The sequence below is a fragment of the Acinetobacter sp. 24-47-67 genome (assembly GCF_056779735.1).
This window is the reverse complement of record NZ_JBWYIK010000003.1, coordinates 115,343-173,013: the sequence shown is the minus strand read 5'-3', so window position 1 is coordinate 173,013 and position 57,671 is coordinate 115,343. Positions and strand designations below refer to the sequence as shown.

Annotated in this window: 55 protein-coding genes and 1 riboswitch (1 of these 56 cut by a window edge); of the genes, 23 read left to right on the top strand and 32 right to left on the bottom strand. The window is 39.8% G+C overall.

Translation table 11 applies throughout. From position 1 onward, the window contains the following. Nucleotides 1-57: 57 nt before the first annotated feature. From msuE to AC1M9K_RS06370, 4 genes are all read left to right on the top strand, one after another. Nucleotides 58-795, top strand: coding sequence for an FMN reductase (gene msuE / locus AC1M9K_RS06385; RefSeq protein WP_035265789.1), 738 nt, complete (start codon nucleotides 58-60; stop codon nucleotides 793-795). A 29-nt stretch (nucleotides 796-824) separates the two neighbouring features. Further along, complete coding sequence (gene sfnG, locus AC1M9K_RS06380) at nucleotides 825-1,934, top strand: dimethylsulfone monooxygenase SfnG (protein WP_092766500.1); 1,110 nt, start codon at nucleotides 825-827, stop codon at nucleotides 1,932-1,934. A 308-nt stretch (nucleotides 1,935-2,242) separates the two neighbouring features. Then, nucleotides 2,243-3,391: an MFS transporter gene (locus tag AC1M9K_RS06375; protein WP_322840068.1), complete on the top strand. Its 1,149-nt coding sequence runs from the start codon at nucleotides 2,243-2,245 to the stop codon at nucleotides 3,389-3,391. A gap of 78 nt (nucleotides 3,392-3,469) precedes the next feature. Beyond that, the gene (locus tag AC1M9K_RS06370) at nucleotides 3,470-4,084 is read left to right on the top strand and encodes a riboflavin synthase subunit alpha (RefSeq protein WP_092766502.1); all 615 of its coding nucleotides are present in this window, start codon (nucleotides 3,470-3,472) and stop codon (nucleotides 4,082-4,084) included. A gap of 44 nt (nucleotides 4,085-4,128) precedes the next feature. On the opposite strand, the gene AC1M9K_RS06365 is transcribed toward AC1M9K_RS06370, so the two are convergent. Next, nucleotides 4,129-5,310 (bottom strand): acyl-CoA dehydrogenase family protein, encoded by a 1,182-nt coding sequence (locus AC1M9K_RS06365; RefSeq protein WP_481588811.1) that lies wholly within the window; start codon nucleotides 5,308-5,310, stop codon nucleotides 4,129-4,131. A 149-nt stretch (nucleotides 5,311-5,459) separates the two neighbouring features. Beyond that, nucleotides 5,460-7,403, bottom strand: coding sequence for an acetate--CoA ligase (gene acs / locus AC1M9K_RS06360; protein ID WP_092766504.1), 1,944 nt, complete (start codon nucleotides 7,401-7,403; stop codon nucleotides 5,460-5,462). A 454-nt stretch (nucleotides 7,404-7,857) separates the two neighbouring features. Here acs and AC1M9K_RS06355 point away from each other — a divergent pair, with 454 nt between their 5' ends. After that, on the top strand, nucleotides 7,858-8,841 hold the full coding sequence (locus AC1M9K_RS06355) for a mechanosensitive ion channel family protein (RefSeq protein ID WP_481586863.1): 984 nt from the start codon (nucleotides 7,858-7,860) through the stop codon (nucleotides 8,839-8,841). Here the strand turns inward: AC1M9K_RS06355 and AC1M9K_RS06350 are convergent. The 5 genes from AC1M9K_RS06350 to prfB all read right to left on the bottom strand — a co-directional run bounded on the left by AC1M9K_RS06350 (nucleotide 8,815) and on the right by prfB (nucleotide 13,624). Further along, entirely contained in the window at nucleotides 8,815-9,528 is a 714-nt protein-coding gene (locus AC1M9K_RS06350) for a 16S rRNA (uracil(1498)-N(3))-methyltransferase (protein WP_481588810.1), read from the bottom strand. The two genes, AC1M9K_RS06355 and AC1M9K_RS06350, sit on opposite strands and share 27 nt — an antisense overlap. 11 nt (nucleotides 9,529-9,539) lie before the next feature. Then, nucleotides 9,540-10,820, bottom strand: coding sequence for a 3-deoxy-D-manno-octulosonic acid transferase (locus AC1M9K_RS06345; protein ID WP_481588809.1), 1,281 nt, complete (start codon nucleotides 10,818-10,820; stop codon nucleotides 9,540-9,542). Nucleotides 10,821-10,918: 98 nt separating this feature from the next. Further along, a complete protein-coding gene (locus AC1M9K_RS06340; RefSeq protein WP_481588808.1) occupies nucleotides 10,919-11,983 on the bottom strand; it encodes an alkene reductase in 1,065 nt (354 codons plus the stop codon). Nucleotides 11,984-12,009: 26 nt separating this feature from the next. Continuing rightward, on the bottom strand, nucleotides 12,010-12,312 hold the full coding sequence (locus AC1M9K_RS06335; RefSeq protein ID WP_035265803.1) for an ArsR/SmtB family transcription factor: 303 nt from the start codon (nucleotides 12,310-12,312) through the stop codon (nucleotides 12,010-12,012). Between the two features lie 216 nt (nucleotides 12,313-12,528). Next, nucleotides 12,529-13,624, bottom strand: a protein-coding gene (prfB, locus tag AC1M9K_RS06330; RefSeq protein ID WP_143047395.1) for a peptide chain release factor 2 whose coding sequence is annotated in 2 segments (ribosomal slippage) — nucleotides 12,529-13,551 and nucleotides 13,553-13,624 — 1,095 coding nt in all. Because the reading frame shifts where the segments join, the coding sequence is not laid out codon by codon here. A gap of 177 nt (nucleotides 13,625-13,801) precedes the next feature. On the opposite strand from prfB, the gene AC1M9K_RS06325 reads away from it, so the two are divergent. The 3 genes from AC1M9K_RS06325 to AC1M9K_RS06315 all read left to right on the top strand — a co-directional run bounded on the left by AC1M9K_RS06325 (nucleotide 13,802) and on the right by AC1M9K_RS06315 (nucleotide 16,660). Continuing rightward, nucleotides 13,802-14,653: a putative porin gene (locus tag AC1M9K_RS06325; RefSeq protein ID WP_481588807.1), complete on the top strand. Its 852-nt coding sequence runs from the start codon at nucleotides 13,802-13,804 to the stop codon at nucleotides 14,651-14,653. Nucleotides 14,654-14,942: 289 nt separating this feature from the next. After that, complete coding sequence (locus AC1M9K_RS06320; RefSeq protein ID WP_035265806.1) at nucleotides 14,943-15,725, top strand: putative porin; 783 nt, start codon at nucleotides 14,943-14,945, stop codon at nucleotides 15,723-15,725. Nucleotides 15,726-15,898: 173 nt separating this feature from the next. After that, a complete protein-coding gene (locus tag AC1M9K_RS06315) occupies nucleotides 15,899-16,660 on the top strand; it encodes a putative porin (RefSeq protein ID WP_481588806.1) in 762 nt (253 codons plus the stop codon). Nucleotides 16,661-16,698: 38 nt separating this feature from the next. Here AC1M9K_RS06315 and recJ read toward each other — a convergent pair whose 3' ends face one another. From recJ to AC1M9K_RS06270, 9 genes are all read right to left on the bottom strand, one after another. After that, nucleotides 16,699-18,402: a single-stranded-DNA-specific exonuclease RecJ gene (gene recJ, locus AC1M9K_RS06310; protein WP_481588805.1), complete on the bottom strand. Its 1,704-nt coding sequence runs from the start codon at nucleotides 18,400-18,402 to the stop codon at nucleotides 16,699-16,701. Continuing rightward, on the bottom strand, nucleotides 18,403-19,059 hold the full coding sequence (gene pdxH, locus AC1M9K_RS06305) for a pyridoxamine 5'-phosphate oxidase (RefSeq protein WP_092766509.1): 657 nt from the start codon (nucleotides 19,057-19,059) through the stop codon (nucleotides 18,403-18,405). A gap of 14 nt (nucleotides 19,060-19,073) precedes the next feature. Next, a complete protein-coding gene (gene glmM / locus AC1M9K_RS06300) occupies nucleotides 19,074-20,408 on the bottom strand; it encodes a phosphoglucosamine mutase (RefSeq protein ID WP_481588804.1) in 1,335 nt (444 codons plus the stop codon). Nucleotides 20,409-20,533: 125 nt separating this feature from the next. Further along, nucleotides 20,534-22,000 (bottom strand): IMP dehydrogenase, encoded by a 1,467-nt coding sequence (guaB, locus tag AC1M9K_RS06295; protein ID WP_481588803.1) that lies wholly within the window; start codon nucleotides 21,998-22,000, stop codon nucleotides 20,534-20,536. Between the two features lie 177 nt (nucleotides 22,001-22,177). Beyond that, nucleotides 22,178-22,543, bottom strand: coding sequence for a YkgJ family cysteine cluster protein (locus AC1M9K_RS06290; protein ID WP_035265816.1), 366 nt, complete (start codon nucleotides 22,541-22,543; stop codon nucleotides 22,178-22,180). Between the two features lie 214 nt (nucleotides 22,544-22,757). Next, nucleotides 22,758-23,333 carry a TMEM165/GDT1 family protein gene (locus AC1M9K_RS06285; RefSeq protein WP_035265818.1) on the bottom strand — a complete coding sequence of 192 codons (576 nt, stop codon included), beginning with the start codon at nucleotides 23,331-23,333 and terminating at the stop codon, nucleotides 22,758-22,760. A gap of 75 nt (nucleotides 23,334-23,408) precedes the next feature. Next, nucleotides 23,409-23,551, bottom strand: a riboswitch (yybP-ykoY riboswitch). An 89-nt stretch (nucleotides 23,552-23,640) separates the two neighbouring features. Continuing rightward, nucleotides 23,641-25,623, bottom strand: a complete 1,983-nt coding sequence (locus AC1M9K_RS06280; RefSeq protein ID WP_481588802.1) for a 2-oxo acid dehydrogenase subunit E2 — start codon at nucleotides 25,621-25,623, stop codon at nucleotides 23,641-23,643. A 2-nt stretch (nucleotides 25,624-25,625) separates the two neighbouring features. Next, nucleotides 25,626-28,328 (bottom strand): pyruvate dehydrogenase (acetyl-transferring), homodimeric type, encoded by a 2,703-nt coding sequence (gene aceE / locus AC1M9K_RS06275; protein ID WP_092766512.1) that lies wholly within the window; start codon nucleotides 28,326-28,328, stop codon nucleotides 25,626-25,628. Nucleotides 28,329-28,630: 302 nt separating this feature from the next. Then, the gene (locus AC1M9K_RS06270) at nucleotides 28,631-29,338 is read right to left on the bottom strand and encodes a M23 family metallopeptidase (protein ID WP_481586873.1); all 708 of its coding nucleotides are present in this window, start codon (nucleotides 29,336-29,338) and stop codon (nucleotides 28,631-28,633) included. A 107-nt stretch (nucleotides 29,339-29,445) separates the two neighbouring features. On the opposite strand from AC1M9K_RS06270, the gene AC1M9K_RS06265 reads away from it, so the two are divergent. After that, nucleotides 29,446-29,889, top strand: coding sequence for a DciA family protein (locus tag AC1M9K_RS06265; protein WP_035265826.1), 444 nt, complete (start codon nucleotides 29,446-29,448; stop codon nucleotides 29,887-29,889). Nucleotides 29,890-29,986: 97 nt separating this feature from the next. Here AC1M9K_RS06265 and lpxC read toward each other — a convergent pair whose 3' ends face one another. The 7 genes from lpxC to murG form a co-directional block, all read right to left on the bottom strand. Further along, a complete protein-coding gene (lpxC, locus tag AC1M9K_RS06260; RefSeq protein WP_092766514.1) occupies nucleotides 29,987-30,889 on the bottom strand; it encodes a UDP-3-O-acyl-N-acetylglucosamine deacetylase in 903 nt (300 codons plus the stop codon). 123 nt (nucleotides 30,890-31,012) lie between these two features. Beyond that, on the bottom strand, nucleotides 31,013-32,191 hold the full coding sequence (ftsZ, locus tag AC1M9K_RS06255; protein WP_035265829.1) for a cell division protein FtsZ: 1,179 nt from the start codon (nucleotides 32,189-32,191) through the stop codon (nucleotides 31,013-31,015). A gap of 163 nt (nucleotides 32,192-32,354) precedes the next feature. Next, a complete protein-coding gene (gene ftsA, locus AC1M9K_RS06250) occupies nucleotides 32,355-33,617 on the bottom strand; it encodes a cell division protein FtsA (protein ID WP_481588801.1) in 1,263 nt (420 codons plus the stop codon). 61 nt (nucleotides 33,618-33,678) lie between these two features. Then, nucleotides 33,679-34,533 carry a cell division protein FtsQ/DivIB gene (locus tag AC1M9K_RS06245; protein WP_035265833.1) on the bottom strand — a complete coding sequence of 285 codons (855 nt, stop codon included), beginning with the start codon at nucleotides 34,531-34,533 and terminating at the stop codon, nucleotides 33,679-33,681. Nucleotides 34,534-34,536: 3 nt separating this feature from the next. Next, the gene (locus AC1M9K_RS06240; RefSeq protein WP_035265835.1) at nucleotides 34,537-35,466 is read right to left on the bottom strand and encodes a D-alanine--D-alanine ligase; all 930 of its coding nucleotides are present in this window, start codon (nucleotides 35,464-35,466) and stop codon (nucleotides 34,537-34,539) included. A 55-nt stretch (nucleotides 35,467-35,521) separates the two neighbouring features. Continuing rightward, entirely contained in the window at nucleotides 35,522-36,970 is a 1,449-nt protein-coding gene (murC, locus tag AC1M9K_RS06235) for a UDP-N-acetylmuramate--L-alanine ligase (protein WP_180028490.1), read from the bottom strand. Nucleotides 36,971-36,985: 15 nt separating this feature from the next. Further along, nucleotides 36,986-38,083 (bottom strand): undecaprenyldiphospho-muramoylpentapeptide beta-N-acetylglucosaminyltransferase, encoded by a 1,098-nt coding sequence (gene murG / locus AC1M9K_RS06230; protein ID WP_481588800.1) that lies wholly within the window; start codon nucleotides 38,081-38,083, stop codon nucleotides 36,986-36,988. A 393-nt stretch (nucleotides 38,084-38,476) separates the two neighbouring features. On the opposite strand from murG, the gene AC1M9K_RS06225 reads away from it, so the two are divergent. Then, nucleotides 38,477-39,694, top strand: a complete 1,218-nt coding sequence (locus tag AC1M9K_RS06225; protein ID WP_180028491.1) for an MFS transporter — start codon at nucleotides 38,477-38,479, stop codon at nucleotides 39,692-39,694. A 19-nt stretch (nucleotides 39,695-39,713) separates the two neighbouring features. Here AC1M9K_RS06225 and gshB read toward each other — a convergent pair whose 3' ends face one another. From gshB to AC1M9K_RS06210, 3 genes are all read right to left on the bottom strand, one after another. After that, a complete protein-coding gene (gene gshB / locus AC1M9K_RS06220) occupies nucleotides 39,714-40,652 on the bottom strand; it encodes a glutathione synthase (RefSeq protein ID WP_035270267.1) in 939 nt (312 codons plus the stop codon). Between the two features lie 132 nt (nucleotides 40,653-40,784). Next, nucleotides 40,785-41,678: a LysO family transporter gene (locus AC1M9K_RS06215; RefSeq protein WP_035270265.1), complete on the bottom strand. Its 894-nt coding sequence runs from the start codon at nucleotides 41,676-41,678 to the stop codon at nucleotides 40,785-40,787. Continuing rightward, on the bottom strand, nucleotides 41,608-42,507 hold the full coding sequence (locus AC1M9K_RS06210; RefSeq protein WP_481588799.1) for a 2OG-Fe dioxygenase family protein: 900 nt from the start codon (nucleotides 42,505-42,507) through the stop codon (nucleotides 41,608-41,610). The genes AC1M9K_RS06215 and AC1M9K_RS06210 overlap by 71 nt, the downstream gene beginning before the upstream one ends. A gap of 218 nt (nucleotides 42,508-42,725) precedes the next feature. Here AC1M9K_RS06210 and AC1M9K_RS06205 point away from each other — a divergent pair, with 218 nt between their 5' ends. The 7 genes from AC1M9K_RS06205 (at nucleotide 42,726) to AC1M9K_RS06175 (ending at nucleotide 49,375) form a co-directional block, all read left to right on the top strand. After that, a complete protein-coding gene (locus AC1M9K_RS06205) occupies nucleotides 42,726-43,283 on the top strand; it encodes a hypothetical protein (RefSeq protein ID WP_481588798.1) in 558 nt (185 codons plus the stop codon). 141 nt (nucleotides 43,284-43,424) lie between these two features. Further along, nucleotides 43,425-44,291 carry a hypothetical protein gene (locus AC1M9K_RS06200; RefSeq protein ID WP_481588797.1) on the top strand — a complete coding sequence of 289 codons (867 nt, stop codon included), beginning with the start codon at nucleotides 43,425-43,427 and terminating at the stop codon, nucleotides 44,289-44,291. Between the two features lie 249 nt (nucleotides 44,292-44,540). Next, complete coding sequence (locus tag AC1M9K_RS06195) at nucleotides 44,541-45,152, top strand: NAD(P)-dependent oxidoreductase (protein WP_481588796.1); 612 nt, start codon at nucleotides 44,541-44,543, stop codon at nucleotides 45,150-45,152. 147 nt (nucleotides 45,153-45,299) lie between these two features. Then, complete coding sequence (locus AC1M9K_RS06190) at nucleotides 45,300-45,923, top strand: LysE family translocator (protein ID WP_092766522.1); 624 nt, start codon at nucleotides 45,300-45,302, stop codon at nucleotides 45,921-45,923. A gap of 437 nt (nucleotides 45,924-46,360) precedes the next feature. Next, entirely contained in the window at nucleotides 46,361-46,684 is a 324-nt protein-coding gene (locus AC1M9K_RS06185; RefSeq protein ID WP_228710161.1) for a hypothetical protein, read from the top strand. Nucleotides 46,685-46,731: 47 nt separating this feature from the next. Beyond that, nucleotides 46,732-48,474: a multicopper oxidase domain-containing protein gene (locus AC1M9K_RS06180; RefSeq protein ID WP_481588795.1), complete on the top strand. Its 1,743-nt coding sequence runs from the start codon at nucleotides 46,732-46,734 to the stop codon at nucleotides 48,472-48,474. Continuing rightward, nucleotides 48,461-49,375, top strand: a complete 915-nt coding sequence (locus tag AC1M9K_RS06175) for a copper resistance protein B (RefSeq protein ID WP_481588794.1) — start codon at nucleotides 48,461-48,463, stop codon at nucleotides 49,373-49,375. The genes AC1M9K_RS06180 and AC1M9K_RS06175 overlap by 14 nt, the downstream gene beginning before the upstream one ends. Nucleotides 49,376-49,560: 185 nt before the next feature. Here AC1M9K_RS06175 and AC1M9K_RS06170 read toward each other — a convergent pair whose 3' ends face one another. Continuing rightward, a complete protein-coding gene (locus tag AC1M9K_RS06170; RefSeq protein ID WP_481588793.1) occupies nucleotides 49,561-49,761 on the bottom strand; it encodes a hypothetical protein in 201 nt (66 codons plus the stop codon). Between the two features lie 425 nt (nucleotides 49,762-50,186). After that, the gene (gene arsC, locus AC1M9K_RS06165) at nucleotides 50,187-50,615 is read right to left on the bottom strand and encodes an arsenate reductase (glutaredoxin) (protein WP_481588792.1); all 429 of its coding nucleotides are present in this window, start codon (nucleotides 50,613-50,615) and stop codon (nucleotides 50,187-50,189) included. Between the two features lie 82 nt (nucleotides 50,616-50,697). On the opposite strand from arsC, the gene AC1M9K_RS06160 reads away from it, so the two are divergent. From AC1M9K_RS06160 to arsH, 3 genes are read left to right on the top strand one after another with little or no spacing between them, the layout of a single operon-like run. Beyond that, a complete protein-coding gene (locus tag AC1M9K_RS06160; protein ID WP_481588850.1) occupies nucleotides 50,698-51,012 on the top strand; it encodes an ArsR/SmtB family transcription factor in 315 nt (104 codons plus the stop codon). Nucleotides 51,013-51,016: 4 nt separating this feature from the next. Beyond that, entirely contained in the window at nucleotides 51,017-52,057 is a 1,041-nt protein-coding gene (gene arsB, locus AC1M9K_RS06155) for an ACR3 family arsenite efflux transporter (protein WP_481586885.1), read from the top strand. Between the two features lie 5 nt (nucleotides 52,058-52,062). After that, nucleotides 52,063-52,767, top strand: coding sequence for an arsenical resistance protein ArsH (arsH, locus tag AC1M9K_RS06150; protein ID WP_481586963.1), 705 nt, complete (start codon nucleotides 52,063-52,065; stop codon nucleotides 52,765-52,767). 182 nt (nucleotides 52,768-52,949) lie between these two features. On the opposite strand, the gene pyrE is transcribed toward arsH, so the two are convergent. After that, nucleotides 52,950-53,600, bottom strand: coding sequence for an orotate phosphoribosyltransferase (gene pyrE, locus AC1M9K_RS06145; RefSeq protein WP_481586886.1), 651 nt, complete (start codon nucleotides 53,598-53,600; stop codon nucleotides 52,950-52,952). A gap of 38 nt (nucleotides 53,601-53,638) precedes the next feature. Between pyrE and AC1M9K_RS06140 the strand changes: the two genes are divergently transcribed. Both AC1M9K_RS06140 and AC1M9K_RS06135 read left to right on the top strand, forming a co-directional pair. Continuing rightward, nucleotides 53,639-54,457, top strand: a complete 819-nt coding sequence (locus tag AC1M9K_RS06140) for an exodeoxyribonuclease III (RefSeq protein ID WP_481588791.1) — start codon at nucleotides 53,639-53,641, stop codon at nucleotides 54,455-54,457. Nucleotides 54,458-54,888: 431 nt separating this feature from the next. Beyond that, nucleotides 54,889-55,239: a Spx/MgsR family RNA polymerase-binding regulatory protein gene (locus AC1M9K_RS06135; protein ID WP_481588790.1), complete on the top strand. Its 351-nt coding sequence runs from the start codon at nucleotides 54,889-54,891 to the stop codon at nucleotides 55,237-55,239. A gap of 47 nt (nucleotides 55,240-55,286) precedes the next feature. Here the strand turns inward: AC1M9K_RS06135 and AC1M9K_RS06130 are convergent, their stop codons facing one another. Further along, the gene (locus tag AC1M9K_RS06130) at nucleotides 55,287-55,724 is read right to left on the bottom strand and encodes a DUF2147 domain-containing protein (RefSeq protein ID WP_035264927.1); all 438 of its coding nucleotides are present in this window, start codon (nucleotides 55,722-55,724) and stop codon (nucleotides 55,287-55,289) included. A 143-nt stretch (nucleotides 55,725-55,867) separates the two neighbouring features. Between AC1M9K_RS06130 and AC1M9K_RS06125 the strand changes: the two genes are divergently transcribed. After that, entirely contained in the window at nucleotides 55,868-56,782 is a 915-nt protein-coding gene (locus AC1M9K_RS06125) for an alpha/beta hydrolase (RefSeq protein WP_035264694.1), read from the top strand. A 61-nt stretch (nucleotides 56,783-56,843) separates the two neighbouring features. Here the strand turns inward: AC1M9K_RS06125 and AC1M9K_RS06120 are convergent, their stop codons facing one another. Further along, on the bottom strand, nucleotides 56,844-57,611 hold the full coding sequence (locus tag AC1M9K_RS06120) for a transporter (protein WP_481588789.1): 768 nt from the start codon (nucleotides 57,609-57,611) through the stop codon (nucleotides 56,844-56,846). A 12-nt stretch (nucleotides 57,612-57,623) separates the two neighbouring features. After that, nucleotides 57,624-57,671, bottom strand: partial view of an ankyrin repeat domain-containing protein gene (locus tag AC1M9K_RS06115; protein WP_035264700.1) — the final stretch only. It continues 495 nt past the right edge of the window; 48 of the gene's 543 nt are visible here — the last part of the coding sequence; the start codon falls outside the window, past its right edge; the stop codon is at nucleotides 57,624-57,626.

Here is a 57,671-nt window from a genome sequence, read left to right as displayed (position 1 = left end):
CATTAATCCACATAAATAGTACATCCGAGATTAATTTTAAATTTTTAGGTTTGTACTATGTCTACTGCTCAACAAAAACCATTAAATATCGTTGCTGTCTCTGGCGGTCTAAATAATCCTTCAAAAACTGAAGCGCTTGTTCAAGCGATTTTGGATGAGTTAGGTGAAGCAACACCTATTAATGTGCATTTTATTAAATTTAGCGAAATCGGTCATTTATTAGGTGGTGCCATTTATCGCAATCAGCTGCCGCAACGTGTTCAAGATGATCTTGCTGCTGTTGAAGCCGCGGATGCATTGATTGTGGGAACGCCCGTATATCGCGCATCTTTCACAGGTTTATTTAAACATTTCTTTGACTTTGTAGAACAAACTGCGCTGGTAGATGTTCCTGTATTACTTGCTGCATCAGGGGGCAGTGATCGCCATGCCTTGGTACTTGAGCATCAATTGCGTCCTTTATTTAGCTTCTTCCAAGCACAGACTTTGCCAATTGGCGTTTATGCAACTGATCGTGATTTTACGCCTGAATACACCATTCACAGTGAACTATTACGTGCGCGCATTACCTTAGCCATTGCTCGTGCTTTACCAATTTTAGAGTGGGCACCAGCCAAAGGTAAACGTGCTGAGGTTGTGAAAGATAAAACCCAACAAGCCAATCAGAACTTGGGCATTAACAAACAAATTGAACAAGAAGAAGTATTACCTTCAGCAGCAGTACCAAGTTTAGATGCAGCAGAGTCACGCTTGCATCACAAGAATAATGCTGCCCCAAAAATTGAAGTGGCATAAATATAATTGAATCAATGAGGGTATAAGCCATGTCTAATGCACAAAAACAAGCGATTAAATTTGCCTATTGGGTTCCAAATGTCAGTGGTGGTCTTGTCGTCAGTAATGTTGAACAACGAACAGACTGGAGCTACGACTACAATGTTCGACTCGCGCAAGCTGCTGAAAAAAGTGGATTTGAATATGCTTTGACACAGATTCGATTCACGGCAGGATACGGTGCGGAGAATCAGCATGAATCTGTAAGCTTTAGTCATGGCTTATTGGCAAAAACTGAAAAATTACGTGTAATCGCAGCAATTTTACCAGGCCCTTGGAAACCCGCGCTGGCGGCTAAACAGCTCGCGACAATTGATCATTTAACCAATGGTCGTATCGCTATTAATGTTGTGAGCGGATGGTTCCGTGGTGAATTTGATGCCATCGGTGAAGAATGGCCTGAACACGATCAACGATATGCACGTTCAGAGGAGTTTATTCGTAGCTTAAAAGGCATTTGGACGCAGGATAACTTTAGTTTTGATGGAAAATATTATCAATTTAAAGACTACACCTTGAAGCCAAAACCTGTTCAAAGCCCACATATTGAAATTTTCCAAGGGGGTAGCTCGCGTGCCGCACGTGATATGGCATCTCGTGTTTCTGATTGGTATTTCACCAATGGAAATACGCCTGCTGAAATTAAAAAGCAGATTGATGACATCCGTGAAAAAGCCAAGCTGAATCAACATCAAGTCAAAATTGGGGTGAATGCCTTTATCATTGCTCGCGATACTGAAGAGGAAGCAAAAGCTGTACTTCAAGAAATCATTGACAATGCAAATGTAGAAGCAGTCAATGCTTTTGGTGATGCAACTCGTGAAGCAGGTGCCGCAACTCAAGAAGGTGAAGGTAACTGGGCAAAATCAACATTTGAAGATCTTGTCCAATACAACGACGGGTTCAGAACAAATCTCATCGGTACACCGCAACAAATTGCTGAACGTATCGTTGAATTAAAATCAGTTGGTGTGGATCTGATCTTATCTGGCTTCTTACATTTTATAGAGGAAGTTGAATATTTTGGTGAAAAAGTACTGCCTTTAGTTCGAAAACTCGAAGCTGAACAGCAACAACACATCACCGCTAAATCAGCTTAATTGGTCTTCGATTAATTAACAACGATCTGAATGAAATCAGCGCTTTGTTCAGTCTTGTTTTGACCCTGATAACTATAATAATAGCGTCATGCAGTAGCAACTTAACCCCCAAGGCTCGGCTTGGGGGCTTTTTATTGGATAGTTCATATAATCTGATCAGCAACAGTACATCGAAAATTGAATAAATCGTACATTGTTCCGCTGTTGCACGGTTATAATCACCTCAAAAATGAAGACAGCACAGCCTTATGGGTTCAATTCAATCAATAGAACATTCAAACAATTCCTCTGGTGCTTCAGCGAATAAAATGGCGGTTCATATTATTTTCGCTATTGCATTAGCGCATGGATTACATGATCTTATCCAGTCTTGCTTACCAGCCATTTATCCCATGCTGAAACTCAATTTTGACTTGAGCTTTACCCAAATCGGGATTATTTCTTTGGTCTATCAAATGACTGCATCTATTCTGCAACCTTGGGTTGGACTCTACACTGATAAGCATCCTAAGCCCTACCTCCTCCCTTTGGGTATGTGCGTTACACTGCTAGGTATCGTTTTGCTGGCATTTGCATGGACTTTTCCAATCTTACTGATTTCAGCAGCACTCATCGGTGTGGGCTCATCTGCCTTTCACCCAGAAGCCTCACGAGTAGCGAGAACAGCATCAGGTGGTCGCTTCGGAACTGCTCAATCCGCTTTTCAAGTGGGTGGTAATAGCGGCTCTGCCGTTGGGCCACTGTTGGCCGCAGCAATCATTGTACCGAACGGCCAAGCCTCAGTTGCTTGGCTCATGATATTTGCCATTTTCGCTATTTATCTGCTTTACAGAATAAGTCGATGGACCATTCAATATGGTGTTCAAGCTGCTTCAGCAGTAAAAGCCAAGCAATCAACACCGTTGAAAGGTTCTAAACTTGTACAGGGAATTGTGATTATCTGTGCGTTAATGTTTGCAAAATTCACGTACATTGCAAGTATTGGAAATTACTATACCTTCTATTTGATCGAAAAGTTTCAGGTCAGTATTCAACAAGCTCAGCTTTATTTATTTGCTTTTTTAGCCGCAGTAGCAATCGGTACTTTTGCTGGCGGCCCTATCGGTGACAAAATAGGTCGTAAAGCTGTCATTTGGATTTCCTTTATTGGCATGGCACCCTTTGCATTACTCATGCCACATGTGAATTTGATGTGGACGTGTATCTTTGCGATTCTTGCTGGATTGATTATGTCTTCCGCATTTTCAGCAATGGTTGTATATGCACAAGAAGCGATGCCAGGTCGTGTCGGCATGGTCTCTGGTTTGATGTTTGGTTTGATGTTTGGCATCAGCGGTATCGCGGCAGCAGCTTTGGGCTATGTAGCAGATCATCAAGGTATTCGTTGGGTATTTCACTTTAGCTCATACTTACCACTACTGGGTTTATTGACCTTCTTTTTACCTAGAACCAATTGATCTGCGTAAGATGATCATCTCTACGATCTCAGGTAGGATTAAAAGCAATTAAGATTTATTTTTAGGCAAAGGTTTATTATGTATACAGGTATCGTGCAAGGGTTAGAAAAAGTATTAGATATACAGCATAAAGAGGGATATCGGACTTTTGTTATTTCTAATGCGCTCAATCTTTTTCATGATGTATTTATCGGCGCCAGTGTTGCGATTAATGGTGTTTGCTTAACCGCTACACAAATTGATCTGATCGCTGGTCAAGTGCATTTTGATGTTTCAAATCTAACACTTGAATTAACCACTTTAGGTCAACTCAACGTCGGTGATGAGGTCAACATTGAACGCTCCGCTAAAGTAGGTGCTGAGAATGGTGGGCATAATTTATATGGTCATATTGAAGGCACTGCAACCGTAAAGCATTTAACCAAAAATGGTGAAACGTTTCATATCGACCTTGAAATTCCAAATGGCAATATCAAATATTTCTTCTTAAAGGGCTTTATCGGTTTAAATGGCTGCAGTTTGACAGTCAATCGAGTTGATCGTGCAAACAATCAAATCTCAATCGATCTTATTCCAGAAACTTTACGCCTAACCACATGGAAATATGTTCAAGTCGGCGATCAAGTCAATTACGAAATTGATCAGATGACACGTACGCTTGTCGATACTTTAGAAAATATTCATCAAAAATAAATAAAAGCCTCTACGATAGAGGCTTTTTTCATAATCAATTGGATCTAAGAGTAGAAACTTGGATCTGGAATTTTTCCAGTTAATGCCCACTCTCCGACTTCCTGATATTTATAATCAATTGGATCATGCAGGGTTTGGGTTCGTACATTACGCCAGAATCGATCTAAATTCAGTTTTGCAGTAGTCGCGCGTGCACCCATCACTTGAAAAATATTTTGTGTCACATAAAGTGAAGTATGAGTCGCTGCGATTTTGGCGGTGGCGATTGTAATTGAGGCTTCACCACGTTGCTCCGCAGTTAATGTTTCCCCTTCATCCCACGCCTTTTGTAATGTATTGATCGCTTTTTCCGCGAGCAAGCGCACACCTTCAAGTTGCACATAAAATTCGGCGAAATGCTTTTGGGTAAATGGATCATTCACCGCTTGTTCAACCAGTGATTTCGACCAAGCTTTTTGTGTTTGAACTGTCTCTTTCGCAACATTGAACGCTCCCTCAGCAACACCTAAAAATAAATGCACGAAAATCAGTTGAGCAATTAGCGGTCTCAAACTTGAATAAGGTGTACTTAAAGGACCGGGATTGAGGAGTAATTCATCCTTGCGAATTTTGACCTGTTCAAAATGACTGGTACCACTATCCGTTTGACGTTGCCCCATATTATTCCAATCTCCAAGAAAGCTCACGCCCTCTCGTGCTGTTGGAATCACGCCAATCAGTAACTTTCCATCTTCATTAAATCCCGAACAGAGCAAGATATCTGAATCAATTGATCCAGAACAAAAACTTTTATCACCATGGAAGATAAATTCTTCGTCAGAAACTTGTTTCGCGGTTGTTCTACGATCTAATGGATTTAACGTATTTCCCCAAAATAAGTTGTGTTTGGCGGTTTGTCTAAACCAATCTCCATATTGAGCTGGCTGTGCAAAAAGTTGTACCGTCGCTATAAGCAAATGATGAAAGCCATATACATGCGCAAGCGAACTATCGACTTGAGCAATGGTTTGAATGGTTTTAAAAATCGTGCTCCAAGTTGCACCTTGCCCACCAAATTCTTTTGGAATAGATAAAGACAACAAACCACTTTGTCGAATTAGATCTCGCTGAGCCTTTGGATTTCCACCCTGTTTGTCACGTTCTGCTGCGGTCTTCGCAAACTCAGATGCAAGTATTTGCGCAGTCTCAAGTGGCGTTTCAGGGTTAAAATTTAGGGGAGAATTCATTTTTATATTCCGTATCGCATCTGCTGATAAGCTTAGCAGATCAACATGATTTGACTTATCACAATGCCTGCTTTTCTTATCACTGAACTAAAAATACCGCTAGTTGAACTAACGGTATTTAAAACATGACTTCGTCTGTTTAATCGGGATTACTGCTGTGATTTCACTTCAGCAATTAATTGATCCACGACCTGTGGATCTGCCAAAGTTGAGGTATCGCCCAAACTATCTAGCTCATTAGCGGCAATTTTTCTCAAAATTCGGCGCATAATCTTGCCTGAACGTGTTTTGGGTAATGCTGGCGCCCAATAAATTGCATCTGGTGTAGCCACAGGTCCTAAAACTTTTCTTACCCAACCTACTAGCTCTTTCCTGAGCTCTTCTGACTCTGGCGTATCTGCCTGTAAAGTTACATAGGCTGCAATCCCTTGACCTTTGACGTCATGTGGCATACCCACAACGGCTGCTTCTGCAACATGTTCATGTGCAACCAATGCACTTTCAATTTCTGCAGTCCCCAAGCGGTGTCCCGAAACGTTCAGAACATCATCCACTCGCCCCGTAATCCAGTAATAACCATCTTTATCACGGCGTGCACCATCTCCCGTGAAATAATTCCCTGGATAAGTTGAGAAATATGCCTCGATAAAACGATCTGGATCACCCCAAATGGTACGCATTTGTCCTGGCCAAGAATCTTTGATCACCAAATTACCTTCAGCCTCTCCTTCTAGCTCTTTACCATCAGCATCAACCAAAGCAGGTTGTACACCAAAGAATGGACGTGTTGCAGAACCAGGTTTAAGTGCAGTTGCGCCCGGTAAAGGCGAAATCATAAAGCCACCTGTTTCAGTTTGCCACCATGTATCTACAATTGGACAACGACTTTCACCAACTACGGTGTAGTACCAGTTCCAAGCTTCAGGATTAATTGGCTCACCGACGGAGCCCAACAAGCGTAAACTACTACGGTCACTTTCACGGATAAATGCATCACCTTCACGCATCATCGCTCGGATCGCCGTTGGTGCCGTATATAAAATTGTGACGTTGTGCTTATCTACAATATGTCCAGTGCGTGCCCAAGTTGGGTATTGTGGAACACCCTCAAACATCAATGTTGTCGTCCCATTTGAAAGTGGACCATACAACACATAAGAGTGACCAGTAATCCAACCGACGTCAGCGGTACACCAGAAAATATCGTCTTGCTTTAAATCAAATACTTCCCTAAAGGTAAAGTTCGCGTAAGTCAGATAACCGCCTGTAGTATGTAGCACACCTTTAGGTTTACCCGTTGAGCCTGAAGTATATAAAATAAACAGCGGATCTTCTGAATTCATCGGTTCAGGTGGACAGATATCTGTGACTGTCATGATTTCCATGTGATACCACAGGTCACGACCTTCATGCATCGTGATTGGGTTACCAGTACGATGTACCACAATGACATTTTGTACAGAGCTCGTCCCTTCAAGCTCCATCGCTGCATCAACGTTTTCTTTCAGTGGAATTGGCTTACCACCCCGCATGCCCGAGTCTGCTGTAATGATGACTTTTGCTTGGCTATCATCAATACGACTTGCTAAAGAATCTGGTGAAAAACCTCCAAACACCACGCAATGTACCGCACCAATACGCGTACATGCCAACATCGCAATGGCTGCTTCAGGGACCATTGGCATATACAGAACAACACGGTCGCCTTTGGTCACGCCATGCTTCTTGAGAACATTGGCAAAACGACAAACTTCATCGTGTAATTCTTCAAATGAAATAATTTTATGGCGTGATGGATGATCACCTTCCCAAATAATCGCAGGTTTATGTGGGTGTTCTTTTAAATGTCGATCGAGACAGTTTTCACTGACATTTAATTGGCCATCTGCAAACCATTCAACTTTGTAATTCTCTTTATCAAAGTTGGTATTTTTGACTTGTGTAAAAGGCTTAATCCAGTCTAGTTTCTTGGCTGCTTCGGTCCAAAATGCTTCGGGGTTTTCAATAGATGCTTTATACCGCTCGAAATATTGCTCTTCATTGGTTCGTGCAGTTTTTTTAAAAACTTCGGGTACTGGATATATTTCATTCATAATTCGCATCCTTGATTTATGTTTCTCATCTCGAGAGTTGTCTTGATCATACTGATCATTTTTTGTCTTATATCTTGAGTATGACTATACTTTAAAATTTCAAACAATCATGCTTTGGTCGTAGACTGAGCATTCATTTATTTCAAAAGTTATCCGTATCTTCTTGCCAATTGAACAACCTAAAATATCTAACAATCAATGATCCGAATCATTGCTGATCATCATTCCTAAGCAAGTAAAATCTGTCGTTGTCAAAAAACTCCATTTTTTTATCAATAAATACCATTTCGATTTTTTTGTTGGACAAGGTGCTGAATGTTTATAAAAACATACAATTTTTTTTGTTATTTTCAGTTTAATCAATGAATAAAAATGACGATAAAACCTGCGAACGTGATTTTTATTCACTGTATTTTCAGGCAAAATGTAAACATTCAATACATTTGGAACACTCGTGGCTGAACAACAAAATTCTTTGAGTCAGGTGGCTCAAGGTACGACTCAACTTCTACAAGATGCAAGTGAGAAAACGGCTCAAACCGTCATTGCACATACTGCGAAATACAATGATGCATATACCACCATTGATAAAATCATGGATGGCTTTTGGGAACGAATCCCTTATATCTGTATTGCTTTGATTGTATTTACCTTATTTTGGTTGTTGTCTAAGCTGTTCAAATTATTTGTCAGAAAAGCACTTTCAGAGCGTTCATATACCAAACAAAATTTAGTGCTCGTCCTCAACCGCGTCGGTAGCTCTTTTATTATTTTCTTTGGCTTCTTAATTGCGATGGTTATTGCAATTCCAGGGTTTACACCTGGACAGCTGATGAGTGCACTGGGGATCGGATCTGTCGCAATTGGTTTTGCATTTAAAGATATTTTTCAAAACCTGCTCTCTGGTATCTTAATTCTACTCGGTGAACCCTTCAAAATTGGCGACGATATCATTGTGAATGGTTTAGAGGGGACCGTTGAAGATATTCAAATTCGTGCAACCTACTTACGTTCACCTGATGGTCGCCGTATCGTCATTCCCAACGCAACGGTTTATACCAATGCAGTTACTGTTAATACGGCATATCCACGTCGTCGTTGTGAATTCGTGGTCGGTATTGGTTACGAAGATGATGTTCAAAAAGCGAAAGATATTATTTTGAGCATTTTAGACCGCGATCAACAAATCCTCAGTCAACCTGCATTTAGCGTGAATGTCTCTGCCTTAGCTGATTTCTCAATCAACCTCACTGTACGTTGGTGGGTGAATACGGGTGAAACTGCGACATCTACATCTATTAGTTTAGTTCAAGAAAAAGTCATTCAAGCTTTTGCTGAACATGAAATCTCGATTCCATATCCAGTTCAAGAGGTTAAAGTCTATCGCGGAGATTCTTCACAAGAAGATGAATCACCACGTGCTAAACAGACGACCTAACACATAAGGGATCACCGTCTCAGTACGAATAATTCGGTTGCCTAAGCTGACAGCTTGGCAGCCGTTTTTTATGAGTAAATCAATCTCATAAGGAATATAACCACCTTCAGGCCCAATCAATATCGTACACGGGTGCTCAATCGCATGAGGCATACTGTGGGTTGCATAAGGATGTGCTACATAAGCTGGTCGTTCAACGGAAATCATTTGAGGAAGAACATCTTCCACAAAAGGTTTAAAGCGTTTATATATTTCGATTTCAGGTGGAAATGTATCACCCGCTTGTTCTAAGCCCAGTTGAACATAGTGATTAATTTGCTGTAAAAATGGTGTTTGCCAATAGCTTTTATCGACCCGATAGCTGTGCAGCAAAATGATTTTTTCTACGCCTAGAGTTACAGCATCTTGAATCAATCGTCTCAATACTTTCGGTCTAGGCATAGCAACGATTAACGTTACAGGTAATTTCTTCGGTACAGGCTCTTCATAAAGTGGCTGAATTAAGATTTTCCTTTCAGAAATTTCTATGACCTCAGCTGTATATCGACCAGCACCTCTAATACCAACCTTTAAAGTATCTCCAATTTTAATATCAAGTTGATGCTTCAGATGCTCAATTTGGCGTGCAGATTGAATCGTCCAGAGGTCATCCTGTGCTGATGCAGGATCAAGCAATACAATATTCATATACTTAAAAACTAAAGGTATTGATTCAGGACATGAATATGTTTTTGCAATGACCCTGTATTCCGTTGCATGATCTTTTGAGCCTGATTTTGTACTGCTAAAATCGTTTCATCCTGAGATAAGCACTGAATAAGATGATTCACCACCTCTTCCGTAGTTTGACCGATTAGAATCCCTTTTTCTTCCACAAATTCATCGACAATGGTTTGAAAGTTAAAGTAGTTCGGTCCAATCACAGTCGGGACATTGAGTGATATTGGCTCTAAGATATTATGCCCACCGCCAGGTTCATTTAATGATCCACCCACAAAACTTGCTTGGCTCAATGCATACCAAATCCACATTTCACCCATACTATCAGCAAGATAAACTTGTGTATCAGCCTCAATGATTTCACCTAAATTACGTCGATGCATTTTTAACTCATGACTTTGAATGGCTTGTGCAACTTCATCAAAACGTTCTGGATGACGGGGTACAATAATCAGCAAGACGGCAGGATGATCATTTAAGTAGTCTTTAAACTTGGATAACAGATTTTTCTCTTCAGGATGATGTGTGCTTGCAATCGTAATAATTTGGCGTGCTTGCAAATCCCAATCTTGATGAATTTGTTGCGCTTTCAATAACATTTCTTCGGGCGCATGAATATCAAACTTAATACTGCCCACTGTTTGACTATGCGTTGTAGCAGCACCTAAAGCCCTAAATCGATTCAGTGAAGCTTCATCTTGAGCCAAAAGTTGAGTCAGACCGCTGAGCATAGGCTGAGTAATACTTGGTACTTTGGCGTATCCTTTCGCTGACTTTTCAGATAAACGTGCGTTCACCAAAAAAGTGGGTATTTTATTAATTTTCGCCTGATCAATTAAATTGGGCCATAGTTCCGTTTCAACCAAAACCAACATTTTAGGTTGATATTTTTTAAAAAAAGCACTGACTAATTTTTTTTGATCTGCAGGTAAATATACTGCTTGAAAAAGATCTACATATGGTGCTTTTGCAAATAAGGATTTAGCTCGTGCCTGACCTGTTTTGGTGGTATTCGTAACCAACACAGCATACCCAAGCTTTAAATAATGTTCTATCAGAGGTTGTGCAGCATTGGTTTCTCCAACTGAAACCACATGAAACCATATCGCATTAAGATTTTTTGGAGATTGAAACGGACCGAAGCGCTCTAAGCACTCTTGATGAAATTGCTCAATATTGTCTGCTCGCTTTTTTATACGCCATTTATAAATTGGCTTTAGTAAAGCCAATGCTGCGTTATACCAAAATGGAGTTGTCAAAACGTAAGACCTCGAGCTTTCTTAAAAAAATAGGGCATGACCACGAAGTTGAGATCATACCCTGCGAATTTTTTCGGTTCAAATACTTATCTTAAATTTCAATTTCCTTGTAAAAAAGGATAATCGATATAGCCTTCAGCCACATTCGTCCCGATCATATTTTCTAACTTTAATTCATTCAAAGGAGCATTGTGTACCAAACGCTCATATAAATCAGGATTGGCGATATAATCTTTACCAAAAGACACTGCATCAGCTTGACCTGAAGTGAGAAGTTGTAAAGCATCCTCTCGACTTAAACGCATATTGGCAATAAAAGGAATACCTTGTCCACGCGCTTTTAATTCTTGACTAATACTGTCTTCTGCCAAATATTCACGTGTAAAGAAAAATGCAATGTGTCTTTGACCGAGTTGTTCTAACACATAACCGAAAGTTTCACGTGGATCATCATCACCCATATCGTGTTCATCACCACGAGGAGCTAAATGTACACCTACTCGACCAGCACCCCAAACTTCAATTAGCTCATCCACGACTTCTAACAAGAAACGCGCACGATTTTCCACCGAGCCGCCATATTCATCTTCACGCTGATTGGTTTTCGATTGCAAGAATTGATCAATTAAATAACCATTCGCCGCATGCAATTCCACACCATCAAATCCTGCCTCTTTAGCACGAATTGCTGCTTGTTTATATTGCGCTGTAATCGCGTGAATTTCAGAAATTTCTAATGGACGTGGCAAGACATAAGGACGTTTCGGACGCAACAAACTGACATGTCCGGCTTGTTGAACAGCACTCGCCGAAACGGGTATATCACCCTTCAGTAAATCTGGATGTGACACACGTCCAACATGCCAAAGCTGAGCGACAATTAAGCCATCTTTGTCATGAACAGCTTGGGTTACTTTCTTCCACCCTTCCACTTGAGCATCAGTGAATAATCCTGGCGTATTTAAATAGCCATTCGCCTCCTCAGAAATTACGGTCGCTTCTGAGATAATTAATCCACTACTTGCACGTTGCGCATAATACTCAGCCATCATTTCTGTTGGTACACGATCATCTGTCGCACGACTACGCGTTAAAGGTGCCATAACCACGCGATTTTTGAGCTTTAATTCACCAAAGACTACTGGGCTACTAAAATCAGTCATTCATCTATCCTCTTCACTCATTATCGTTAGAGTGATTGTTGAAGGTGTTCTGCAAAACTTTTTATCAGTGCTTCATTACGAGAAAAATAAGACCATTGACCATGCTTAGTAACATGAACCAAACCTGCTTGTTGTAAAACAGATAAATGATTAGACATGGTTGACTGAGATACATCTGCAATTTTTTCAATCTGTCCTGCACATACGCCACGACTAAAATCTTGCACGCACTCATCTTGTGGAATAAAGCGCTCTGGATCTTTTAAACATTGTAAAATTTGGCGGCGTATCGGGTTCGATAAGGCTTTGAAAATTGCTTCAGTATCCATCTCATTTCACTCAAGTTAATGATCTGCACTGTGCTGAACTCATTATATCGATTTATATAGATATTAATATCGAATTATTACGATATTTAACAAATCGAGTTTATGAATGACTGTGCCGAATAATTCTGATTCTAACATTGAACTGATTTAATCTAGCAAGCTTCGTGCTAGAACGAAAAAGGCAGGGCTTTTGCCCTGCCTTTTTTTAAAAAAATATTAAAGCCCTTGTTTCAAACTAGCTTCAATAAATTTATCAAGATCACCATCTAACACGGCACCCGTATTTGAATTTTCAACGCCAGTACGTAAGTCCTTAATACGTGAATCATCCAACACATAAGATCGAATTTGGCTCCCCCACCCAATATCCGATTTAGAATCTTCTAGAGCTTGAGCTGCTTCATTACGCTTATTCATTTCCAATTCGTACAATTTAGCACGAAGCTGTTTCCAAGCATGATCACGGTTAGCGTGTTGTGAACGCTGGTTCTGACAAGCCACCACAATTCCAGTTGGTGCATGGGTTAAACGCACGGCAGAATCTGTTTTGTTAATGTGCTGACCACCTGCACCTGAAGCGCGGTATGTATCCGTACGGACATCTGCTGGATTGATCTCAATTTCAATGTTGTCATCAATTTCTGGAGACACAAAAACCGCTGAGAATGAAGTGTGACGACGGTTGCCTGAGTCAAAAGGTGATTTACGAACTAAGCGATGTACACCTGATTCAGTACGTAACCAACCATAAGCATATTCGCCTTCTACACGAATTGTTGCCGATTTAATCCCAGCCACATCACCGTCAGATTCTTCCATTAACTCAGCTTTAAAGCCATGACGCTCAATCCAACGTAAGTACATACGTAATAGCATAGATGCCCAATCTTGAGCTTCAGTACCACCTGACCCCGCTTGAATTTCGACATAGCAAGGATTTGGATCCATTGGATTACTAAACATACGTCTGAATTCAAGTTTAGCCAGTTCAGCCTCAGCTGAATCAAGTTCTGCTTGAACATCTGCAAGCATTTCTTCTTCATCCGCTTCTACAGCAAGATCAAGCATCGCTTGTGCATCATCAAGTTGTGTTGCTAAACCATCTAAAACATTTAAAACGTTTTCGAGCTCACCTTTTTCTTTCGCCATCGCTTGGGCACGATTTTGATCATTCCAAATTGCTGGATCTTCAAGTTCGCGGAGAACCTCCTCTAAACGCTCTTTCTTTAGATCGTAGTCAAAGATACCCCCGTAGTGTTTGACCACGTTCGCTCAAGTCTTTTAGCTGGAGAAGATAAGGATTAATTTCCACGGTGTAGATCCTAAATATGTCTATATCAAAATTGCCAATATTTTAACACAGCCAAGTAAAACTTGAGAGTTTGCTTTTTTATTCAATATTCTCTTGACCATTGTTTAGTTATTATTAACAATACATTTAATTATTAAAAAATACTTACTTTATTTTTACAACAATAAGCAGAGACTTATGAAAATGAACAAAACCTATTTGGCTTTGGCCATCCTCCCTTTGACAACTTCAGCCATGGCCTACCAAGCTCAAATTGATGCTGGATATACCTATTTTGACCATGATAGTCTCAAGGTTGATTATCACGGTGTATTTGAAACAGAAGGTACTTATTACTTCAAAGCAGTTGATACTGAAAATAAACCACTTAATGAGGCTGCATTTCTTGGCCACCATAATCGCGTTTCAGCGAAATATAGTTTTCAGCATATTAAAGACGATAAATTGTATATAAATAAAACAGTTGCGCAAAGCAAACAAGAGCTGCACGGCTATTCAATAGGGGGAGAATATTATATTGATCAACTGTACTTCACAGGTGAGGTCGGTCGTCAACATTATAAAGTGGAGTCACGCTCAAGCTCACTAAACGGTTCATCTCATGCTAAGCAGCGTTTCGATCTAACCACCTATAGAGCTCTCGTTGGTTATACTCCTATTCAAAATTTACTGATAGCAGCAGGTATTAATGCTTATAAAGGTGAAGGCTTTGATGAAAATGCTTTTGCTTTAAAAGCCAAATATGTCACCCCATTAGACCAAAATGGTCAATATCTCAATTTAGAATTGGATGGTAGCTTTGGACATGATATTGATTCGATTACATTTGGTGGGGATTATTATTTAACTCAACGCTTAAGCCTAGGTAGTGCTTATACGCGAGATACGAATAGCACTAGTAAAATTCATAAAGACGAATACCAATTACGTGGCAAATACTTTATCAATAATAACCTCTCTCTTGGGAGTATTTTAAGATTCAGTGATGATGAAGATAAGTTTAATATAAACGGAACATATCGATTCTAATTCCATTCAACATGGGGAAGTAGCAGTGCCAAAACTGCTACTTTCGTTCAAATTGCATACAATTCATATTGAAAAGCAACATAAAATGACTAAAACACCTTATCTTTCACATGAATTAACATGATTTTTTATTTTTTAAAATCAATAATTTAAAGTTTTATTTTTACATAAAAATTACACAAGATACATTACTGTTACTTTTGCTTGATTGATCCTTCATGATTTTCCCCTACACTGAACTTGTAACAAAAAATGTATTAACAACTAACTCTATTGAGGGGAAGTATCCATGAAAAAATTAGCAATCGCGTCTGCGCTTCTTTCTGCTTTAGCTGTAACTGGAACTGCAAATGCATATCAAGCTGAAGTAGGTGCTTCTGCAGGTCTTATCGATCCTGATAATGGTAGTACAAGTGGTTCATTTGGTGTTGATGGTACTTATTATTTCCAACCAGTTCAAACACGTAATGCTCCACTAGCTGAAGCTGCATTCCTTGATCGTGCAAGTAATGTAAATGCGAAATACCAATACAGCGAAGTTGGTGATGATGAAAGACATCAATACGGCGTAGGTGTTGAATACTTCGTACCTAATTCTGATTTTTATGTAAGCGGTAATGTTGGTCGTGATGATCGTAAATTTGATATTGGACCTGATTTTGATGAGACAGTTTATGGTGCTGAAGTAGGTTATTTGCCTGCACCTGGCTTATTAATTGCAGCAGGTCTTAAGGGTTACGATAACGACTATGATGATGGTGTTGACCCAACATTACGTGCTAAATATGTAACTACATTGTCTAACGGTAAAGATATCAACTTAGAAGCTGGCGCTGCATTTGGTGACCTTGATGAATATAATCTAGCTGCTGATTACTTCATCGATAAAACTTTAAGTGTTGGTGTGGATTACTATAGTAAAGATACTGGTCCTGCAGATACAAACGAGTTTGGTGTAAGCGCACGTAAATTCTTCACACCTCAAGTAAGCTTAGAAGGTCGTGTAGGTTTCGGTGAACTTGCAAATAATGATTATAACAAGTTCGGTTTAGCTGCTAAATATCGCTTCTAATATCTTAATTAAAATTTAGTGTTTCTTAAAAGCCCATCTTAATGATGGGCTTTTTTTGTGCAAAATCCCGATGGAATGTCATTTTTTGTGCATTGACTCATCCCCTTTTGTTCTTACAATAGAAATCAGCTGTCACAAAACAGTCATATTTCTATAACAAAGAGAGTCAATATATGTTTAAAAAAATTACACTTGCGACTGCACTTATTGCAAGCTTAGGAACTGCACATGCGTATCAAGCTGAAGTTGGGGCTACAGCCAAATTGATCGATCCTGATAATGGTAGCAATTCTGCAGGTTTTGCGCTTGATGGCACATATTATTTTAATCCTGTTCAAATCAAGAACTCTCCATTGAACGAAGCTGCATTTTTAAATCGTTCAAGCAACGTGAATGCACAAGTGTCTTATGACGACTTTGATGTAAACGAATATTGGAATTATGGTGTTGGAGTTGAATATTTTGTTCCAAACACTGATTTCTATCTAAATGCCAATATTTCTCAGGAAACTGAAAAAGCTCCGAATACTCCCGACTTTGATATAACTTTCTATAAAGTTGAAGCTGGTTATTTCTTAGCACCATCTTTATTGGTCGCAGCTGGTTTACGTGGTTGGGATCATGATTATGATGATGGCATTGACCCTACTATTCGAGCAAAATATGTCACTCAAATTGGCGCAAACGATGTGAATTTAGAGGCTGGTGCTGCATTTGGTGATTTAGACGAGTTCTCTTTAAGAGGCGATTATTACATTGATAAAACACTCAGCGTGGGTGTCGACTATTTCAATCAAGATTTCAACGGCGGATCTTTTGATGAATTTGGTGTAAATGCTAAAAAATTCTTCAATCAGCAAGTAAGTGTCGAAGGTCGAATTGGTTTTGCAGATAACGGTAATACCTTTGCTATACGTGGTGCATACCGCTTCTGATCTTTGAGTGCTAAAAACCGCTCTGATGAGCGGTTTTTTTATTGATGCATATGTACAATGCGCATTTGTAAACTGGTATTACCATTAAAGGTATTTTTATCCAGCTCATAGACCAAGCGAATTTCATTGAGCATCGGATCAAACTGATATTTATCTGCTGCGTTAAAGGCGATTGCCTCTACCACTTGACCATTTTCTAAAGCTACACGCAGTTTCAAGTGCACATCCTTCAGCCAGCGATAATCCAAAATTTTAAATACTCCCTCGAATACAGGCGCAGGAAACTTTTGCCCCCAAGGACTTAAATTTTGTAATACGTCCACCGTTTCAATTTGGAAAGCTGAAGCTGGCAACTCCCCATCCGTCCATAAGGTTGCAGTAAACAGACTTTCATCTTGACTGGCAATCAACTGCTCAAATACCTGCTTAAACTCAGCAAAATGTTCTTTTTTAATGGTTAGACCTGCAGCTGCAGCATGCCCACCAAAGTGACTGACAATATGTGGATATTGCTCAGCCACACGCTCAATCGCATCCCGAATATGAATTCCCTCAATTGAACGCGCTGAACCTTTGATATGAATGCCATCTTCATCACGGGCAAAAACGATACTCGGACGATGGAACTGCTCTTTTAAGCGTCCTGCCACAATTCCAATCACACCTTGATGCCAATGTGGCTCAAACATAATTAACGCTGCAGGTATTGCATCCTTATCTAGCTGAATTTGATCTAATGCAGTCAATGCTTCTTGTTTAATTTTACCTTCTACCTGACGACGTTCCACATTGAGTTGATTCAGCTGTTCCGCTAAAGGATATGCTGTAGCCAAGTCGGATGCCAAGAGACATTCGATGCCAATGTCCATGGTTTCCATACGCCCTGCCGCATTAATTCGCGGTCCAATCACAAAACCTAAGTCTTGCGCTTTCAGTCCTGCAGGATCACGTTTGGCAATATCTAATAAGGCTGAAATCCCAGGGCGACATAATCCTTGTTGAATCCGCTTTAGACCACTGTCGATTAAGATTCGGTTGTTATAGTCCAAACTGGCAACATCGGCATAGGTCCCAAGCGCAACCAAATCCAAATAGCTGATCATTTGTGCAAAAGACTTGCCCATTTTTTTACGATGACTGGATAGGTTCGCCAACACATAAAAGGCAACTCCTACTCCTGCCAAAGCTTTACTTGGAAACTCACAACCGAGTTGATTCGGATTCACCACTGCCTCAGCCATAGGCGTTGGCTTGGTTGTGAGATGGTGATCGGTAATAATTACTTGCATCCCATGATCTTGAGCTTGCTTAACTCCATCATGACTTGAAATACCATTGTCGACCGTAATCAACAAATCAGGCGTAAAGTTGGCAAACGCAAGATCTGCTATAGCAGGTGTCAAACCATAGCCATACTTAAAGCGATCAGGGACTAAGTAATCAACATCTGCCCCCATGTCACGCAATGCAAGCATCATCAGTGCTGTACTGGTTGCACCGTCAGCATCGTAGTCACCGACAATCACAATTTTTTTGTGTTGATTGATGGCTTGGTCAATCAACTGAATTGCAGCATCCAAACCTTTCATGGTTGGCGCCAATAAATGTTTTAATTTCAGTTCTAATTCTTGTTCAGATTCAACGCCACGACGTGCCAAAATTTCGGCAATAAATGAAGGCACGCCCTGAAAATTTTCAGGGCGTGTTAAAAATGGACGTTGCTTGATTTCAAATTTTGGCATTTATGGCATCAATCGTTGTAATTTCCACGCACCGTCGATTTTTTCATAACACAAACGGTCGTGCAAACGGTTTGGGCGACCTTGCCAGAACTCATAATAATCTGGCTCTATACGGTAACCACCCCAGAAGCCAGGCTTATCTAAAGTTTGTTGATCTGCCACACGCTCATGCAAATCATTAAAGCGTTGCTGTAGCTCGTCACGGCTCGCAATCACACCACTTTGTGGGGTACTAATATGCGCTGCAATTTGACTATCACGCGGACGCTTATGGTAATAATCAGCGGATTCTTGTTCCGAAATTTTTACCACTCGACCTGAAATGCGAATTTGGCGTTCTTGTTCTGCCCAATAAAACAGAATTTGCGCATAAGGATTGGCTACTAAGTCGAGTCCTTTTTGGCTGTCATAATTAGTATAGAACGCATAACCATTTTCATCCGCACCTCGAAGTAATACGGTACGTACGTGCGGTCGACCATCGGCATTTGCCGTAGCCAATGACATGGCATACGGTTCGTGAAGCTGAGCTTCTAACGCATGGTTAAACCACAATAGAAACTGTTCATGTGGATCAGCATTCACTTGATCCTCATGTAATTCGCCTTTTTGATAATTTAGGCGCAGTTCACTGAGATCTTTAATCAAATCACTCATGAGTCAATCCCCGATTAAGCTGCTGCATTAGCACGTACAGCATCTGCCAAAGCATGTGCCAGTGCAGTCACTTCTTGAAGATTATCACCTTCAACCATCACACGAATTACAGGTTCAGTCCCTGACTTACGAATCAGTAATCGACCACGACCTTTAAGTTGCGCTTCGGCTTTGGCAAATTCTGCAGCCAATGCAGGTACTGAGTATGGATCAAACATTGCATCTAAACGGACATTTACAAGCACGTTTGGCAGTAATTTAAAGTCAGCAACCAACTCGTGCAATGCTTTCTTCTGTTCAACCATGACAGTTAAGACTTGTAGGGCTGCAATAATCGCATCACCTGTGGTGCTCTTGTCTAGAGTTAAAATGTGACCTGAAGGTTCACCACCAATAACCCAACCGTTTTCCTCTAAACCTTGCAATACATAACGGTCACCAACTTTGGCACGTAGCAGTGGAACTTCTGCTTTTTCAAGTGCTAATTCAAGTGCCATATTGCTCATGAGCGTACCGACAATACCGGCTGGTTTATTGGCACTTTGTGTCGCCAAGATATATAGAATATGATCGCCATCAATCAGCTTTCCATTCTGATCCACTAGAATGACACGATCTGCATCGCCATCAAATGCAATACCCAAATCTGCTTGATGCTCAACAACAGCAGCTTGCAAACTCTCAGGATGAGTTGAGCCACAGCCTTGGTTAATATTCAAACCATTCGGTTCATTATGAATCGCAATCACTTTGGCACCGAGCTCACGGAATACCGCAGGACCCACGTTATATGCTGCTCCATTGGCACAGTCGACGACAATCTTTAAATTGTTTAAATCATAATGGTATGGGAACGTTGATTTACAAAATTCAATATAACGACCTGGAGCATCATCAACACGCACACTTTTTCCTAGACTCGCAATATCATCAATGACAATATCTTTCTCGAGTTCAGCATTAATCTCATCTTGAAACTCGTCTGGTAATTTTTTTCCTTCTGAAGAAAAAAACTTAATGCCATTATCATGATAAGGGTTATGTGAAGCTGAGATGACAATCCCTAAACTGGCATGCAAAGCACGAGTTAAATGAGCAATGGCAGGCGTAGGTAATGGACCCAATAAATGCACATAAACACCAGCTGCGTTTAAACCCGATTGTAAAGCCGCTTCTAAAATATAACCTGATAAACGAGGATCTTTGCCCATCACCACAATCGGTTTATTTCTTTTTGTTCTACACTTAAGTACTTTACCCGCAGCAAACCCTAATTTGAGTGCAAACTCAGGTGTGATTGGAAATACACCGAATTTCCCACGAATACCATCAGTACCAAAATAACTCATTCATTCTCTCACTTCTTAGCGGGTGATTAACATCATCCTTTTTCAATGCGCACCACTTTACACCAAAATAAAAAAACCGTCATTTACATGACGGTTTTTTTTAAAAATTGTTTTATAACAGGCAATTAACCAACACGGTAATTCGGTGCTTCTTTAGTAATGGTCACATCGTGAACGTGTGATTCAGACATACCCGCAGACGTGATTTTCACGAATTTCGCATTTTGACGAAGATCTTCAATCACTGCAGAGCCTGTATAACCCATAGATGAACGTAAACCACCCATCATTTGATGCACGATGTTGCCCATTGGCCCTTTGTAAGGTACGCGGCCTTCAATACCTTCTGGAACCAACTTCTCAGCACCTGCTTTAGAGTCTTGGAAATAACGATCCGCAGAACCTGTTGCACCCGCCATTGCACCCAATGAACCCATGCCACGGTAAGCCTTGTAATAACGACCTTGGAAGAATTCAACTTCACCCGGTGCTTCTTCAGTACCAGCAAGTAAAGAACCCACCATAATCGTGCTTGCACCTGCACCGATCGCTTTTGCCATATCACCTGAGAAGCGGATACCACCATCAGCGATCAATGGAATTTGATCTTTCAGTGCGTTAGCAACAGAATCGATCGCCGAAATTTGTGGCATACCAATACCTGCAACAATACGAGTCGTACAGATTGAACCAGGACCGATACCTACTTTCACAGCATCTGCGCCTGCATCAAGTAAAGCCAATGCAGCATCGCCAGTCGCAATGTTACCGCCAATGACTTGAACTTGTGGGTAGTTGGCTTTAACCCAACGTACGCGCTCGATAACACCAGCAGAGTGACCATGTGCAGTATCGACTACAATCACGTCAACACCCGCATCAACCAATGCTTCAACACGGCTTGGAGTTTCTACACCTGTACCAACTGCAGCACCCACACGTAAACGACCTAAGTCATCTTTACAGCTATTTGGATAAAGCTCAGCCTTATTAAAATCTGTTACAGTGATTAAACCTTTTAGTTCGTTGTTTTCGCCAACAACAATCACTTTCTCAATGCGATTTTTTTGGAGAAGTGCCTGAATGTTTTCTTTCGATTCACCTTCGCGAACGGTGACCAAACGATTTTGACCAGTCATGATGTTGCTTACTGGCTGTTCAAGATTAGTTTCAAAGCGTGTATCACGACCTGTCACAATACCAACTACTTTGCCATCTTTCACCACTGGCACACCGCTGATATTGTTCGCTTGCGTAATTGCGATTAACTCACGCACAGTCGTTTCAGGGGTTACTGTAATTGGATCTTTCACCATGCCTGCTTCGAATTTTTTCACACGGCGTACTTCAGCAGCTTGCGCTGCAATATCCATATTTTTATGAAGGATACCAATACCGCCATTTTGTGCCATTGCAATTGCCATACGGGATTCAGTCACCGTATCCATTGCTGCAGACACAAGAGGGATATTCAAATTAATGCCGCGAGTTAAACGTGTCTTTAGAGAGACATCTTTTGGGAGAACAGTAGAGTAGGCAGGGAGTAATAGGACATCATCAAAAGTTAACGCGTCTTGAACGATGGTCAACATAACAGTCTCACTGGTAATTTCCGTGCGCCATTATATACAAATTTTAAGGTAAATTTCATTTCTTATTATCGACAATTTTATGAAATTTACCCATCACTCCTATTTTCATGCAATTTATTATCCAAAAAAATCATAATAAGAGCATATAAAACAGAAGCATATTTTAAATCATTCAAATTAACTGACCTGATCGTAATCCTCATCATTCGACGATGGAACAATTTCAATATCAATTAATGGGATCAGATGATGGGCTTGTCGAGCTTTGGCACATTGCGCATCTCCGGCTTGGACCTCTCTACACGATGAACTGCGAACCGTATAGATCGAGCAAGAGACCTGCTTCCCTATTTCTCCTTCTAGAGCAACGCATCGCGGGTTAGTTTGATTCGTCCCCACCATACAAGCATATACAGGGTTAATATCCTCAACCATCTCGGTAGGGATGTTCATCGCTTCCGCACCATAAAATGAAACACGGAAATAGGCACAACAAGCACCACAACTTAAACACGCATCCTGTGCAGAAATCTGAGAGAGCATTTTTAAATCTCTTAAAAATAATTTTTTAGTGACGAAATCCTAAAAAAACTTAATTTCAAAAACAAGATTTTTTTTATTATATTTATTTACTAATCAATAACTTCCATTAAAAAAATGCACCATTATGAATCACTTTCATGGTGCATTATTTCAATACTATTTATAAATAAACTAAATCTTTTGAAGATTCAGATCTTTATGCGTATACAACCATTTATAAACAATAATGTTGCACTAAAGTGCCCACACCAATGACAAGGAAAATTATTGCGCCAATTTTGTGAATCAAGGAGATAGGTAATCGATTCGCCAATTTATCACCAATAAATACTGCCGGCGCATTAGCGATCATCATACCTAATGTCGTTCCAGCCATCACCCACCAGATACTGTCAAAACGTGCAGCAAGTGCCACTGTCGCAATCTGCGTTTTGTCGCCAATTTCAGCCAAGAAAAATAAAATAAACGTCGCTCCAAAAACGCCAAATTTTTGCCATTTTTGAATACTTCCTGACTCATCCTCTAGTTCATCAGGGACCAGCATCCAAGCAGCCATAGCAATAAATCCTATTGCTAGAATCCACATGAGGATCTCGGGACTTAAAATTGTTGTAACCCATTGTCCTAGAGCAGCGGAAACTCCATGATTGACAATTGTCGCTAACAAAATAGCAATTAAGATTGGAACGGGTTTACGAAAGCGTGCAGCAAGAAGTAAAGCTAACAATTGGGTTTTATCACCCATTTCAGCTAGTGCGACGATACCTGTAGACAGAAGGAATTCATACATGATGTCTTTCTCTGGCTAGCATAACAAATACCAATGACCCACCATCCCTGCTAGCCAAAAATCCGCAGAATGGTAAATCAAAGGTCTTGCCAACAAAAGAAAGCTCAAATAGAGCTCATTTGGTTCTTTGCTATGATGACCATGCTCGTTTTAGAGCAAATATGTTGACCATCACCTGTTCTATTGCAGAACAGCGGCTACTCCCCAATGAAGTTTATCCATTATAAGCCTGGCTTTTTGTTTTTACAAATAAAAAACCCCACCGAAGTGAGGTTTTGATTCTGCAGACAAAATACGTTAAAAATATTTAGATGAGCAATGTACGAATATCTTTAAGCAGCTTCGTCAGTTTATTGGTAAAGCGAGCAGCATCAGCACCATTAATGACACGATGGTCATAAGACAATGACAATGGAAGCATTAAACATGGATCAAAACCTTGTCCATTCCACACAGGTTGCATCGTTGCAGGTGAAATACCCAAGATTGCCACTTGCGGCCAGTTGACAAGCGGAGTGAATGCCGTACCACCAATTGCGCCTAGGCTTGAAATCGTGAAGTTGGCACCTTGCAGATCTTTCGGTGACAATTTCTTATCACGTGCTTTTTGACCCAACTCACCGAGTTCAACTGCGATTTGCTTAATTGATTTTTGATCTGGATTACGTAGCACAGGCACTGTTAAACCATCTGGTGTAGCAACAGCAATGCCCATATGGATTTCTTTACGCAGTAATACGGTTTTGCCATCATCAGACAAGTGACCTGCAAACTCACGTTCTTCTTTTAGCAAATGCGCTACAGCCTTGATGATGAATGCCATAATGGTCAGGCTAATGCCTTCTTTCTTAAAGTTGCCTTTAAGCTCATTACGCCATGCTTCAAGCTCCGTAATATCTGCCGCATCGAATTGGGTCACTTGCGGGATATAATTGTTCAATGACAACTGTGGAATAGACACTTGCTGTAAACGTGTTAACGCTTTTTCTTCTACACCACCAAAGGCATCAAAACTTGGTAATTTAGGCAATCCTGCTGGTGCAGCAACTGTCGGTGCAGCAGTTACAGGTGCTGGTGCAGTTAAACGTGTTTTCACATACGCAAAGATGTCTTCTTTCATTAAGCGTGCATGTGGACCAGAAGCTTTGACTTCTGCCAACACAACACCAAGCTCACGCGCCAACTTACGTACCGCAGGACCAGCATATACTTTGGCATTTGCTGCATTTTGCTCTTTGGTCAGTTTATCTGCTGAAGGGGCTGCTGTTTGTACAGGAGCAACCGCTGCTTGCGCAGGGGCAGCTTTTGGTGCTTCCGCTTTTGTAGTCACTGGTGCTGATACAGGGGCTTCTGTAACTGGGGTTGCTTGACCTTCAGCTTCAATCGTGACTAAAGCCACACCTTCAGACACATTTTGACCCAATTCAATATGAATTGCGGTAATCACACCTGTGGTGGTACTTGGTACTTCAACGGTCGCTTTATCTGATTCAACCACAATGATGCTTTGGTCTTTTTCAACCTTATCACCAACAGCCACTAAAATTTCAGCTACAGCAGCTTTGTCTACACCTAAGTCAGGGACAGCAATCTCAATTTTACCTGCTGGCGCTGAAGCAACTGTCGCTTTTGTTGATTCTGCAGGTGGTGCCTCTGCAGATGGAACAGTCGTCGGTGTAGTTTCTGCAGAAGCTTGCGCCGCGGTTGATGCTGAAGCTGCTGTTTTCACTTTCAGAATCACAACACCTTCTTTCACTGTATCACCGACTGAAATTTCAATCGATTCAACTGTACCCGCAACAGCACTTGGAACTTCAACTGTCGCTTTGTCAGACTCAACGACAATGATACTTTGATCGGCATCAATTTCGTCGCCAACCGCAACCAAGATCTCACCCACAGTGGCTTTTTCAACACCAATGTCTGGTACTTGTACATCAACGGTTTCAGACGCCGTTGATGCTGCTTTAGGCGCTTCCGCTTGAGATTGGGCTACAGGTTCTGCGTGAGCTTGTGCTTTCGATTCTTCAACTTGTGCTGTAGGTGCTTCAGATGACGTTTGCCCCTCCGCTTCAAGCTCTACCAAAGCCGCACCTTCAGCAACTTCGTCACCAAGGCTCACCAGAATACTTTTCACCACACCTGCTGAAGTGCTTGGCACTTCAACAGATGCTTTGTCAGACTCCAACAAAACAATGCTGTCATCGACACTAATCGTATCACCCACTTTGACCAAAATTTCAGCCACTGTGGCTTTATCTACACCAATATCAGGAGTCGTAATTTGCATGCTTAGTTCTCCTCTTTGTAGTCAGCTACAGCGTGAAGTTCAGGCGTTGTTTGAGGTGCCCAAGCGACTGGACGGTCAGTATCTAATTCAAAGCTAGAAATCGCATCCTTAACTAGACGCGCATCTACTTCACCCTCGTCAGCAAGTTTCTTCAATGTCGCAACCACAATATGCGCAGCATCTACACCAAAGTAGCTACGAAGTTTTGCACGTGTATCTGAGCGACCATAACCGTCTGTACCTAATGCTACAAATGGACGATTATCTGGAAGGTAAGCGCGAATTTGCTCACTGTAAGCACGCATATGATCAGTTGCAGAAACGACGATACCTTTCGTACCACGCAACTGCTTCGACACCCATGCTTCTTTCACATCTTCAGTAAGTGGATGTAAACGATTATATTCTTCGCACGCCATACCATCACGTGCAAGCTCATTAAAGCTTGTTACGCTGTAGACATTCGAATGAATTTGATATTCATCACGTAAGATTTGAGCCGCTTTAATCACTTCACGCAGAATTACACCTGAACCTAAAAGCTGAACTGTGGCTTTTTCATCTTCCTCAAGTAAATACATACCACGTTTAATGCCTTCTTCAGCACCTTGTGGCATCGCTGGATGCTCATAGTTCTCATTCATTACAGTTAAGTAATAGAACACACGCTCCTGATCCACATACATGCGTTTTAGACCGTCATGTACAATCACCGCAAGTTCATATCCGAAACATGGATCATAAGAAATACAATTTGGAATCGTATTCGCAAGAATATGTGAGTGACCATCTTGATGCTGTAGACCTTCACCATTCAGCGTAGTACGACCAGCAGTTGCACCCAATAAGAAACCTTGCGCCTGTGCATCACCTGCCGCCCATGCAATATCACCAATACGTTGGAAGCCAAACATTGAGTAATACATGTACATCGGGATCATAGGAAGGTTATTGGTTGAATAACTTGTTCCTAAAGCAGCCCAAGCACTCATCGCACCTGCTTCATTGATCCCCTCTTGAAGCATATGACCATCTTTCGCTTCACGGTAATGCATCAACTGCTCTTGATCTTCAGGGGTATATTTTTGACCGTGCGCGGCATAAATGCCCAATTGACGGAACATCCCTTCTAAACCGAAAGTACGCGCCTCATCTGGAACAATTGGTACTACACGGTCTTTAATTGCTTTTTCTTTCAGTAGTGCAGAGATCAAACGTACCATCACCATGGTCGTTGATTGTTGCTTACCATTAGAACCAGCTAACACTGCATCAAATACAGACAACTCAGGAATCGCTAAAGATTCACTTTCTTTACGACGTGCTGGTAAGTAACCTCCTAAAGCCTCACGACGAGCCTTCATATACTTAATTTCAGGCGAGTTTTCACTTGGTCGATAAAATGGAACTTCTTCAAGTTGCTCATCGGTAAATGGCAAGTTGAAACGATTACGTACATATTTAAGCGATTCAAGTTGCATTTTCTTGATTTGATGCGTTTTATTGACCGCTTCAATTTCTTCAGATAAGCCGTAACCTTTAACAGTTTTCGCGAGAATAACCGTTGGCTGACCTGTAGATTTCATGGCTTCTGCATAAGCAGCATATACTTTGTAAGGATCGTGACCGCCACGATTTAAATTATCGATATCTTCATCACTTAAGTGTTTAACTAACTCTTCAGCTTCAGGATATTTACCAAAGAAGTGCGCACGTGTATAAGCACCACCTTTCACTTGATAACGCTGATAATCACCATCTACAGCTTCTTCCATAATGGCTTTAAGCGCACCAGATTCATCTTTAGCAAGTAGTGGATCCCAATGACGACCCCATACTACTTTAATCACGCGCCAACCTGCACCACGGAATAGAGACTCAAGTTCTTGGATGATCTTACCATTACCACGAACTGGGCCATCTAAACGTTGCAAGTTACAGTTTACAACCCAAACCAAGTTGTCTAACTTTTCACGACCTGCCAACGAAATTGCACCAGTACTTTCTGGTTCATCCATCTCACCATCGCCAAGATAAGCCCAAACCTTACGATCTTCTTCTTTAATCAAACCGCGGTTCATCAAGTACTTTTGAATATGTGCTTGATAAATGGACATGATTGGACCTAGACCCATCGATACCGTTGGGAACTGCCAATAGTCTGGCATTAAGTACGGATGTGGGTACGAAGGTAAACCAATACCATCAACTTCACGACGGAAATTGTTCAGATGCTCTTCAGTTAAACGACCTTCCAAGAATGAGCGCGCATAAATCCCTGGTGCACAGTGACCTTGATAATAAATCATGTCACCGCCGAAGTTATCACTGTTGGCACGGAAGAAATGGTTAAAGCCAACATCATATAAAGTTGCAGAAGATGCAAAGCTGGCTAAGTGACCACCAAGATCGTCGCCTGTTTTATTGGCGCGAAGCACCATTGCTAAAGCATTCCAACGAATCAAAGCACGAATTCGGCGCTCCATATCTGGATCACCAGGCATTGCAGGTTGCTCTTCTACTGAAATCGTATTTAAGTAAGGAGTATTTAGACGCTGAATGGGAACATGTTTCGCAATCGCACGTTGATACAGTTTTTCAAGAAGAAAGGCTGCTCTTTCCGTCCCCATATGCTGTAAAACAGAGTCAAAAGCGTCCTGCCACTCTTGGGTTTCTTGTGCGTCGGTATCACCGTAATACGCCATATTACACCTATATTCATGCCTATTTGTATGCCCTATATTTAACATATTTTCGCGATTCGCAGTTATGGCTATAAATGAATACGACATTAGAATAATATTTCGATAATAAATAGTACTTGACCATTTATTACACAAATTAACACTAAAACGCCAATTCTGCTGTTTTTTTATACAAAGCTTTATTTTAATCTTGAATTTAGTCAGGTGACCTGACTGCAAAAACGAAAATCGCCAAGACTATGCTTGGCGATTTATTCAAATGACTTAACAATGGATGTGTATTAATGAGGTTTGATAATTAATTAAGGCAACATCGCTAGGTAAGTTGAAGGATTTTTACGCTGACCATCTTTGACCACTTCATAATGTAAGTGAGGACCAGTACAGCGTCCAGTACAACCTACATTGGCAATATGCTCACCAGCAGTGACTTTATCACCTACTTTAGCAATTAAGCGTGAAGCATGTGCATATCGTGTGATATACCCATTACCGTGGTTGATTTCGACATATTGACCATAACCTGTGCCCCAACCTGATTTGGTCACTATACCTGGACCAGTTGCATAAATTGGAGTGCCTGTTGGTGCAGCAAGATCTAAGCCTGAATGGTTTTCAGCACGACCGCCCATTGTTCGGCCGCCATAATTTGAACTGACACGACCAGTTGGAAGCGGGTGTGTCACTAACCATGAATATGCATTATTTGAAGAGTAACGATTTGAACTTGTCGTTGTAGTTTTTTGAGCAGGGTATTTACTATTAAGCAGCGCATTATTTAATTCGATTGGATCCGCCTTCGCTCGAACTGTCACATCGACTTGTGCTGTCGCTGGAATGTCCATGTCATCAGGATGACTATAAGAACCTTGTGATAGTGTTCTTGTTAACTCTTCCAATCGATCAGGATTGGAGGCTTGTGTGGCATCTAATTGAACTAAATCTGCAAATGCAACCGAAGCTGCTGAAGCTGCTAAAGAAAACGCTAATAAAATACGTCGCGTATACATATAAACCTCATTAAACTGTTCTTACTCAAGTCTCTTGTGTGATCTCTTCCTTGATATCGAAAGAAACAAGCGTTTAAGATTAAGACAAAACAATGTAGGAACAATGTATGTCAGAACCAAAAAATATGTTTCAACAAACAAGACAACACATAAAAACAGGAAACTTATCGTTTCTCACAAAGCAAGTTGCTGACTGGCAGAGACTTACAAAATTAATTCAACCGCTATTGCCCAAAAATGAACAATGGCAAGTTGTCTGTTATCAATACGGTATTTTGACCATCACCGGTGAAAATCAAGCCATGATTAGTCAACTCGGTTACCTTCAAAAACAGTATATTTCTCAGTTATCACAAATCCCTGAACTCAAAGATTTACAAAAAATTCAAGTTCGTCTTCGAGCAAAAAAAGAAATTCCCCAAACACAAACTGAAAATTCCAAAACTTCTTTATGTCCGACAACGCAAGAAATGTTACTCAACGCTGCTAGTTTTGTGAACGATCCTAAGCTTAGCCAAGCTATGATACGTTTGGCAAGCAATAAAAAGTAACAGGACCATTTGATTTAAACGTCATTCACTATTTTAAAGGCAAATTAAGTCACACTTAACAATGTTACACTATAACATTTAACCTGAAGACAATGACTTAGATCACACTTACATATTGAATTGGACAAGACTTTTCGTCATCAAATGTTACAATTTCATAATTAGATGGATCACTCTGAACATTGCGAAGCAGTTGATTATTGAGTGCATGTCCAGATTTGTAACCATCAAACTTCGCAATAATTTGATGTCCGAGTAAATAAAGATCACCCACCGCATCCAATATTTTATGACGTACAAATTCATCAGCAAATCGTAAGCCTTCTTCGTTCACGACACCTGAATCATCAACACCAATTGCATTCTCTAAACTAGCACCCAAAGCTAAATTATTCGCCTTAAGATAATCCAAATCTTTCATAAAGCCGAAAGTACGTGCCTCACTGACTTCATAAACAAATGTTTCCGTTGAGAAATCAATACTGGCAGACTGATATTCTTTGGCAAAGGCTGGGTGATCGAAATCAATCGTAAAATTAAGTTGAAAACCATCATGCGGATTAAAAATAGCGCGCTTATCGTCAATTAATGCTTCTACAGGCTTTAATATTTTTATAAATTTTTTAGGCGCTTCTTGCTCCATCAACTCACCTTGCATGAGTAAATAGATAAATGGACCGGCGCTTCCATCCATAATTGGAACTTCTGAAGCTGATACTTCAATAATCAGATTATCAATACCAAGACCTGCAATCGCACTCATAATATGTTCGATAGTCCCAACTTTGGCATTTTCTTGTACCAAATTCGAACACATAAATGCTTCTTGAATCAGCATCGCATTAGCAGGAATATTTACAGGCGGATTTAAATCAATACGACGAAAAACAATACCCCCATCAGCTACATGTGGTACAAAGTTAATCATTACTTTTTGCCCACTGTGTAATCCGATACCACTCGCTTTCACGACTCGTTTCAGGGTGCGTTGTTTCAACATGTTTCTTCAATATTCATCTAAAATCTAGTATACGTTAGCACATTTAGCCATTGATAAAAATCAAAAAGGTGGCATAAGCGCCACCTTTTCTGTTTGATCATCGTAAACACATTATGTTACATGTTATTTACGCTGTTGATTTTTAAGATAATCTTGAATGCTCATTGGTGCAGATCGAGGCGCTGCAGAAGGCTCAGGGGCTACACTCTCTTGATTCTGACGTTTACTGATTGCTGGAACATCATCTTCATCCAAAGCAGCAGCTTGTCCACCAACTGATGGGTTTACACTCACTGGCGCACGGCGCTTCACTTCCGTTTCATTCGCATTACGAGTTAAACCTGTCGCAATCACAGTAACACGGATTTCATCACGCGCATCTGGATCAAATACTGTACCAAAGAAGACTTCACCTTCATCCAGATCAACAATTTGATTGACAACATCTGTGATAATTTCAGTTTCACGCAAGGTAACATCATTACCGCCAGTGATATTAATTAAAACACCCTTCGCGTTCATAATATTTACGTTGTCAAGCAACGGACTGCGAATCGCAAGACGCGCTGCATCTTCAGCACGATCTGGACCGCTACTCTTACCTTCACCCATCATCGCATAACCGCGTGTGCTCATCGCTGTTTTTAAATCGGCGAAGTCAAGGTTGATATGACCAGGACGCACAACTAAATCAAAGATACTTCGTACTGCGTTAAGCAAGACATCATCCGCTTTGCGATAAGCATCTTGCATCGAGATATCACCATAAACGCTAAGTAGGCGTTGGTTTGGAATGATAATCAATGAGTCAACATGCTTTTCAAGTTCTTCGATCCCTTTTTCAGCAGAACGTTGACGACGACGACCCTCGAAGTTAAATGGAGTGGTGACAACCCCAACCGTCAAAATACCCATTTCTTGTGCTATTTCAGCCACGACTGGTGCTGCACCAGTACCAGTACCACCACCCATGCCGGCAGTAACAAATACCATATCTGCACCTTCCAGATGCTGACGGATTAATTCGCGACTTTCTTCTGCTGCAATTTGACCGACATCAGGATTTGCTCCTGCACCTAGTCCACGCGTACTTTGTTGGCCCAATTGGATTTTGAATGGCGCATTCATACGATCCAAAGCTTGTTTATCTGTATTTGCACAAACAAATTTCACGCCTTTGATATCAGATTGCACCATGTGTTGTACGGCATTACCACCACCGCCACCAACACCAAACACAGTAAAACGGGCTTGACCGTTATTATCGGTTTGTTCATCTTCTAAAAATTCAAATGAAGCCATGACCTTAACTTTTCCTAATAAATTTGGCAGTCACTTAAGCCCGTATACTGCCTTGATCTTCAATAATAAAAATTTGTTTTTAGGATGCGTTGCAATCACATTCTTGTCAAGCACATGAAGTTGCTCTTACAAGTTGCAAACAATACTCCCTTAAAAACTAAACTTAAAAAATACCTTTCAATTTGTTATTAAACGCATTCCAACCATTCGCTATGCGCTCTAATAATGGACGCTTATTCACTTCTTCAGGTTGCTCAACCGATTCTTGTAAATCGCTTTGACTAAATAACAGCAGTCCTGTTGCGGTAGAATACATTGAACGTCTTAATGCAGGTAAATGTTGATCATCCGCATATACTTGTAGCGGAGGGTTGCCTAAATGAGCAGAAACACTCAACATACGACGTGATAATGTGATCATACCCTCAATCTGACATGCATCACCACTTAAAACTACACCGTGGTATAAACTTTGTAGCGCACCACGTTGTTGTAACTCATCACGCACCATAGAAAGAATTTCTTCGTAACGTGCAATAATAATCTCTGATAGCTCAATCCGACTGATCGCTTGAGGACCATCGATCGCTTCAAACTCGATCATATGTTCAGGTTTGACTTGCTGTAAATCAACACAACCGTAAAGCAATTTGAGTCGTTCAGCTTCTTCGGTCGTCGTTTGCAATACTGCGGCGATATCACGCGTTACATTTTCACCACCACGTTGAATGGTGTGTGCTAGCACTAAATGACCTTCAATATAAACTGCAATATTGGTTGTACCAGCCCCAATATCCAATAAGCATACACCATACTCTTTTTCATCTTTCAGCAATGCACCTTCAGCCGTTGCTAAACATGAAATCACCATCTTTTCGACAAAAATATTGGCGCCTTTCATTGCACGATCTAAATTTTGCATGGTGCTGATTGGTAGCATCATGAGTTGATAATGCGCCGTCATGCTATTTGCTGAAAGGTTAATTGGATTATGCACCCACTCAGGTGAATCATCCAACTCAAAACCCAATGGGACTGCACTTGCAAGATAATGATCAGAAGTTAAATGACTGGCTTTTGCCATTTCTAAAGCTTTAACCACTTCTGAAGTCGTAATGGTGCGTTCTGGATTAGAAATCGATGTCCGGCCTGTCGCATAAGCACTTTGCAGTTCTGTACTCGGGATCGATACCCATGCTGAATGCACACGACACTCCGCCATATCTTCTGCTTCTTGTACCGCATTCTTAATCGCAGAGATCACTTTTTCAAGGCTAACAATTTTTCCTTTGTTCATGCCTTTATTTCGCGCAGTCGCCATACCGATGACCTGGATATTATCCGGCGCATGCACTTTACCAATTAGAACTGAAACTTTATGTGTCCCAATGTCTATCGCAACAACTGAGGGAACAGCCTCATTCATGATTCACTACCATTTTCTTCATTGTTTATATCTGGCTTATGCCTATTTTTAAAGCCACGTATTATGGCTTTGCAACTCTTGAATCTGCAATGTTAATGTCATTAATGGTTACAACAAACTGACCATTTATAATCTTTGGTGGTGTCGCATTTTTCCATTGAATCGCCAAGCCATTACGGTAACGTAAGTCAATCGCTGAAACTCTTGGCCAAACCACTTTCAGATCTGCTTGAGATAAGTGACTCAATCGTTGCAGTTTGCTCATGGTCTGATCCTGATCCACAATAATACGTAAACCCGAATCGAACTGCATAAACCATGTCCGACGATCTGTTAAATATAGCTCTTTCAAACGCAGATTCACTGGACTAAACAGTTGATTAATTTCATGATAACGTCTCATCATGACTTTTGACTGATCTGACGGACCATGCATAAGTGGTAAATTTGCGTGATTTCTAGAATATGCCTCTGTATAGACCACACCCTGATCACTTAACAGACGTCCTGTTCCCCAACGTGCAATCGGATGTTTCGGAATAACACGAACCTTAATACCGTCTGGCCAAGCTCTAGAAATGACCACTCGATCTACCCAAGAAATCTCTAATGCCTTATCACGAATTTGCTCAAGATCAGCAGTAAAATAATTGCCTGTAATGGTAGGCATTAACTGCTGTTTCACTTGACTAATTTCAGGCTCGGCTTGTAGACCAACCACATCCAAAGATGCTACCTTTGCACTGGTCATGACGCTATATAAGCCATAAATCCCGACCAAAAGTACACAACATGCAAAAATAAGCATGACCCAACCACCCGCATTAATCATTTTCTCTTTGCGAGTCGGTGGTTTGTCATGAATCGATGTAATCGCCGCACGTTTGCGACGCATCGATGGAGGTAGTTGAGCCATAACTTAGTGTGATTCTTTCGCTAAGGTTTGCTCTAAAATAGCCAAACACAAATCTTCAAAACTATAACCTACTGCTTGAGCTGCTTTTGGTACCAATGAATGACTGGTCATGCCTGGAACAGTATTCACTTCTAGCAGCCAAAATTGACCTTGCTCGTCCTGCATAGCATCAATTCTACCCCAACCACTTGCCCCAACAGCTTGAAACGCTCGTAAGCAAAGCGCTTGTAAACTTTTTTCTTCAGCTTCACTCAAACCACAAGGGATACCATATTCAACATCATTACGTTGGTATTTAGCTTCATAATCATAAAAGGCTACATCAGCTGGAGGTTGTAAACGGATGACTGGTAATGGTTGTCCGTTTAAAAATGAAATCGTAAATTCACGACCTGTAATCCACTTCTCAGCCATGACCACGGCATCATGTTGAGTCGCTTTTTTAATTGCTTCAGCTAAATCCTCTGCTTTCTCAACCTTACTCATGCCCACACTCGAGCCTTCGTGCACGGGTTTGATAATCAGTGGTAATCCAAGCTCTGCAACGAGTGCTTGTGCATCAGTATCTTTAGAAACAATGCGGTATGGCGCTGTAGGAAGTTCAGAACCTTGCCAAATTTGCTTGGTCTTTACTTTATCCATTCCGATAGCCGACCCCTGCACACCAGTTCCAGTATATGGAATATTTAACCACTCTAATGCGCCTTGGATTTGACCATCTTCTCCACCACGACCATGTAACACAATAAATGCACGATCGTAATTTACCAGTTCAGTCACACTGCGTTCTTGAGGGTCAAAACCCTCTGCATTCACCCCTGAACGTACCAATGCTTCAAGTACAGCCTTACCACTATCTAATGACACCTCACGCTCTGCAGATTTACCACCAAGCAATACAGCAACTTTGCCGAATTTAGAAGCATTTGACACGTTTAGTTCCTTAAACTTATAAAATTTTCAATTTAGCCAAATCATCAAACGACGATTATTTTAAATAGAGCTGGTTCTGAGCAAGCTCAATTGAAATTGCTCCAACGTTACCCGCACCTTGAGTCAATAACAAGTCATTTGCTTGTAACACTTTTTGTATCACATTTGGCAAATTCCCTTCTACTGGATCAATCAAGATTGGTTCAACATCACCACGCAATCGGATACTTCTTGCCAATGAGCGACTATCTGCACCAACAATCGGCTTTTCACCTGCAGAATATACTTCTAATAGCAGTAATTGATCGACTTGTGACAAGACATCAACGAAATCATCAAAACAATCACGTGTACGGCTAAAACGGTGAGGTTGGAACATCATCACAAGTCTACGATCAGGATGACTTGCACGCGCAGCTTTAATCGTTGCTTCAACTTCTTTTGGATGGTGACCATAATCATCAACCAGTTTGACCGTTCCATCACCTAACTCAAATTCACCTTGAATTTGGAAACGACGCCCTACACCACTAAAACTTTCTAAAGCACGAGCGATTGCAGCATCAGATACACCTTCATCAGTTGCCACACCAATCGCAGCTAACGCATTAAGGATGTTATGCAAACCAGGCATATTAATGGTTAACTTGAGTGGCTCTTTGTTTTTACGAAGCACAGTAAAATGTGATTGCATCCCTTCTTGTACCACATCTACAGCACGAATATCGTTATCTTCGTTAAAACCATAAGTTAAAACAGGTCGACCAATACGTGGCATAATTTCACGAATATTTTGATCATCGCCACACACTACGGCTAAACCGTAGAACGGAAGCTTCTGCAAGAATTGAACAAAAGTATCTTTCAAAACATCGAAGCTACCACCATAAGTGTCCATATGATCAGCATCAATGTTGGTGACAATAGCGGCCATTGGTTCTAAATATAGGAATGAAGCATCAGATTCATCTGCTTCAGCTACAATATAACGACTCGCACCTAAAGCAGCATTTACTCCAGAGCGATTAAGCAAACCACCAATCACGTATGTCGGATCCATGTTTTCTTCAGCAAGCATACAGGTCACCAAACTTGTTGTTGTGGTTTTACCATGTGTACCTGCAACCGCAATACCATGACGGTAACGCATCAACTCGCCCAACATTTCCGCACGACGAACTACAGGGATACGTGTTTCAATCGCTGCTTTAATTTCTGGATTTTCTTGGTCAATCGCAGTCGATACAACCAATACATTCGCACCGTTAATATTATCAGCAGCGTGTCCGATATGAACTTTAATGCCATTTTCTTCAAGCTGTGCAGTGGTTTTAGAGGCTTTAATATCCGACCCTGAAACTTTATAGCCTTGGTTTTTTAAGACTTCCGCAATCCCGCACATTCCTGCACCACCAATACCCACAAAATGGATATGCTTGATACGGCGCATTTCAGGAATTTTAATCAGGTTTTTAGCTTTATCAGCTGGGTTCGTTGAAGACATAATTTTCTCTAAAACTTACAAATCTTGAATTAAACCAACCACACGCTGAGTTGCATCTGGTTGAGCTTGTTGACGTGCTTTAACAGCCATTTCCGTCAACAATGTACGGTTCATGAGTGGCAATAAAACTGCTTTTAATGAATCAGGAGTGAGTGTCGCTTGTGGACAAATTTTTGCAGCATTAATATCTGCTAGGAATTTGGCATTCGCGGTTTGGTGGTCATCTACTGCACTTGGCAAAGGTACAAATACGGCTGCAACACCCGCAGTAGCAATCTCAGTGACCGTCAGTGCACCAGCACGACAGATTACAAGATCGGCATTGGCATAGGCTTCCGCCATATTTTCAATAAACGGTTGAACTTCTACCTGTAAATGATCAGGAGCATCGACATAACGTGCCCGCGTGCTATCAGCATGATTTTGACCACACTGATGATAAACACTTAAAGGAACATCTAATTGTTTCAGTGCTTCGGGTACGCGCTCATTCAATGCTTGTGCGCCCAAGGAGCCGCCTACAATTAAAATACGAATAGGTTGATTGGCTTTTTCTCGCTCTTGATATCGCCAAGCAGGACTCAATATCGCAGAAATTTCCTTACGTACGGGATTACCTGTAGTCACGATTTTATGATTTTCTGGAAATGTTTTCGGGAATGCCTGACAGACCGTTTTAGCAACACGAGCCAATTGGGTATTGGTGAAACCCGCTACTGCATTTTGCTCATGAATGATGACAGGAATACCAAGAATACGCGCAGCCAAACCACCAGGACCTGCAACATAACCGCCAAAACCAGCGACTGCATCTACGTTTAATCGTTTCATATAGCGCATTGCGCTAAGCGTTGCTTTTAAAATTTTAAAAGGGGCTTGCAGCTTACGGACGATTCCATTGCCACGCACACCCTGAATATCAATTTGATAAATTGGAATTTGGTGATTTTTAAGCAAGCGGTTTTCCATACCTGAAGGCGTTGCCAACCATGACACTTCGACACCTTGCTGTTGTAATTCCTGAGCAACTGCTAGGGCAGGAAATACATGTCCACCTGTACCTGCAGCCATCATCATGACATGTTTAGGTTGTTTATGCTGAGCTTGTGTCACGGTCTAATTCTTCAAATCTAAGAGCTAACAGAAAATTTTATATAAGGCATCAATTGTAATCACAATCGTATATCCATGAAAGTTTATTTACTTTTTTTCACGGACCCTTTAATTGTTTTTTTCATATGATTTCAGAGTTTAAACTAGATTTATTATGAGTTGTGCCTTTTTTATGTATTTTACCATTCGATCTAGTTTATAACGGACCAAAATAATGATTAATGTGCACATTAATCATTAACACAGTATTAGTTCTATTCTTCCTTCGTATCTGCGCTACCGCCATATTGGATATAAACTTATGTCTAAATGGTATGAGGCAACAGTTCTATTTATGATATTGCTATATCTCATTGAGATTCAGCTCGCGAATAAAAGGATTTTTAAACGCAAATGTCAAAAATATCATCTTATGACATTTGGATTATTTTGGCAGGCTACCTTGCTGCAATTCATGTCGGTAAACTTTCTGCTGTTATTCCAATTCTTCAAAAAGATTTAAATCTAAGTTTCACCCAAGCAGGCCTATCCTTATCACTGGTTCAAGGTGCTGGAATGCTATTTGCCCTGTGTATTGGTGCTGTATCTGAGAAAATAGGACTCAAAAAATGCCTTATTTTTGCACTCATTCTATTGGGGATGAGTAGTTTTGCAGGCTTATGGATTGATCATAGTGTTAGCCTTTATTTTTTTCGATTTATGGAAGGTATTGGATTTCTCACCATTAGTCTTTGCGCTCCCGCAATTTTAAAACGCCTAAGCACGCCTGAAACCATGAATTTTAAAATGGGGTTATGGAGTTCTTATATGGGAGTTGGGGTTAGTCTTGCTATTTTGACCATCCCTGTATTACTCGAATGGCTCAGTTGGCAACACATTTGGGCATTATTTGGTGCCTTGTGTTGGCTGGTTGCCTTGATGATTTACCATTTTTTACGTTATGACGATAAGCAAACCACTGTAACGACAAAGGCACTGAGCACATCAACCTCCAACTCTTTTTTATCTATTGTTAAAGTCACCGTGACCCATCCACCCATTCTCTGTCTAGCCGTTATCTTTGCTTGCTATACCAGTCAATGGATCACACTCACAGGTTTTTTACCCAGTCTTTATGTCTCATTCAATATGGATTTAAAGCTTGCAGGAATTTTGGTGTCAATGGTTGTATTATCTAACTTAGGTGGAACCTTTGGCGCAGGCGTATTACTTCAAAAAGGCATAGCTCCTTTTAAATTACTTCAATTTAGTTTTTTAAGTCTAATTTTATGTAGCTGGGTTGTATTTTCACAACCCTATTGGTTGATTTTTGAGTTGCAATATTTGTGCGCTATTTTGTTTTCTTTTATCGGTGGCATTATTCCGACGACCGTCTTTGCCAATACGCTTAGATACGCACCACAGGTCAATGCAGCAGCATCCAGTATGGGCTTAGTGCTGCAAATTTCTGCATGTGCGCAGTTCCTTGTTCCCCCAGCAACAGCAGCTCTCGTTTCGTCTTCTCACCAGTGGTCCAATGCCGCATGGGTTACCGTAAGTCTTTCCACCCTAGGACTATTGACCAGCTATTATTTATTTAAAATATATACGCAAAAAAAAGAGCCTATTTAGGCTCTTTTTTGCAGATCAGCTAACGTCCAGCTTCCAAAACATCAAATAATGTATCTGCGATAGAAGTACCAAATTGTGCGTCTATTTCACGTATACACGTTGGACTAGTCACATTAATTTCTGTTACATAGTTTCCAATGACATCAAGACCAACAAATACCAGCCCCTTCTCACGCAAGAATGGTCCAACTTTAGCAGCAATCACCTTATCATTTTCAGTCAACGGACGTGCTTCACCACGCCCACCAGCAGCAAGGTTACCTCGCGTTTCACCATTTTGTGGGATACGCGCTAAACAATATGGAATTGGCTCACCATTGACCATCAGAATACGCTTATCTCCATCCACAATTTCAGGAATATAACGTTGCGCCATAATCGGTTGCTGACCCATTTGAGTCAACATTTCCAAAGTTGAACCGATATTTGCCCCTGCAGCGGTTAAACGGAAAATTCCCATACCGCCCATCCCATCTAGTGGTTTTACAATCACATCTTGATGTTCAGCAATAAACTCTCGGATTAAACTTTGCTGTGAAGTTACCAAAGTCGGAACCTGCAGTTCTGGAAATTGTGTAGCGAACAGCTTTTCGTTACAGTCTCGCAAACTTTGAGGTTTATTGATAATCCACGAACCTTCACGTTCCGCTTGTTCCAGAATATAAGTTGTATAAACAAAGTTCATATCAAAAGGTGGATCTTTACGCATGAGCACAACATCGTATGCAGCTAAAGATTCTTTCTGTTTTTCACCAAGTTCATAATAATGATTATAATCCTCAAACACTTTAAGTGGTGAGATCAAACCAAAAGCTTTGCCTTGATCGATATATAAATCTTCCTGAAGTGCATACCCTAACTCATGACCGCGACGTGCAGCAGCCCAAAGCATTGCCATGGTCGAATCTTTTTTGAGGTTTACATTTTCGATGGGATCCATCACCACAAGTACGCGCATGATCTGTTCTCTATTTTATCAATGAAGCGATTATAACGAAGTTTAGTGAACGATCTACTGATCTATCAAAGGATCAATTGTATAAATTGAGAGAAGCTCTTTCCTATTTCTGCTGAGCATTAGAATTTATATTCATATCAAACTACTAAAAAAAATAATAAAAAACGGCGCAATGAGCGTCAGGAAAAATCCACTGAGAATTGCAATTTGTACATCTAATGGTGAACAATTGTTTTTTACAAAGGGTAAAGTCGAGTCCATCGCCGTGGCACCACATACACCAATGATTGGCTTTGGATAACGCTGACCTAATAAATACAACAATGCAATCGCATAAAACTCTCGTACAAGATCTGTGATCAAAGCAAAAGTTCCCTGCTCAGGTCCTAAAACTTTAGCAACTAAAGGACCAGAAAGAGAGAACCAACCAAATCCACTCCCCATCACAACGAGTTCGACAAAAGATTGAGTCATGATATGACTCGTCAAATAAGCCGCAATAAATAGTGCAATGATTGAAAAAAATGGCACTTTAATATGATTCATAGTGAGGGCTTGAATTTTAATCGTAGACAAATCCACTCCGATTAAAAAAATCAACACATACAATAGTATCGCGCTTAACATTTCCCCTGATAAAGTCTTGGGTAATAGCCAATATAGCCCCATCCCGATCAACACCATTCCAATCGCAATCAAGCATTCGGTAATAGGTTTGAGCATATCCTTGAATGATTTTTGGTGCTCAGCCTTAAAGTGGCTACGATTAAATAAAAGTCCAAAGGTAATCACACTTAACACTGTAGAATAAATAAAAGCTTCAATTAATATTTTTGAACCAAGATCTTTATCAAACAAGACACTGCCAAATTGAAAGCCTATAGAGATGAGGAGCAACCACACCAAAAACGTAATTTGACCAACCAATATATTGCGAACTTGAACGTTTGCAGCTTTACCTATGCCCCAACCCAATATAAGAGAAATGAGAATAGGTAAAAGCGAAATTATTAAATTTTGAATCATATTTTTGCTTTGTAAGAGAGAAATCAATCAAAATCATCCAGCGCTCACCAGCCTCAGCATTTGTGCCTTGATCTATTTTTCTAATAGGTGATACATAATGTGAAACTGCTGGATCGTGTACAGCAAAACTTTCAGAAGCTTGTCTCAACGTAAATTTTTGATAAATATTATAATTATTTACCTCATCTAAACGCTTATTTCTTTCCTGAGGTGATGCAATAAAGTTTTCACCTCCTTCAATGTTATTGCTCCTATAAAACAAATGAGCAAATGTGAATGGCTCACCATCCTGATGAAAACAATTAGGCGAACTAATTCCTAGCTGATCGGCATGAGTTGAACGCAGTTTGACAAAATGGACACCCACGTAAATTGGCAGATAGGCATTTTCCAAACCAAAAGTAAGTTGATAATCATCTACAATCAAATCATTAAGATATTGCGTAGATTTAGCTTCTTGGCTCAACGCGTTAAAATAACGAATCGACTGATGCTCGGGATTGTTCCCTCCCTGATCATATCCAGATAACTCCTGCCCTATATTATCACGCACTGTCGGCAACCAAATAGGCTTAAGATCTTTTTCCCAAGGTAAAATTAAGGCATTTCCGTATCTTCTAAACCTTTGAGTATGTGTAGGTGCAAAAGGATCTTTTTCAAGTTTTTCAAACTCTTTAGCTAGTAATAGTTTAGAAAAATGATCCACCTCTATAGATTTATAATGTAGATACCCTTTTGCTTTGAAGGTATTCTTCAAATCAATTTCTTGATGTTTTATAGCAGTCAAATTGCTATACGATTCAGTATTAGCGTCTAATTGATCAAGCACAATTAATCCTTAAGAATAACTAAATAAATATCATAGTTACGCTAAAATTATTACGTTTTTATTAAGGTTTACTCACAAAATAATATTACTATTTCAAATTAAATTATTAAGAAAAATTACAAAATTATTGTTACAACTTCAAATACGAATTACATCAAACGTTAACATCGTTGAATAAAACTAACAGGACTTAATATTCCAACAATAGGTACAAGTCCATGATTAAAATAATTTCTACACTCTGTTTACTCACTATCAGTTCAGTTACTTTAGCAGCAGGCAATCCTACACGAGTCGGTGATGTACTCGGTCGAGACCTCAACGTTCCAATTGTTGGTGCATTAGGGCATACAGGTGTATATGTAAGTTCAAACAATATTGTTCAAGTCATGAACAAAACGGCATATGTAGATGTGATTGAATATGTCAGCTTAAGTGGATTTAAAACTACAAAATATTGGGGAGCAAAGGCCAAAACAAGTTTCGGATATAAATCTCCTTACTCATCTGCTGCTAATCAAATCACTGCGATTTCAAATCAGCAACGACCTCATGTCGCTTACACGCTGTATTCAGCAACACCGAACCCAGCTGTACAAGTCTGTTCACAATATAACTCCAACGGTGCTTGTAGCAAATATACATGGCAAAAGGGAACATTCCGATGTGACAGCTTTACGAAATGGCTCTACACTCAGACAGGTAATGGTAATCTAGGAGGAAGCACACCGCGTGGAACTTTCAACAGTAGCTTACTCACAATTACACGAGTGTAAATAAATCATTCCCATTATATTGCCTTCACATCTCTGATGTTGAAGGCAACGACAGCTTAATATTTTAATATTATGAATAAGAAAAATATTTTTTTGGTTATTTTGATCTTCGTGATCTGTGCAGTAATTTTATGGGTGTATTTGAAATCGACAGCAGATACGACTCAAAGTATATCAAATCAAAATAATAATACTTCAACGCTAAAAAGCAATGAAGATCGCGCGACTAGCTTGTCTGAAAATAGTGCAGATATGAAACTCAACACTAACCTACCCGTATGGGCAAAAAAGTTACTTCAACTGGATCAATCTGCTGCGAATCGAGAAGAAAAAATACATGATTTACTTCAGCTCCTTGAACAAAACCAGCATGATGAAAATGCAATAGAAGAAATCCTGACTCAACTTACTTCTCTCAATCCTTTAGAAGCAGCTGAACAAATTTTGCCATTTCTCACACATCAGAATCCTAAAATTCAAAGCTTAGCGATAGGTGCACTGAATAATGCGATGTTGCTGACTGATCGAGAACATGAACTCAAAAAATCCCTACCTGAAAATGATTTGATTCGACAGAAAATTAGTCACGCTTTAGAGCAACGTTTTCAGGATCCAACTTTAGATCCAAAGGTTAAACAAGTTCTTATTTCTAGCCTACCGCATACCGCATCTGTCCAAACTCAGCACAATCTTGTACAAGAACTTCTTCAACAAAATTCTATCTCACCAAACGAAGCACAATTTCTTTCTCAATATCTGCTAAATGGTCAGGGAAATAATACGACTTTAGAACAACTTACGCATAAAAATCCGAAGATGATTGAAGACATTATTGCGAATTTAAATAATCAAATTGTCGACCAACCAGCTATTGTTGAAGTTCTGAATAATGATCAAAAAAAGCAACTATATAATTTTATCTTACAGCATCCACCAAGCTCGAAAGATGAAAGCTATGGATATAAAAATGATATATGGCGATTTTCTTTAAACCAACTTCAACAATAAATAAAAGTTAGACTGGTTTTATATGAATATTTTTCAAGCTTATAATTACATAAAATTTACATTTAAAATAATTAAATAACTTCTCACTCCTATTTTAACTATAAATCAACATAGATTTAATACATTAATCTTTTTATTTTAAGCTAAATTAATATTACATTTTAATCATTCATGATTTTATTTTTTTAATCGTGATGACTAAATATTTAGCACTCCAATAATCATAGTTATAAATTTAATGAGGGCATTATGAAAATAGTTTTAATTGGTGCAACAGGCATGGCAGGTTCTCGTATTCTTGAAGAGCTTGTTTCACGTGGACACTACGTCAAAGCGATTGCGCGTAATACAAGCAAAGTTTCAGATACAGAGCGTGTTTTAACTGTAGATTTAGATTTAAATGATCAAGAAGCACTTGTAAATGAGCTGAAAGGTCAAGATGCTGTAATTAGTGCAGTACGTTTCCAAGGTCTTGATATCAATTCACTTCTTAATGCTATTCGTGAATCAAAAGTTAAACGTTATATTGCTGTTGGTGGCGCTGGCGGTTTAACTGTACCAAATCAAAATGTGCGTGTAATCGATACAGAAGACTTCCCTGATGCATATAAAGCTGAGGCGGAAGCAGGTATTCAGTTCTTTGATAAGTTAAAACAAGTGGACGACATTGACTGGACCTTTATTGCTCCTGCAGCGGAATTCGGTCCTGGTAAGCGAACTGGTGAATATCGCTCTGGTAAAGATGAACTTATCGTTGGTGAAGAAGGCAGTAAAATCTCTGCAGAAGATTTCGCAGTAGCGCTCAGTGATGAGCTTGAAAATAATAACCATATTCAAGAGCGCTTTAGCGTAGGTTATTAATATTCAATGATATTATTAAAAAAGGAAGCTTAGGCTTCCTTTTTTATTATTTATTTCGCTCTATGAGATATTTTAAATAAATGAGATGAATGAAATCTAAAGAGGTTATAATATTTATATAAATAAAATTTAAAAAGTAGTATTTTCATGAATTATCTTGAGTATTTTTTATATATTTTCACTGTCATTATTATGATTGCCACTCCAGGCCCTGTTATGATTTTGGTGGCCAGTGCAGGTGCAAAAGGTGGTTATCGAAAAGCATTACAAACCATTTTAGGCACTAATGTCGCCTCACTATGTTTAATTGCGCTTTCAATTCTTGCACTTAAGGGTGTTCTTCATTTTAATGAGCATATTTTCAACATCATCAAAGTCCTAGGATGTCTTTATATTGGCTATTTAGGTTTTGAAATTCTTAGAGAAACTTTTCAGCACAATCAAACTGCCTCTTCAAAGATCAAGCCGATGGATAGCGGTTTTTCCAAAGGGTTTTTAGTTGGAATTTCCAATCCAAAAGATATTATTTTCTTCACTGCTTTTTTTCCGCAGTTTATTCAAATTACACCAAATATAGATTTAAGTTTGTCGCTGTTAATCATCACATGGATTCTTCTAGATTTTGTCGTACTATCTTTGGTCTATTTAGGTTTTAACGCTATTTCTCAACAACGTATTTATTCAAAAATCTTAGCCTTGTGTGGCGCGATCCTCATGACCATCGCTGGGTATGGGATATTCAGCACAGCGCTCTTTTATGAGTCTCTTTAACTTATTTAAACTACAATTTATTCCCGGGGTTTCTAATGATGCAACCCGCCATGATCGTCTTTTATTCAGAAGATAAAAATCATTGATTAGATGATTCTTGCCTGCGATCAGGTTATACATTTGATATACCCCACCGTAGCAAAATCGTCCTTGAGTGATGAGGTAACAAGAACTGAATGAAAAGTTGGGCATAACGTAAAAATGTAATTTGTGTGATGCAGATAAGAATTTCGCATAAGGTGTATTATGTTAATTTTAGAGAAACTACTAAATTATATTGAGTTGTAAATAGTTGAAATTCCGTTAAGATATTTTGGATTAAATTCTATTCCTAGATAGCATTCGTGTTGACTCTTCTCTCCAAAAAACTTTGGTTTTGTTTTCTTATGGTTTTTGCCATAGGATGGAGTAGTGTGTCTGTTGCATCAGTAAAGATAATGCATATCAATATGCAAACTGAAATGAGCCAAGATCATTGTTTAGATCAAGCACAGCAAGTCACTCAACATGGTATTAATCACGAAGTACAAACGAATACCGATTGCCATAATCATTTAGCTATTAATCAGAATATAGATCACAAAAAGTGTCAGGAATGTTCTAGCTTATCCTGCCAGACACAGATCTCATGTCTTCATTCTTTGCAAAGCTCGCTAGATCCCCTAGATACCTTCTATTCTATAGATCAGCCTAATTTTTATTACCTCAACCAATATCTAAATGGGTATTGGCAAGAAATTTCACGTCCTCCTAAAACTTAACCAATTTTTTTAAAATTTATTTATTTTTCAAAAATTAAGGTTAAGTTATGTCTCATAAAATTAGTTCGTACCTATTAGCAGGTATTTGTTTTGCATCGTCGCCTTTGGTTTTTGCCGAAGTGCGTGAATATCAGCTTGTTATTGATGAAGCAGTGGTCAGCCCAACTGGAAAGCCTGTAAAGCGCATTACCGTAAATGGTCAATTTCCTGCGCCTTTGCTTGAGTTTGAAGAGGGTGATGAAGCCATCATTCGCGTGAATAATAATTTAAAAAACCAAGATTCTTCTATTCATTGGCACGGACTGTTGTTGCCGGGCATTATGGATGGTGTACCAGGATTTAATGGTTTTAACGGTATTAAGCCTCAAAGCGAGTATGTTTATAAATTCAAGATTCGCCAAAGCGGGACTTATTGGTATCACGCTCATTCTAAAGGACAGGAACAAGACGGCTTATATGGTTCTTTTGTGATTTATCCAAAAGGTAAAACACCATTGGCAGCACATGAAAAAGCTGAACGTGACTATGTGGTGATGTTGTCAGATTTTCATGAAAAAACCAGTGATCAAATTCAGAAAGATCTTAAAATTTCAGCTGAATATTATCAAGATCAGCGTGAAACCTTGGGTGATGTTTGGAAGCAGGTTAAACGTGATGGTATAAAAGCGACATGGTCTGACCGCAAAATGTGGAATCAGATGCGTATGCTAAAAACCGACATGTCGGATGTTACAGGTTATACCTTCCTCATTAATGGCAAAACACCTGAACAAAATTGGACAGGAATGTTTAAACCGAATGAAAAAATTCGCCTACGTTTTGTGAATGCATCTGCGATGTCTTTCTACGATGTCCGTATTCCTAACTTGAAAATGACTGTGGTTAGTGCTGATGGTCAGCCTGTGAAACCCATTTCTGTAGATGAATTCCGTATTGGTACGGCTGAAACTTATGATGTGATTGTGGAGCCAAAAGGTGGACATTATCAAATTGAAGCTGAGTCAATTGACCGTTCAGGTTATGCGATTGGTACGCTACACAATGAACTAAATCCTGTAACACACGGCATTCATATGCCTCAGCCACGTTCACGCTCGCTTTTGACTATGGAAGATATGGGACATGGTGGTGGTGATCATTCAGGAATGGATCATTCGAAAATGAACCATGGCGATATGAAAGGCACGGATCATTCACAGCATAGCGCAGTAAAACCGCAAAAAAATGATCAAGTGGTTTATGGTTGGGCAAATGCCTCTACACCTGCAGGTAACAAAGCCTTGCAATATAGCGATTTAAAATCGTTAGAGCCGCAAAAAGATACTCGTGAAGCCAGCAGTGAATTGGTCGTGCGTTTGGGCGGTACTATGGAACGTTATATTTGGACCATTAACGGTAAAAAATTTAGTGATGCTGAGCCTTTAAAAGTGAAATATGGCGAGCGTATCCGTATCAAATTTATTAATGACAGTATGATGGCGCACCCGATGCATTTACACGGTATGTTTATGCAGTTGGAGAATGGTCAAGAGTCGGTAGATATGCCAAATAAACACACATTGATCGTACCACCGGGTAAAACAGTTACGGCTTTATTAACTGCGGATGAATTGGGTGAATGGGCAATCCATTGTCATTTGTTGTATCACATGAGTGCGGGGATGATGAACAAGTTAATCGTGGCGAATGTTAGCGATGAACAAGTATCTACAATGCCAATTCAAGGTACAAATTCGACTCAAACTCACCAAGTAACTGAGCAAAAAGGAGCTGAACATGCACATCACTAATTTTGTATTGAAAGCGATTTTTTCTGTTGCGGTATTGAGTTTAACGACCTTAAGTGTGGCGCACGAAGGGCATCATTCAACCACTCAGAATAATGGGAAAAATATGCCATCAATGAATCATCAAGCCATGTCTGAGATGAATCATGCACAACATCAGGCAACATCTACGGTTAATCATTTACATCATGTACCAGATGCGAATACTCAGCAGAGTTCGCATTATGATCATCGCTCAGAACACGGTGCGCAAATTTATGCGATTACGACGGTGGATAATAAGTGGTTTGTCAATGAAGATGGCACAGGCGGTTTAAAGTCAGAGTTTGAAAGCCGTATCGGCACAGATGAAAATAAGGTTTTTATTAAAGTTCATGCCGATAAAGAAGAATCGCATGATGCACATTATGATGCCAAACTTTTATATAGCCGTATGATTTCAGACTTTTGGGATGCACAGATTGGTGCACGTTATCGCAGTGAAAAAGTTGAACTCGATGATCATCGCAAAGACACCGAAGAAAATGTTGATGCAGTGATTGGCTTACATGGTATGGCACCATATTTCTTTGAAACTGATGCTTATCTCTATGCAGGAGAAGACAGTTATGCGGGCTTTAGTCTAGAAACGGAACGTGATTTTCTGATTACCCAAAAGTTGATTATTCAAACTTATTTAGAGTTGGATGCGATCTTTAGTGATGACTCTAAATATGCGAAAAAAACTGGTTTAAGCAGTGCAACCGCAGGGCTTGAAACTCGCTATGAAATCAGTAAAAAGATCATGCCGTATATCGACATTGCCTATGAGTATTCAAAAGGTAATGATGAAACGTCGTGGCAAATAGAATCAAACTCTGAGAAAGGTTGGTTATATGGAGCTGGTGTTAGATTTAGATTTTAATTAATTTAATGATTACTAAATAGCTTTATTTAAATAAAACTCTAGCTTAATGTGGTCGGAAGCAAAATGTTAACTTATTTTGCTCCCTCCCTCCCATTTAACATAAATCTCTTATGCGAAATTTTTTAGAATCAAAAAAAAGAAGCCCAAACTAAAAGTTTGGGCTTCTTTTATAACAATCAAACTTATTGCGCAGCTGGAGCCTTAGCTTCAGATGCAGCAGCAGTTTTAGTTTCAACAGTAGCTTGAGCTTCTGAAGCAGCAGCAGTATCAGCAGCCACTACTTTAGTTTCTGTTGTAGCTGATGCAGCAACTGGAGCTTGAGCGAAAGCTTGAACAGTAGTTAACATAACAGCAGCTGTAAGTGCAGATTTAATGAAAGTCATCTTTAAACATCCCTAAATTAAATAAATGTACTCCCCGGTACACTTGAGTATTTTGATTATAAATGACTAATTCTCTGTAAATTTATGTAAAAAATCGGAGTTTTAATTTTATTCACCATTTAACTTTCATCTAACTGCCCAGTATTTATTCAATGTTTATTAATCTATCCCAACAGTTGTCCGCAGAAATTGTGGATATTTTAACCAGCACGGGCCTTGATTGAATTCAGAAAAAGTTAAAATTGATTAAAAAATAATCAATTTTATTGGCGAAAAATGACAGATTTGTTCAAAAAGAAACCGACATGTTTCAAAATCGGTTTTTTGCTGTTTTTCAGGGTGGTTGAAAATTTTTAAGCAATTGATTTTAAATAATTATTTTAATTGCATTTCGCATAAGCTCTATTATGTTAAATGAGGCGGATTTATTTAATCCGCTTACCATCTTTATCTATGATGATTTGACCATCTTCTTTAGTAAAAGCACCTATTTGAGGTGCAGATAAAATATCTAAAACGAGTTCAGATGGTCTACATAGTTTTACACCTAATTCAGTCACTACAAATGGACGGTTAATTAAAATTGGATACTCAACCATAAAATTAATGAGCTGTTCATTTGTCCAGTGCTGCTGATCCAACTTGAGCGTTTCAAAGGGTTCTACATTTTTACGAATGGATTCACGTACAGAAATCCCTGCTTTTTCAATTAAATTAATGAGTTCAATCTTACTCGGAGGAGTAAGAAGGTATTCAATAATTTCAGGTTCTTCTCCTGTATTTCGAATGAGAGCTAGTGTATTTCTTGATGTTCCGCAAGCTGGGTTGTGATAGATCTTAACTTTCGATGACATTGGATTAACTCAGAACTTAATAATATTGCATTTATATATGGATATGCGTATATTCGCAATAGCATATATTAGAGTGTAGATGATGGATCAAGCAGATTTCTTTAAATGCCTATCTGACCCGACACGTTTGGATATTTTAAAAATTATTTTAGAAAGACAGAATGTATGTGTTTGTGAAATCACAGAGATCTTACAACTGAGCCAACCCAAAATTTCTCGTCACTTGGCTTTACTCCGTAACCTCTCAATTTTGCTAGATGAGCGCAAGGGACAATGGGTGTATTACCGATTAAATCCTGATTTACCAGAATGGGTAAATGCAGTGCTCAATGTCTTAAATGATGAAATACTGAATAAACCTGCAAGCAACTTATCTATCTCTATGCAATGCGAGTAATTCAATGTCCGGATCAAAGCTCTCATTCTTAGATCGAAATCTAACGCTATGGATTTTCATTGCCATGGCATTAGGAGTAGGTATTGGTGTATTTTTTCCTCAAGCATCTGTGGTACTCGATCAATTAAGCATTAATTCAGTGAATATCCCTATCGCAATAGGGCTTATTTTGATGATGTATCCACCACTTGCCAAAGTAGACTATGCGACTTTGCCTAAAGTCTTTGAGGACAAGCGAACCCTTACATTATCTCTCGTTCAAAACTGGCTAATAGCACCTTGCTTAATGTTTGGTTTGGCAATCATTTTTTTACATGCCTATCCTGAATACATGACTGGCCTAATTCTCATAGGCTTAGCCCGATGTATTGCGATGGTCCTCGTCTGGAACGATCTGGCATGTGGGGATAATCAATATGTCGCTGCCTTAGTCGCGTTTAACAGTATCTTCCAGATCTTATTCTTTAGTACTTATGCCTGGTTATTCTTAACCTTCTTACCACCATTCTTTGGGGTAGAAGCACAAATCATTCATGTGAGCTTTTGGACAATTACCCATGCTGTTCTTATTTATCTAGGTATTCCGTTCTTACTTGGGTTTTTAACCCGACTGATTTTGGTTAAAAAGAATGGTTTGGCTTGGTATCAGGATAAATTTATCCCAAAGATTAGCCCAATCAGCCTTATTGCCCTTTTATTCACGATTGTAGCCATGTTCAGTCTTAAAGGTGGTGAAGTGGTTAGCCTTCCTCTAGATGTACTTAGGATCGCTATTCCTTTGACAATTTACTTTGTTGCGATGTTCTTCATCAGCTTCTTTATGAGTAAGTGGATGGGTAACGATTATCCTAAAACAACTGCTATTTCCTTTACTGCGGCAGGCAACAATTTTGAATTAGCACTGGCTGTAGCGATTGCCACTTTTGGATTAGCTTCACCTGTGGCTTTCACAACCGTGATTGGTCCGCTTGTTGAAGTTCCTGTATTGATTGCCTTAGTGACAGTTTCGCTATGGCTGAGAAAAAAAGTGTTTAAAGAGGCATGAGTCGAATGAACCTACCGAATATTGATCCTAGTCTTTTAGAAAAACCGACTTTAGAAAAAGTTCAGGCAAAGAACCTTAAACATCCACCAAGAATACTGCTTTTGTATGGCTCAAATCGTGATAGATCATATAGCCGTTTAGCTGTTCAGGAAGCTGGTCGAATCCTTGAATATTTTGGTGCGGAAGTGAAAATCTTCCATCCAAAAGGGCTACCCCTCCCTGAAGATGGTGATATGCAACATCCAAAGGTTAAGGAACTCCATGAACTCTTAGCATGGTCAGAAGGCATGGTGTGGTGCTCTCCTGAGCGTCATGGCTCAATGAGTTCGATATTGAAAGCTCAAATTGATTGGATTCCATTAGCAGCGGGTGCAATCCGTGCAACGCAAGGTAAAACCTTAGCTGTAATGCAAGTTTGTGGAGGTTCGCAATCCTTTAATGCTGTAAATCAATTACGTATTTTAGGGCGTTGGATGCGTATGATCACGATACCAAATCAGTCCTCAGTCCCTAAAGCATTTCTAGAGTTTGAAGAGGATGGTCGTATGAAGCCTTCTTCTTATTACATGAGGATTGTCGATGTGATGGAAGAACTTTATAAATTTACGCTTTTAACCAGAGGACAGTCCTCATATCTCACTGACCGTTACTCTGAACGTGTAGAAAGTGCAGAAGAGCTTTCAAAGCGTGTGAATCAAAAGAGTATTTAGATTTCCTAAAATTAACATAATACACCTTATACGAAATGATTTTTTATTAAATACAAATCAACAACTTATATCGATATAAAAACCCAGACCTATAGATCTGGGCTTTTTTATAGATTCTTCACGTTCCACGCTTATTTATTAAGCAATGTTTCACATTAATATTAAGTAGAACTTTATAAGTCTTAAATTCCGTACTTCACACGGTACGCTTCCATTTTCGCTAAAGCATCTTTGTCGCCTTTAGCATCTAAGTAATCCATTAAATCTTTCATTGTGATAAGCGCATGCACAGGAATTTCAAGCTCTTTTTGAACTTCTTGAATCGCAGACAATTCACCCTGACCTTTTTCTTGACGATCAAGTGCTACCAATACACCGGCAATTTGCGCGCCTGCATTTTTTAAAATGGTCACAACTTCACGAATGGCTGTACCCGCAGTGATCACATCATCAATGATCCACACTTTTTTACCTTCTACCGAAGCACCCACAAGCACACCACCCTCACCGTGATCTTTAGCTTCTTTACGGTTGAAGCCCCAAGGTACACTTACACCGTGGTTTTGTGACAATGCTACAGCCGTTGCAGCTACAAATGGAATCCCTTTATATGCAGGGCCAAATATCACTTCAACGTGTTCGCATTCAGTTAACTTTGCTGCATAGCCAGAAGCCAAGCCAGTTAAGGCTTCACCGTCATTTAACAAACCGGCGTTAAAAAAATAAGGACTCACACGACCTGATTTTAAAGTAAACTCACCAAATTTAAGCACACCACGTGATAATGCCAGTTCGATAAAAGCTTGTGGATTAAATGCCGCTTGCGCTGTCATGAGGTGCTCCATTTATTAAATTGAGGTTAAACTCGAGCATGATACCAAAGAGTAGCTATCCTAGTGATCAAAAAATTTTACGTGTCGTATCAATCAACGTAAATGGTCTTCGTTCTGCAGAAAAAAAAGGAATTTTTGACTGGATGGCAACTTCAGATGCCGATGTCATTTGCATGCAAGAATCCCGTATTACACACGAACAATGGACAGATAAATTTAAGCCAGAAGGTTGGTATACACACCTATTCCCAGCTGAGCGTCCTGGCTATGCTGGTACCGCAATCTATAGTCGTTTGCCGTTTATCTCAGTTACCGATGGTCTGGGTTTTGAATTGGCTGATTCACAAGGTCGTTTTATCTCAGCAGAATTTGATCTAGGCTTAGAGAAAACAGCTCATATTTGCTCACTCTATTTACCATCAGGTTCTTCTGGTGAAGAAGCACAAGCACGTAAAGATCACTTTCTAAATGAATATAAGCTGATCTTAAAACAATGGCGTGATGAAGGTAAATCTGTGATTGTTTGCGGTGACTACAATATCGTACATAAACGCATTGATATTAAGAACTGGTCAGGCAATCAAAAAGCTTCAGGTTGTTTACCACATGAACGTGCATGGCTCGATCATATTTATGATGATTTAGGCTATGTCGATACCTTCCGTGAAGTGCGTAAAGAAGCAGAACTTTATTCATGGTGGTCAAACCGAGGACAAGCCCGTGCCAAGAACGTGGGTTGGCGGATTGACTATCAAGCTTGCTCACCAGATTGGAAAGATCGTACTGTGAATGCATGGGTATATAAAGAAACGTGGTTTAGCGATCATGCCCCTGTCATTATCGATTATAAAATTTAGTGCCGTGCAAACTGAGTGAACAACTGTTTACTAAATGTACGCTAATTGCTCACAAATCTTGTCGTGTTAACGTATTTTTATTCCGACTAATTCAGTGCATTATTGTCGCACGGCACAGGGACATGTCAGGATGACAATAGGGATTGGAAGCCGTAGGATGAAAAGAAAATAAATTTCGGTTTATTTTCCAAGGATGAAGACATTGGACGTTGAATTGAGACCCGCATGATCAGGATGATTTAATGCGGGTTTTCTCTATTTAAAAGATCAATACAAATTTTAAGATAAGAAATTTTCCACCATTTTATTGATAACCACCATGAAGCCACACTGTAGATTTCAAACCTATTTAAAATATTCTGATCACATTTATGTTTTTGCGTAAATTTTGCTAAGCTCTAGACTGATCACAATGAATAAGACTGTTAGAGATGATTAAAGTTTACGGTATTAAAAATTGCAACTCGATGAAGAAAGCATTCGATTTACTCAATGAGTTGGGGCTTAGTTATGAGTTCCACGATTATAAGAAACAAGGTATTGATGCTGAAACAGTACAAAAATGGCTAAAGGATCTTGGTGCTGAACTTGTCCTCAATAAAAAGGGAACGACTTGGCGTAAATTGTCTGAGGAAGATCAACAAACTGCCCTTGCATCTGAACAAGGTTTGATTGAAGCACTGACTACACATACGAGCCTTATTAAAAGACCAGTGATCACTACTGAATCAGGCTATGTAGTTGGTTTTGATGAGAATGCGATAAAAGCATTAAAGAAATAAGAAATAAAAAAGCCGAGCAACTACTCGGCTTTTTTATGAATCTGAAATTAGTTCACGCGTACCCACGTTTGGTTACGACCAAGCGCTGATACACCGATGAAACCACGAAGTTCAAGCTTTTGACCACCGTCTTTCAATGAACCCTTCAATTTGTAAGTTTTTCCAGATTGTGGATCTAAGATTGAACCACCATCGTAATTCGTTCCACCTACATTTTTAAGACCCTTCACAATGGTTAAACCTTTTAAAGATTTCTTGTGATAGGGACCTTCACAGTTCGTACATGAATTTTCTTGACCCGGTGTGACAACACTCTGAATCGTTGCATTCAATGTTCCGTTTGGCTGTTCAGTGAATTTTACAAAAGCTTTAGCTTTTTTAGTTTTCTCATCAATCGTATTCCACACGGTACCATTGAGTGGATCTGCAGCATTTGCAAATACTGCTGAAGCGAGTAATCCTAACGCTAGTGCAATTTTTTTCATTGTTTTTTGTTTCCCTTGCTGAATTGACTTTAATATTATTAAAAATTGATAACATTTAAGCAATTTTTGAATGTGACTATTTAGTGTACCATTGTAATGCTGTGTGCTGATAATAAACATAATTTCATTAATATGGAAAAACAATGAAGATCAATCCGGTTTTGAAACAATACATAACAGAGTCTTTTTTAAAAACGAGTCTTCGCTTTCCGAGTCGCTTTAATCTTCCCCCCACCGTACTTCGTGTTGCCTTAGAGCAGATGACGCGTGTTTTTCCACAGTCCAAAGATGTCAGTATTCGAAAACTAAGAATCGCAGGTATTCGTGCCGAAGAAATTTTGCCTCAACCTGAAACGACTCAGCTCATTTTTCACATTCATGGTGGCGCATTCTTTTTAGGATCGTTAAATACACATCGCGCATTGATGACTGAAATGGCACTTCGGACTCAAATGCAAGTGCTACATATCGACTACCCTCTTTCACCTGAACAACGTTTCCCAGATCTCGGAGAAGCAATCTATGATGTGTACCAATTATTGGTAGAGCAAGGTGCTCAACCGAAAGATATTATTTTATCTGGCGATTCTTGTGGTGCCAATTTAGCCCTTGCACTGGCTTTACGTTTAAAAGAAGAAAATCCAAAACTTCTTCCAAGTGGCTTGATTTTAATGTCACCCTTTCTTGACTTAACTTTGACCAGTGAATCTCTACGCTACAATCAAAAGCATGATGCTTTATTGTCAATTGAAGCTTTAGAAGCAGGCATAAATCATTATGTTCCTAAAGGTGTAGATGTCTCAATTCCCGAAATTTCCCCAATTTTTGGAGATCTCAAAGGATTGCCACCGACATTGGTTCAGGTGGGTTCAAAAGAAATTTTGTTAGACGACTCTACGCGATTTGAAGAAAAGGCTAAAGCAGCTGGAGTAGATGTTGAGTTTAAGTTATACACCGGTATGTGGCATAACTTCCAAATGTTTAGCGCTTGGTTTGATGAAGCAAAGCAAGCTTTGACCGATATCGCAGAGTTTGCCCATCGTTTGGATAAAGACTGATTGAATCAAAACTGAAGTAAACATAAAAAAGAGTAGCGTAAGCTACTCCTTTTTTATTCATTTAGAATAAGTATGAGACACCCAATCCACCATGATAACTTCGATCGGATCCACTTAGGTCTACACCGATACTTGCATCTAACTGCGCACGATCATTCAACGCATAGATTAAACCAGATGCCAGTCCATACTCTCGCTCTTGGCTTTCTTTCTTGGTAAATACTGCTTCAGAATAGCCCGATAAATTACCCACGATTTTATACCCAATAGTAGGTACAGCAGTCACCGACCAGTCACTATTTTGAGCCGAATAGAACATTCCTATTCCTGTCGTTACAGTATCGTTATATTGATACTCAACAGATGAGCCCAAAGTATAAATATCATCAACATAAGTAAAACGATCATTTCCTGTTGCAATTTTAGCTTGTGCCAAAATTGCCATTTTCAGTTGATCATCTTGTAAGTCAACGTGATGCTTAATCCCAACAGAAACATCACCTAAACCATCATGGTCATCAGTTCGATTTTGGATTCGGGTCCGCTCCCACGCTGGGCCATCCCAACCCAATTGAAGCTCAGTATTCTTACTCAATCCCGTACGCAACAGGACATCAGCATTGAGTCGCAATGATTTATTTTTAAAACCATTTTCGGTACTTTCAACATACTGTGCAGTTGGAAGTCCCTGCTCCCATGCCAATTGACCTACGGGCGTAATGCCTGTGCTGAAACTCGTACCAGGTCGATCGAAGGCAAAATCTGCAGCCATCGCACTTACACTCGCGGTTGAGCAAAGTATCAAGCTCAGTTGTTTTAATTTTGTCATGGGGCACCCAAATTAATTTAATTCTTTCGTCATTTTTGCGCCACGGCTACGTAATAACTC

Bases quoted from the DNA above. Each gene is read 5' to 3' on its own strand.
- AC1M9K_RS06215 (WP_035270265.1), bottom strand. From the start codon at position 41,678: ATGATTCAAAATTTAATAATTTCGCTTTTACCTATTCTCATTTCTCTT.
- aceE (WP_092766512.1), bottom strand. From the start codon at position 28,328: ATGGCGTATTACGGTGATACCGACGCACAAGAAACCCAAGAGTGGCAG.
- guaB (WP_481588803.1), bottom strand. From the start codon at position 22,000: ATGTTGACCATCGTTCAAGACGCGTTAACTTTTGATGATGTCCTATTA.
- AC1M9K_RS06135 (WP_481588790.1), top strand. From the start codon at position 54,889: ATGATTAAAGTTTACGGTATTAAAAATTGCAACTCGATGAAGAAAGCA.
- recJ (WP_481588805.1), bottom strand. From the start codon at position 18,402: ATGCCAAAATTTGAAATCAAGCAACGTCCATTTTTAACACGCCCTGAA.
- AC1M9K_RS06170 (WP_481588793.1), bottom strand. From the start codon at position 49,761: ATGACTTTCATTAAATCTGCACTTACAGCTGCTGTTATGTTAACTACT.
- arsC (WP_481588792.1), bottom strand. From the start codon at position 50,615: ATGTCATCGAAAGTTAAGATCTATCACAACCCAGCTTGCGGAACATCA.
- AC1M9K_RS06265 (WP_035265826.1), top strand. From the start codon at position 29,446: ATGTCAGAACCAAAAAATATGTTTCAACAAACAAGACAACACATAAAA.
- pdxH (WP_092766509.1), bottom strand. From the start codon at position 19,059: ATGAGTGATTTGATTAAAGATCTCAGTGAACTGCGCCTAAATTATCAA.
- AC1M9K_RS06375 (WP_322840068.1), top strand. From the start codon at position 2,243: ATGGCGGTTCATATTATTTTCGCTATTGCATTAGCGCATGGATTACAT.
- ftsZ (WP_035265829.1), bottom strand. From the start codon at position 32,191: ATGGCTTCATTTGAATTTTTAGAAGATGAACAAACCGATAATAACGGT.
- AC1M9K_RS06290 (WP_035265816.1), bottom strand. From the start codon at position 22,543: ATGCTCTCTCAGATTTCTGCACAGGATGCGTGTTTAAGTTGTGGTGCT.
- msuE (WP_035265789.1), top strand. From the start codon at position 58: ATGTCTACTGCTCAACAAAAACCATTAAATATCGTTGCTGTCTCTGGC.
- arsH (WP_481586963.1), top strand. From the start codon at position 52,063: ATGAACCTACCGAATATTGATCCTAGTCTTTTAGAAAAACCGACTTTA.
- AC1M9K_RS06270 (WP_481586873.1), bottom strand. From the start codon at position 29,338: ATGTATACGCGACGTATTTTATTAGCGTTTTCTTTAGCAGCTTCAGCA.
- AC1M9K_RS06180 (WP_481588795.1), top strand. From the start codon at position 46,732: ATGTCTCATAAAATTAGTTCGTACCTATTAGCAGGTATTTGTTTTGCA.
- AC1M9K_RS06325 (WP_481588807.1), top strand. From the start codon at position 13,802: ATGAAAATGAACAAAACCTATTTGGCTTTGGCCATCCTCCCTTTGACA.
- AC1M9K_RS06365 (WP_481588811.1), bottom strand. From the start codon at position 5,310: ATGAATTCTCCCCTAAATTTTAACCCTGAAACGCCACTTGAGACTGCG.
- arsB (WP_481586885.1), top strand. From the start codon at position 51,017: ATGTCCGGATCAAAGCTCTCATTCTTAGATCGAAATCTAACGCTATGG.
- AC1M9K_RS06245 (WP_035265833.1), bottom strand. From the start codon at position 34,533: ATGGCTCAACTACCTCCATCGATGCGTCGCAAACGTGCGGCGATTACA.
- lpxC (WP_092766514.1), bottom strand. From the start codon at position 30,889: ATGTTGAAACAACGCACCCTGAAACGAGTCGTGAAAGCGAGTGGTATC.
- AC1M9K_RS06350 (WP_481588810.1), bottom strand. From the start codon at position 9,528: ATGAATATTGTATTGCTTGATCCTGCATCAGCACAGGATGACCTCTGG.
- AC1M9K_RS06140 (WP_481588791.1), top strand. From the start codon at position 53,639: ATGATACCAAAGAGTAGCTATCCTAGTGATCAAAAAATTTTACGTGTC.
- AC1M9K_RS06175 (WP_481588794.1), top strand. From the start codon at position 48,461: ATGCACATCACTAATTTTGTATTGAAAGCGATTTTTTCTGTTGCGGTA.
- gshB (WP_035270267.1), bottom strand. From the start codon at position 40,652: ATGCGCGTACTTGTGGTGATGGATCCCATCGAAAATGTAAACCTCAAA.
- ftsA (WP_481588801.1), bottom strand. From the start codon at position 33,617: ATGAATGAGGCTGTTCCCTCAGTTGTTGCGATAGACATTGGGACACAT.
- AC1M9K_RS06370 (WP_092766502.1), top strand. From the start codon at position 3,470: ATGTATACAGGTATCGTGCAAGGGTTAGAAAAAGTATTAGATATACAG.
- AC1M9K_RS06225 (WP_180028491.1), top strand. From the start codon at position 38,477: ATGTCAAAAATATCATCTTATGACATTTGGATTATTTTGGCAGGCTAC.
- AC1M9K_RS06195 (WP_481588796.1), top strand. From the start codon at position 44,541: ATGAAAATAGTTTTAATTGGTGCAACAGGCATGGCAGGTTCTCGTATT.
- AC1M9K_RS06335 (WP_035265803.1), bottom strand. From the start codon at position 12,312: ATGGATACTGAAGCAATTTTCAAAGCCTTATCGAACCCGATACGCCGC.
- acs (WP_092766504.1), bottom strand. From the start codon at position 7,403: ATGAATGAAATATATCCAGTACCCGAAGTTTTTAAAAAAACTGCACGA.
- AC1M9K_RS06190 (WP_092766522.1), top strand. From the start codon at position 45,300: ATGAATTATCTTGAGTATTTTTTATATATTTTCACTGTCATTATTATG.
- AC1M9K_RS06125 (WP_035264694.1), top strand. From the start codon at position 55,868: ATGAAGATCAATCCGGTTTTGAAACAATACATAACAGAGTCTTTTTTA.
- glmM (WP_481588804.1), bottom strand. From the start codon at position 20,408: ATGAGTTATTTTGGTACTGATGGTATTCGTGGGAAATTCGGTGTATTT.
- AC1M9K_RS06280 (WP_481588802.1), bottom strand. From the start codon at position 25,623: ATGCAAATTACGACTCCTGATATTGGTGTAGATAAAGCCACAGTGGCT.
- pyrE (WP_481586886.1), bottom strand. From the start codon at position 53,600: ATGACAGCGCAAGCGGCATTTAATCCACAAGCTTTTATCGAACTGGCA.
- AC1M9K_RS06340 (WP_481588808.1), bottom strand. From the start codon at position 11,983: ATGACTGATTTTAGTAGCCCAGTAGTCTTTGGTGAATTAAAGCTCAAA.
- AC1M9K_RS06120 (WP_481588789.1), bottom strand. From the start codon at position 57,611: ATGACAAAATTAAAACAACTGAGCTTGATACTTTGCTCAACCGCGAGT.
- murC (WP_180028490.1), bottom strand. From the start codon at position 36,970: ATGTCTTCAACGAACCCAGCTGATAAAGCTAAAAACCTGATTAAAATT.
- AC1M9K_RS06285 (WP_035265818.1), bottom strand. From the start codon at position 23,333: ATGTATGAATTCCTTCTGTCTACAGGTATCGTCGCACTAGCTGAAATG.
- sfnG (WP_092766500.1), top strand. From the start codon at position 825: ATGTCTAATGCACAAAAACAAGCGATTAAATTTGCCTATTGGGTTCCA.
- AC1M9K_RS06160 (WP_481588850.1), top strand. From the start codon at position 50,698: ATGGATCAAGCAGATTTCTTTAAATGCCTATCTGACCCGACACGTTTG.
- AC1M9K_RS06185 (WP_228710161.1), top strand. From the start codon at position 46,361: ATGCATATCAATATGCAAACTGAAATGAGCCAAGATCATTGTTTAGAT.
- AC1M9K_RS06205 (WP_481588798.1), top strand. From the start codon at position 42,726: ATGATTAAAATAATTTCTACACTCTGTTTACTCACTATCAGTTCAGTT.
- AC1M9K_RS06130 (WP_035264927.1), bottom strand. From the start codon at position 55,724: ATGAAAAAAATTGCACTAGCGTTAGGATTACTCGCTTCAGCAGTATTT.
- AC1M9K_RS06320 (WP_035265806.1), top strand. From the start codon at position 14,943: ATGAAAAAATTAGCAATCGCGTCTGCGCTTCTTTCTGCTTTAGCTGTA.
- AC1M9K_RS06315 (WP_481588806.1), top strand. From the start codon at position 15,899: ATGTTTAAAAAAATTACACTTGCGACTGCACTTATTGCAAGCTTAGGA.